Origin of the sequence: Flavobacterium sp. (assembly GCF_027531905.1) — a bacterium.
Lineage (GTDB): Bacteria > Bacteroidota > Bacteroidia > Flavobacteriales > Flavobacteriaceae > Flavobacterium.
The window spans coordinates 1-57,671 of the sequence record NZ_JAPZSU010000039.1; the positions used below are offsets into that span (position 1 = coordinate 1).

At 34.3% G+C, this 57,671-nt stretch carries 49 protein-coding genes; 29 read left to right on the forward strand and 20 right to left on the reverse strand.

The features are described 5' to 3' along the window. Nucleotides 1-362: 362 nt before the first annotated feature. The 6 genes from O9307_RS10315 (at nt 363) to O9307_RS10340 (ending at nt 7,360) form a co-directional block, all read left to right on the forward strand. Nucleotides 363-1,550 carry a cytochrome-c peroxidase gene (locus tag O9307_RS10315; protein WP_298298683.1) on the forward strand — a complete coding sequence of 396 codons (1,188 nt, stop codon included), beginning with the start codon at nt 363-365 and terminating at the stop codon, nt 1,548-1,550. A gap of 594 nt (nt 1,551-2,144) precedes the next feature. Further along, nucleotides 2,145-2,855 carry a DJ-1/PfpI family protein gene (locus tag O9307_RS10320; protein WP_298298687.1) on the forward strand — a complete coding sequence of 237 codons (711 nt, stop codon included), beginning with the start codon at nt 2,145-2,147 and terminating at the stop codon, nt 2,853-2,855. A 12-nt stretch (nt 2,856-2,867) separates the two neighbouring features. Beyond that, complete coding sequence (locus tag O9307_RS10325; RefSeq protein ID WP_298298690.1) at nt 2,868-3,260, forward strand: hypothetical protein; 393 nt, start codon at nt 2,868-2,870, stop codon at nt 3,258-3,260. A gap of 66 nt (nt 3,261-3,326) precedes the next feature. Then, nucleotides 3,327-3,824 (forward strand): hypothetical protein, encoded by a 498-nt coding sequence (locus O9307_RS10330; protein WP_298298693.1) that lies wholly within the window; start codon nt 3,327-3,329, stop codon nt 3,822-3,824. Nucleotides 3,825-3,835: 11 nt separating this feature from the next. Further along, nucleotides 3,836-5,488 (forward strand): tyrosinase family protein, encoded by a 1,653-nt coding sequence (locus O9307_RS10335; RefSeq protein ID WP_298298696.1) that lies wholly within the window; start codon nt 3,836-3,838, stop codon nt 5,486-5,488. Nucleotides 5,489-5,512: 24 nt separating this feature from the next. After that, nucleotides 5,513-7,360 (forward strand): hypothetical protein, encoded by a 1,848-nt coding sequence (locus O9307_RS10340; protein ID WP_298298699.1) that lies wholly within the window; start codon nt 5,513-5,515, stop codon nt 7,358-7,360. A 267-nt stretch (nt 7,361-7,627) separates the two neighbouring features. Here O9307_RS10340 and O9307_RS10345 read toward each other — a convergent pair whose 3' ends face one another. Next, nucleotides 7,628-9,673, reverse strand: a complete 2,046-nt coding sequence (locus O9307_RS10345) for a M48 family metallopeptidase (RefSeq protein WP_298298702.1) — start codon at nt 9,671-9,673, stop codon at nt 7,628-7,630. Between the two features lie 355 nt (nt 9,674-10,028). Here O9307_RS10345 and O9307_RS10350 point away from each other — a divergent pair, with 355 nt between their 5' ends. Next, nucleotides 10,029-10,493, forward strand: a complete 465-nt coding sequence (locus O9307_RS10350) for a hypothetical protein (protein ID WP_298298705.1) — start codon at nt 10,029-10,031, stop codon at nt 10,491-10,493. A gap of 32 nt (nt 10,494-10,525) precedes the next feature. Here the strand turns inward: O9307_RS10350 and O9307_RS10355 are convergent, their stop codons facing one another. Beyond that, on the reverse strand, nt 10,526-11,293 hold the full coding sequence (locus O9307_RS10355) for a TSUP family transporter (RefSeq protein WP_298298706.1): 768 nt from the start codon (nt 11,291-11,293) through the stop codon (nt 10,526-10,528). A gap of 562 nt (nt 11,294-11,855) precedes the next feature. On the opposite strand from O9307_RS10355, the gene O9307_RS10360 reads away from it, so the two are divergent. Then, nucleotides 11,856-12,377: a hypothetical protein gene (locus O9307_RS10360; protein ID WP_298298708.1), complete on the forward strand. Its 522-nt coding sequence runs from the start codon at nt 11,856-11,858 to the stop codon at nt 12,375-12,377. 70 nt (nt 12,378-12,447) lie between these two features. Here the strand turns inward: O9307_RS10360 and O9307_RS10365 are convergent, their stop codons facing one another. Next, nucleotides 12,448-14,514, reverse strand: a complete 2,067-nt coding sequence (locus O9307_RS10365; RefSeq protein ID WP_298298711.1) for a M1 family metallopeptidase — start codon at nt 14,512-14,514, stop codon at nt 12,448-12,450. 411 nt (nt 14,515-14,925) lie between these two features. On the opposite strand from O9307_RS10365, the gene O9307_RS10370 reads away from it, so the two are divergent. Then, complete coding sequence (locus tag O9307_RS10370) at nt 14,926-15,663, forward strand: diphthine--ammonia ligase (RefSeq protein ID WP_298298714.1); 738 nt, start codon at nt 14,926-14,928, stop codon at nt 15,661-15,663. 821 nt (nt 15,664-16,484) lie between these two features. Here the strand turns inward: O9307_RS10370 and O9307_RS10375 are convergent. The 3 genes from O9307_RS10375 to O9307_RS10385 all read right to left on the reverse strand — a co-directional run bounded on the left by O9307_RS10375 (nt 16,485) and on the right by O9307_RS10385 (nt 18,829). Then, nucleotides 16,485-17,045, reverse strand: a complete 561-nt coding sequence (locus O9307_RS10375; protein WP_298298717.1) for a DUF1697 domain-containing protein — start codon at nt 17,043-17,045, stop codon at nt 16,485-16,487. A gap of 13 nt (nt 17,046-17,058) precedes the next feature. After that, nucleotides 17,059-17,505: a YhcH/YjgK/YiaL family protein gene (locus O9307_RS10380; RefSeq protein ID WP_298298720.1), complete on the reverse strand. Its 447-nt coding sequence runs from the start codon at nt 17,503-17,505 to the stop codon at nt 17,059-17,061. 133 nt (nt 17,506-17,638) lie between these two features. Further along, nucleotides 17,639-18,829 carry a hypothetical protein gene (locus tag O9307_RS10385; RefSeq protein WP_298298723.1) on the reverse strand — a complete coding sequence of 397 codons (1,191 nt, stop codon included), beginning with the start codon at nt 18,827-18,829 and terminating at the stop codon, nt 17,639-17,641. A gap of 215 nt (nt 18,830-19,044) precedes the next feature. On the opposite strand from O9307_RS10385, the gene recG reads away from it, so the two are divergent. From recG to pheT, 6 genes are all read left to right on the forward strand, one after another. Continuing rightward, the gene (recG, locus tag O9307_RS10390) at nt 19,045-21,153 is read left to right on the forward strand and encodes an ATP-dependent DNA helicase RecG (RefSeq protein WP_298298726.1); all 2,109 of its coding nucleotides are present in this window, start codon (nt 19,045-19,047) and stop codon (nt 21,151-21,153) included. 512 nt (nt 21,154-21,665) lie between these two features. Beyond that, nucleotides 21,666-22,724, forward strand: a complete 1,059-nt coding sequence (locus O9307_RS10395; RefSeq protein WP_298298728.1) for an efflux RND transporter periplasmic adaptor subunit — start codon at nt 21,666-21,668, stop codon at nt 22,722-22,724. Between the two features lie 353 nt (nt 22,725-23,077). After that, nucleotides 23,078-26,173 carry an efflux RND transporter permease subunit gene (locus tag O9307_RS10400; RefSeq protein ID WP_298298731.1) on the forward strand — a complete coding sequence of 1,032 codons (3,096 nt, stop codon included), beginning with the start codon at nt 23,078-23,080 and terminating at the stop codon, nt 26,171-26,173. A gap of 214 nt (nt 26,174-26,387) precedes the next feature. Beyond that, on the forward strand, nt 26,388-27,689 hold the full coding sequence (locus tag O9307_RS10405) for a TolC family protein (protein WP_298298734.1): 1,302 nt from the start codon (nt 26,388-26,390) through the stop codon (nt 27,687-27,689). An 18-nt stretch (nt 27,690-27,707) separates the two neighbouring features. Beyond that, on the forward strand, nt 27,708-28,571 hold the full coding sequence (locus tag O9307_RS10410; RefSeq protein WP_298298737.1) for a bestrophin family ion channel: 864 nt from the start codon (nt 27,708-27,710) through the stop codon (nt 28,569-28,571). Nucleotides 28,572-28,690: 119 nt separating this feature from the next. Continuing rightward, nucleotides 28,691-31,111 (forward strand): phenylalanine--tRNA ligase subunit beta, encoded by a 2,421-nt coding sequence (gene pheT, locus O9307_RS10415; RefSeq protein WP_298298740.1) that lies wholly within the window; start codon nt 28,691-28,693, stop codon nt 31,109-31,111. Nucleotides 31,112-31,477: 366 nt separating this feature from the next. On the opposite strand, the gene rho is transcribed toward pheT, so the two are convergent. Continuing rightward, the gene (gene rho, locus O9307_RS10420; protein ID WP_298298742.1) at nt 31,478-33,298 is read right to left on the reverse strand and encodes a transcription termination factor Rho; all 1,821 of its coding nucleotides are present in this window, start codon (nt 33,296-33,298) and stop codon (nt 31,478-31,480) included. A 184-nt stretch (nt 33,299-33,482) separates the two neighbouring features. Between rho and O9307_RS10425 the strand changes: the two genes are divergently transcribed. Together O9307_RS10425 and O9307_RS10430 are read left to right on the forward strand one after the other, a co-directional pair. Further along, nucleotides 33,483-33,896, forward strand: coding sequence for a DUF4293 domain-containing protein (locus O9307_RS10425; RefSeq protein WP_298298745.1), 414 nt, complete (start codon nt 33,483-33,485; stop codon nt 33,894-33,896). 121 nt (nt 33,897-34,017) lie between these two features. Next, a complete protein-coding gene (locus tag O9307_RS10430) occupies nt 34,018-34,677 on the forward strand; it encodes a response regulator transcription factor (protein WP_298298748.1) in 660 nt (219 codons plus the stop codon). Between the two features lie 45 nt (nt 34,678-34,722). On the opposite strand, the gene O9307_RS10435 is transcribed toward O9307_RS10430, so the two are convergent. Next, entirely contained in the window at nt 34,723-34,923 is a 201-nt protein-coding gene (locus O9307_RS10435) for a hypothetical protein (RefSeq protein WP_298298751.1), read from the reverse strand. 66 nt (nt 34,924-34,989) lie between these two features. Between O9307_RS10435 and O9307_RS10440 the strand changes: the two genes are divergently transcribed. After that, the gene (locus O9307_RS10440; RefSeq protein WP_298298754.1) at nt 34,990-36,675 is read left to right on the forward strand and encodes an ATP-binding protein; all 1,686 of its coding nucleotides are present in this window, start codon (nt 34,990-34,992) and stop codon (nt 36,673-36,675) included. Here O9307_RS10440 and O9307_RS10445 read toward each other — a convergent pair whose 3' ends face one another. Next, complete coding sequence (locus tag O9307_RS10445; RefSeq protein WP_298298757.1) at nt 36,676-37,167, reverse strand: metallophosphoesterase family protein; 492 nt, start codon at nt 37,165-37,167, stop codon at nt 36,676-36,678. It lies immediately after the preceding gene. A gap of 364 nt (nt 37,168-37,531) precedes the next feature. Between O9307_RS10445 and truA the strand changes: the two genes are divergently transcribed. The 5 genes from truA to cysK all read left to right on the forward strand — a co-directional run bounded on the left by truA (nt 37,532) and on the right by cysK (nt 43,271). Next, the gene (gene truA, locus O9307_RS10450; protein ID WP_298298760.1) at nt 37,532-38,269 is read left to right on the forward strand and encodes a tRNA pseudouridine(38-40) synthase TruA; all 738 of its coding nucleotides are present in this window, start codon (nt 37,532-37,534) and stop codon (nt 38,267-38,269) included. Between the two features lie 84 nt (nt 38,270-38,353). Then, the gene (locus O9307_RS10455) at nt 38,354-40,108 is read left to right on the forward strand and encodes an ABC transporter ATP-binding protein (RefSeq protein ID WP_298298762.1); all 1,755 of its coding nucleotides are present in this window, start codon (nt 38,354-38,356) and stop codon (nt 40,106-40,108) included. A gap of 36 nt (nt 40,109-40,144) precedes the next feature. Continuing rightward, nucleotides 40,145-40,687, forward strand: a complete 543-nt coding sequence (locus O9307_RS10460; protein ID WP_298298765.1) for a hypothetical protein — start codon at nt 40,145-40,147, stop codon at nt 40,685-40,687. Nucleotides 40,688-40,792: 105 nt separating this feature from the next. Further along, nucleotides 40,793-42,181: a dihydrolipoyl dehydrogenase gene (lpdA, locus tag O9307_RS10465; protein WP_298298768.1), complete on the forward strand. Its 1,389-nt coding sequence runs from the start codon at nt 40,793-40,795 to the stop codon at nt 42,179-42,181. 175 nt (nt 42,182-42,356) lie between these two features. Beyond that, nucleotides 42,357-43,271, forward strand: a complete 915-nt coding sequence (gene cysK / locus O9307_RS10470; protein ID WP_298298771.1) for a cysteine synthase A — start codon at nt 42,357-42,359, stop codon at nt 43,269-43,271. Nucleotides 43,272-43,343: 72 nt separating this feature from the next. Here the strand turns inward: cysK and O9307_RS10475 are convergent, their stop codons facing one another. Continuing rightward, the gene (locus tag O9307_RS10475; protein ID WP_298298774.1) at nt 43,344-44,468 is read right to left on the reverse strand and encodes a cysteine desulfurase family protein; all 1,125 of its coding nucleotides are present in this window, start codon (nt 44,466-44,468) and stop codon (nt 43,344-43,346) included. A gap of 163 nt (nt 44,469-44,631) precedes the next feature. Further along, nucleotides 44,632-45,582 (reverse strand): EamA family transporter, encoded by a 951-nt coding sequence (locus tag O9307_RS10480; protein WP_298298777.1) that lies wholly within the window; start codon nt 45,580-45,582, stop codon nt 44,632-44,634. 112 nt (nt 45,583-45,694) lie between these two features. Here O9307_RS10480 and O9307_RS10485 point away from each other — a divergent pair, with 112 nt between their 5' ends. Next, nucleotides 45,695-46,642 (forward strand): hypothetical protein, encoded by a 948-nt coding sequence (locus O9307_RS10485; RefSeq protein WP_298298780.1) that lies wholly within the window; start codon nt 45,695-45,697, stop codon nt 46,640-46,642. A 66-nt stretch (nt 46,643-46,708) separates the two neighbouring features. Here O9307_RS10485 and O9307_RS10490 read toward each other — a convergent pair whose 3' ends face one another. Further along, nucleotides 46,709-47,260 carry a Smr/MutS family protein gene (locus O9307_RS10490; protein ID WP_298298782.1) on the reverse strand — a complete coding sequence of 184 codons (552 nt, stop codon included), beginning with the start codon at nt 47,258-47,260 and terminating at the stop codon, nt 46,709-46,711. After that, complete coding sequence (locus O9307_RS10495) at nt 47,250-47,435, reverse strand: hypothetical protein (protein WP_298298784.1); 186 nt, start codon at nt 47,433-47,435, stop codon at nt 47,250-47,252. Before O9307_RS10495 ends, O9307_RS10490 begins: the two co-directional genes overlap by 11 nt. A gap of 103 nt (nt 47,436-47,538) precedes the next feature. Here O9307_RS10495 and O9307_RS10500 point away from each other — a divergent pair, with 103 nt between their 5' ends. Further along, nucleotides 47,539-47,820, forward strand: a complete 282-nt coding sequence (locus O9307_RS10500; RefSeq protein WP_298298786.1) for a DUF2752 domain-containing protein — start codon at nt 47,539-47,541, stop codon at nt 47,818-47,820. Nucleotides 47,821-47,827: 7 nt separating this feature from the next. On the opposite strand, the gene O9307_RS10505 is transcribed toward O9307_RS10500, so the two are convergent. Further along, nucleotides 47,828-48,529 carry a DUF1003 domain-containing protein gene (locus O9307_RS10505; protein WP_298298788.1) on the reverse strand — a complete coding sequence of 234 codons (702 nt, stop codon included), beginning with the start codon at nt 48,527-48,529 and terminating at the stop codon, nt 47,828-47,830. Nucleotides 48,530-48,734: 205 nt separating this feature from the next. On the opposite strand from O9307_RS10505, the gene epsC reads away from it, so the two are divergent. From epsC to O9307_RS10520, 3 genes are all read left to right on the forward strand, one after another. After that, nucleotides 48,735-49,526 carry a serine O-acetyltransferase EpsC gene (gene epsC, locus O9307_RS10510; protein WP_298298791.1) on the forward strand — a complete coding sequence of 264 codons (792 nt, stop codon included), beginning with the start codon at nt 48,735-48,737 and terminating at the stop codon, nt 49,524-49,526. Further along, nucleotides 49,526-50,413 (forward strand): cysteine synthase CysM, encoded by an 888-nt coding sequence (cysM, locus tag O9307_RS10515; protein ID WP_298298794.1) that lies wholly within the window; start codon nt 49,526-49,528, stop codon nt 50,411-50,413. Before epsC ends, cysM begins: the two co-directional genes overlap by 1 nt. Before the next feature lie 103 nt (nt 50,414-50,516). Beyond that, on the forward strand, nt 50,517-51,767 hold the full coding sequence (locus O9307_RS10520; RefSeq protein WP_298298797.1) for an acyloxyacyl hydrolase: 1,251 nt from the start codon (nt 50,517-50,519) through the stop codon (nt 51,765-51,767). A 146-nt stretch (nt 51,768-51,913) separates the two neighbouring features. Here the strand turns inward: O9307_RS10520 and O9307_RS10525 are convergent, their stop codons facing one another. The 3 genes from O9307_RS10525 to O9307_RS10535 are packed head-to-tail and all read right to left on the reverse strand — an operon-like array spanning nt 51,914 to nt 53,451. After that, nucleotides 51,914-52,510, reverse strand: a complete 597-nt coding sequence (locus O9307_RS10525; protein ID WP_298298800.1) for a hypothetical protein — start codon at nt 52,508-52,510, stop codon at nt 51,914-51,916. 35 nt (nt 52,511-52,545) lie between these two features. Next, nucleotides 52,546-52,971, reverse strand: coding sequence for a VOC family protein (locus O9307_RS10530; protein WP_298298803.1), 426 nt, complete (start codon nt 52,969-52,971; stop codon nt 52,546-52,548). 30 nt (nt 52,972-53,001) lie between these two features. Further along, nucleotides 53,002-53,451, reverse strand: a complete 450-nt coding sequence (locus O9307_RS10535) for an SRPBCC family protein (protein WP_298298805.1) — start codon at nt 53,449-53,451, stop codon at nt 53,002-53,004. Nucleotides 53,452-53,456: 5 nt separating this feature from the next. On the opposite strand from O9307_RS10535, the gene O9307_RS10540 reads away from it, so the two are divergent. Beyond that, nucleotides 53,457-53,912, forward strand: coding sequence for a hypothetical protein (locus O9307_RS10540; RefSeq protein WP_298298808.1), 456 nt, complete (start codon nt 53,457-53,459; stop codon nt 53,910-53,912). Between the two features lie 136 nt (nt 53,913-54,048). Here the strand turns inward: O9307_RS10540 and O9307_RS10545 are convergent, their stop codons facing one another. From O9307_RS10545 to O9307_RS10555, 3 genes are read right to left on the reverse strand one after another with little or no spacing between them, the layout of a single operon-like run. Continuing rightward, a complete protein-coding gene (locus O9307_RS10545) occupies nt 54,049-54,939 on the reverse strand; it encodes a rod shape-determining protein (RefSeq protein ID WP_298298811.1) in 891 nt (296 codons plus the stop codon). Nucleotides 54,940-54,978: 39 nt separating this feature from the next. Beyond that, nucleotides 54,979-57,048, reverse strand: coding sequence for a polyphosphate kinase 1 (gene ppk1 / locus O9307_RS10550; RefSeq protein WP_298298826.1), 2,070 nt, complete (start codon nt 57,046-57,048; stop codon nt 54,979-54,981). Between the two features lie 9 nt (nt 57,049-57,057). Continuing rightward, entirely contained in the window at nt 57,058-57,543 is a 486-nt protein-coding gene (locus tag O9307_RS10555; protein ID WP_298298814.1) for a histidine phosphatase family protein, read from the reverse strand. Between the last annotated feature and the right edge of the window lie 128 nt (nt 57,544-57,671).

Consider the following 57,671-nt stretch of genomic DNA (forward strand, 5'->3'; position numbering starts at 1 on the left):
TTGAAATTCTATGGCGAAGAATAAAATATAAATGGTTAGATTTTGATGCTTATAAATCATTCGAAAACCTCAAAGAAAAATTAAATTTTGTCCTGACTAATTTTGGAACTAAATACGACATTAAATTTTAACCATTACTTATGTAGCAAAAAAAAAAGTTAAATACAAAAAAAAATAGTACAAAACTAAAATTTTTATTTATCATTTAGTCAACAAATAACAGAATAAAGCGTGTATTTTTTATTATTCATATCTAAATTTTAAAGAATCTATATTTTTTTATTAAAATTTTTATAAAATAAACAAACTACTTATTGAGAAATTAAAAAGTATTTAATTTTAAAAAATAAAAATAAAAATTTATGAAAAAAGCTAATTTGATACTCGTTATTGTACTTGTAATGATGATCAGCTCCTGTTCTAAAAATGATAGTGATACAGATTATACTCCAATTGACTACTATCCGAATGTTACCAAAACATTTTCAGGAAAAATTGATTTAACTAAATTACTTAATTATCAAAATCAAGCGGTTCCGTCTTACATTAACAAAGATAATACCAATGGTAACCCAATTACTGATAAAGGAGCAACTTTAGGAAGGGTACTTTTTTATGATAAAAACTTATCAGCCAACAATACCGTTTCTTGTTCGTCTTGTCATAAACAATCCGTTGCTTTTGGTGATGATGCCGTTGCAAGTAAAGGCATTAATGGAACAACCACAAGGCATTCGATGCGACTAATCAATTCGAGATTTTCAAATGAAAGTAAATTCTTTTGGGATGAAAGAGCTTCAACTTTAGAAAATCAAACATCAAGACCTATACAAGATCATATCGAAATGGGATTTAGTGGCACCAACGGAGATGGAAATTTCGCGAGCTTGATTACCAAATTACAGAACATTGGGTATTACAAAGAATTATTTCAATTTGTATATGGTTCTGAAGAAATTACTGAAACTAAAATTCAATTAGCTCTGGCGCAGTTTATTAGAAGCATTCAATCCTTCGATTCCAAATATGATGTTGGAAGAGCTACAGTAAATAATGAAAATCAAAACTTTAGCAACTTTACAGCTGAAGAAAATCAAGGTAAAAACTTATTTTTAACTCCTCCGGTTTTTGATGCTACAGGCAATAGAACAGCGGGAGGATTTGGTTGTGCTGGTTGCCATGCTGCTCCTGAATTTAGCATTGACCCTAACTCTAGAAACAATGGAATAATTGGTGTTTTGAACGGAACAGGTATTGATATCACCAATACAAAAGCTCCTTCATTGCGAGACTTACTAAATGCTAGAGGCGAGCCCAACGGCCCCATGATGCACACTGGTAGTTTGGCAACTTTACAAAATGCAATTGCACATTATGGAACAATAACTTTAGCTCCCGGTAATACCAATTTAGATCAGCGTTTACGTCCAAATGGTTTTGGTCAAAAATTGAACTTAACTACCACAGAAATAAGTGCTCTAACGGCTTTCATCAAAACCTTAACTGGAAATGCTGTGTACACTGATGCTAAATGGTCTTCTCCATTTTAATCAAGATTTGAGATTAGAAATTAACTTCAACTAATAAAAGTTGCTAATCCTATTTTTGATAGTTTAAATGTACATTTAAGTTCAATCAATAAAATACTGAGCTTGCGTCTATTTCAGATTTTAAATACATCAAGTAGTATAATTTCAAAATAGACGTAAGTTCTTTTTTTTAATATTCCAGTCTTTTCAATAAGCTAATGCGACATCTGGGCTCAATACAATGCTTAAAAAGCTTTTTTTACACTTAAAAATTTACTTCTAATAACCTGTTGGTCAAAATAATTATTTACCTCATAAATTTTATAGTTTTTTAAAAGAAATGGTTTCTACTAGTTAAATGAAAAACTTAAGCCAATAAAGGTTACTACTTTAAAACCAACCCATTATTTCAAAAAAATCAGTGAATCATTTTCAGAAATCATCCGAAATATGACAATTTTTTCACAATACAATATTCAATAAGTTTTTGTACTTAAAAACTTTACTCTTGTCACACTAATACTGCTTCTCATACCATTTTATTAAAACCCTCTGGCCAGTCGGTGTAATTTTAATACCGAAAACAAACTACTGTTTTTATTCCAATAAAAATATATGGCTACTCAAAATGACATTATAGTTGGATTTGCGCTATATCAAGGCTGTACCCTAGTTGATTTTGCTGGAGCGACTCAAGTTTTTAGTGCTTGTGATGGATTTAAACCCCTTTGGTTAGCCAATGAAGAAACCATTACAACAACCGAAGGAATTACGGTAGTTCCTAATTTCACTTTTTCTAACGCTCCAGAAGTAGCTATTCTTTTTATTCCTGGTGGTGGACAAGAGGGAGTAATTAGTACAATGCAAAATCAAATTTATTTGAATTTTATCAAAAAAATTGCAGAAACTACACTCTGGAATGATTCTGTTTGTACTGGCGCTTTCATTCTTGCTGCAGCAGGAATTTTAAAAAATTGTTTGGCCACCACATATTGGTCACAAATTCCAACCTTAGGATTATTATCCAACCACTTACAATTAAAAATTCCACCTAGCTATCCTCGGTTTTCAATAGATGTGGAGCGCAAAATATTTACTGGAGGCGGTATTTCTTCCTCATTAGATCTTGCGCTAGAAATGGTACTAATTCTCAAAGGCTTAGAAGCTGCTCAAACCGCACAATTATTCATTCAATACCAACCTAATCCTCCTGTTGATGCTGGTGATCCAGATCATGCACCGCAATACATCACAGACAAGTTGAGAAAAGAGGACCAAAGCTTTTCGGATGCTTTAGCGCTTCAAATAAAGAAAATCATTAACTAACCACTTCAAGATATGAGAAAAAAAATCACTCCAAAATTAGGTTCGGGAGTATGGACCTTCAGAAGTCTACTGAACAATCTTGATTTAACTGCTACTTTCAACACCCTTGAATTTGGAAGAGGCAATCTTCAAATAACAACAACAGAGGATGGAAGTTTAGTTTGTAAAATAATTGATAGTGGCTGGGAACTAAAGCTTAAAGAGTATTATCATTATGAAAATCCAGCTTGTCTATGGTTTCAAGGAACAGGAATGATTGGAGGATCAATATGGGTCTATGACTACTTCTGTTATGTCGTTCCTCAAACTCCAAACAATAAAAATAAAATTCAGCATTGGTCAGAAGCGTTACCCGAGCAATTACTCATCAAGATGGTCAATGAAACGCAGGTTGTACAGGTGTAGCTTTTTCTTTTACTGTTGTAGTGCAACCCGAAAACAAATAGTAAGTGTAACTAAAAAAAATGGATTATGAATGAAACTTTTTCTAAATCAAACACTTGTTGTTGTCACAATAAAAAAAAGGATGAAATTAAAAAAGAAATACTCAATCGAGACAAACCCAACTTTAGATTTAAATCTTTGTCTTCTGCCACTTTGAGTGTTCTTATTGCCTTCTTCCCAAAATGCCCAATTTGTTGGGCCTGTTATATGAGTTTATTTGGCTTTTTAGGCTTAACTCAATTGCCTTATATGCCTTGGTTACTTTCTATATTACTCTTGTTTTTGGGTATCTATCTAATAATTCTTTATAGAAAATCTCCAAAAAATGGTTACATCCCTTTTCATTTAAGTCTTGCTGGTGTAATTCTTCTCCTCATTGGAAAACTATTTTTTCCTCTCGAAGAATGGATTGCTCTACTGGGTATGATTTTTATTATCTCAAGTTCTTTATGGTTAAGCTTTGGTGTACAAATTATAAGATATTTTCTCGCTAAGCAAAACAAAAATCTCAAATCAATAAACTAATCTCAAATAAAATGACTACTACAAATCCAACAAGAGTGCGAAAATCAATTCTAGAAATCCAAAGAGATTACGAGAACGGTAATACAACAGAGTTAGAAAACCTAATGACGGCTTGGGCTGGGATCAAAGCCTTAGACCCAAGCGACCTTAACTCCTTCTTTGTAATTGGAGGCTACCATGGAGAGCCGTTTAGAGGAGCAGGTTATGGAAACAGTCAATGGTGGGGCGGATGGTGCAATCATGGTAATGTTTTGTTTCCAACTTGGCATAGAATGTACTTAGTGCGTTTGGAACAAGCCTTGCAAAGTATTCCAGGTTGCGAAAATGTAATGCTACCTTATTGGGATGAAACAGATGAGTATTCCTTAAAGTATGGAATTCCGAGTTGTTTGACTGATGATACCTTTACCTATACTGATGGTACAGTAATAAAAAACCCATTAGTATCCTTTACATTTCCTGTAACCATAACCGATAATGTTTCCTCAGATCAATCAAATGGGGGTGGTTTGTACACTAAAACAGTAGGCTATACTACTGTAAGATATCCTTATTCTGGTTTAGTTGGTAATCCTGAAGATCAGAAACAAACTGCCATTCATAACGCTCAATGGTCAACATCGGCAGAAGGAAATAAGGTATTGAATCAAAACATAGTGAATTGGCTCAATCTTTCTGTTGTTCCTATTGCACCAGACGGCGTAAACCATACCCACCCTACCATTTTTCCTGCGGGTATTTACCAAGCGTATAAAGATTGCTTAAACGCCCCCAACTACACTGTTTTCTCTAACACCACCTCAAGTCAAGCTTATAATGATTTGCTTCCTTCTGGAGCCGTTCCTGTTATGCCATTAGAACAACCGCACAATGATATTCACTTAGCTGTTGGAGGAGCAGATATCACAACTGTTCCTGGGCAAAATTTTGACGCTTCGCCAATTGTTGGAGCAAATGGAGATATGGGCGAAAATGATACAGCAGGACTAGATCCTATTTTCTTTTTCCATCATTGTAATGTAGACCGGATGTTTTGGGTTTGGCAGAAAAAAACCGGAAACCTTGACACTTTAGAGGTGATCCCGGAATATCCAGGAACCAATTCTGTGGATAGTCAGGGGCCAACGCCTGGTGTATCAGGAAACGTATGGCTTTCTATGGATTCTCCATTAATGCCCTTTACAGATATTTATGGTAATCCCTATAATTCTACCCATGTTGTGAATATAGAAAAACAACTCAACTACACCTACTCCATCGGTTCTTTGGATCAGCTGTTCTGGCCCGAAATTCCAACAAATGAAGTACAGCTCATGAAATCTTCTGATACAAATAGCACTAAAACATTAATAGTTTCAGGAGCCAATAAAGCGGCCATTAGTGGATCATTTATTATAGCTGCGCATGCAACTGTAAATGGTGAAAAACATTTGGTTGGCGTAAAATCAGTATTGAGTAGAAATGCTATTCAAGGTTGTGCCAATTGTCAGACTCATTTGGGAGTAAAAGCGCATTTTAGTCTCAACTATTTATCTCCAGAAATCGTCGCAAATGAAGCAGTAGAATTCACTGCCGAAGTTATTGGCCACAGACCTTCAAATGCCGGAAACACACTAAAAATGGATACTGTGCCAAATAAATCTTTAAAAACAAGCATTAGATAACTCATAAACTAAAAATTGCCACAAATGAAAAACTCACAAACAAAAATTGTCGTTGGATTTCTTCTAACCACAGGATTAATCCTTTTGGGATGTAAAAAAAATGCCGACATCGAAGCCAGTTACCTACCTTTAGATGTACAAAAAACATGTACTGTTTCTAAAGCTGATTTTGACACTTGGTTTGCCAATGGTAAAGCCACCGAAAACGGATTAGTTTCTCCCGCCAATAGCGTAACTTTTCCTCATCAAAACAATTGCGATTTTTACAAATGGTCTCACCAAATGTTTCTTTGGATTACCTCACCTGCATCAGGTAGTTATGGAAATAGCGGTACGATTATGGAATCTCCAGTTTTTTACAATGTTTCGCCTCCTTATGATGTAAGCAAACAAAACCCTCATGGTCTTCGAAGATTGGTGCCACACAAACCAGGAGAATTGCTGAGAGTAACTCCTCATATCAGCCAAAATGGTCCGAATAGACTTCCAGTAATTATGGATAAGCAAGGACGAATGTTTGAAGTGGAAACTAGTCAAGACAACGAAACTACTTTTCTAAAAAATGCCAAAAACGAATTAGTTGCCATCAAAAGTTTGGTCAGAAACGAAAAAAGAGGTATTGATTTTTTAGATGCTAAAGGAAAAGTCATTGAAGGCCCTAAAGCAGTAATCAAAAGCAAAATCAATCCTAATCGTATCGTTCATAGCTTCAAACTTGGAAAAACACAAATTTTCCTAGACGCTTCTGGAAATCAAATCGAAACAGAGCAAGGACAAGCTGGATCCAACGGCGTTTTGATGGCAGAGAACAAATCATTGGTGTACTACATTACTATGGTAAATGATGTGTATGCCTATTATCTAAGCGGTGTCAACGAGGGAAAACTGAATAATTCTCAATTTCCAACGACACAAAAAGAGCTTAATAGTATTTTAGCTTACGCGAAAGCAAAAGGATTACCCAATCCACCAGATGCCAATGCCTTAGCAATGGAATTAAAAACCTCTTGGGTTGAAACCACCAACCTGCCTAATGCCAAAAGTTATGTTACCATCAAGGCAATTATTCCAACCTACAACAAATCCAATCCAAATAAATGGGTAGTAAACGGGGAAAGAACCGCAACTTTGGCTTTGGTAGGAATGCACGTTGTAGGCAGTGTAGCTGGGCATCCAGAAATGATTTGGGCTACTTTTGAACATCAAAAAAACACACCAAACGAGGCTTATTCTTATAAAGATACCAAAGGACAAATCAAAGAAGTGCCAGCTGATAAAGGAACAGGATGGTTGTTTAATGCAAATGCTTCTGATCAAGGAGCTAAACAAAACCTTAAAAACATGAAGGTTAAAGGGGATACCATTTTAATCATTAATCCAGAAATCTATAGCCCAGGCGCCAGAAGAATAATGGCTTGGGGAAGCGCTTCCAACACCGTGCCTAATCCAGAAGACAAAACTCCTGCTGATGCTAATAGTCAGGTTATTTCTATCAACAACGACATTCGTAGTTTATTGGTAGGCAACGACATCCGTAAAAATTATCTTTTGATTGGTGCTACATGGACTTCAGGAGGCAATGCACCAAACGGCGCAAGTTATCCTTATGCGCCACAAGTAGATAACAAAACCCCGATCGACTCGATACCAACACCAACTCCACTTGGAGATGCCATTGGTACCGCACAATTGTCTAACAGTACAATGGAAACGTACGTGCAATCACCATCTTCTGCATCGACTTCGGCGAATTCTATTTCTTGTTTTTCGTGTCACAACAACAATAATGGCTTGGCTCCTGGTGACCTTAGTCACATTTTTGAAGAAACAAAAACCATTTTACCTATCATAAATACCAAAGGAAAAAAATAAACCAAAACCCAAACCCAAAAACGCGCTACACGACTCATACTGCTGAGTGTGTGGCGCGTTTTGTTATTGTTAGAGAATTTAAAAAGCAAGTTACTTTTCTACTTCTTTCTGAGCGTTAAGGCTATAATAACTTGTCAAGTTCAGCATAAAATTAAAACAAACCTCGCTTAAATATCCTTAAAACGAGGTTGTTTTTTTATGTGTATCATTAAATTTTACTTTTTTAAGAGAGTTGTGCAACAGCTACGTATGTTGTCCGATGTTTTTTTATTTAGATAAAAGTTCAGTTTGAAAATTTAGTAAATCTTTCTTAATTAAAAAATATCCTCTTGAAATTAGATAACTATAATCATTAATGGATTTAAAAAGAATTTGTAATTCATAATCGATATATTCATCGTTTGCAAAATACACCCAATTCTCTTTTAAATATTTATCAAAATTTTCTTTAATCAATTCCGTTAATTCTGATTTGTAAAGTTCATTTTCTAAAATAATTGAAATTTCTTTTTTTAGTTCCGTTTCCAATTTTTTAAGACTTTTGAAATTGGATTTTATTTGCTCAAATGGTGTTACATTACTAACAAATTCTGTTGCATTTAGCAAATTAATATATAGTTCAGATTTTTGGTCATGTTCTTTATCATTTTTAAAGAATGCAATGTATTTTGATTTTAGCTCTGTTTCTAATCCTTTTTCTTTCGCTAAATAATAAAAATGAGAATAAATACCGATATCATTATTAGTTATTTCAACTTTCAAATTTTCTATTTCTTTTTCGATTTTCGGAATTAATAAGCTAGTTTCATTTGCTTTAAATTTTTGGCCATCATAATCAAATGTTTTTATAGAAAAAACTTTTTTCTCAATATTTGACAAAGTATTTTTGTCATTTTCTAGCGCAATAAAATCATAAATCATATCTATCTTTTCTTTATTGAAAAACATTTCTACATTATGATTTGTATTTGAAGATTCTATATCTTTTATCTCGAAATAATTTGGGTTTTTATTGTCATAGTAACCATTATAAACTTTGTTAAAAGTATTTTTTTCATAGTTCTCAATATATTCAGTTTTGAAATCATCAATTTTTAAAGATAATAATTCATCTGGGTTTTCAACGAATGAAAACAATTTACTTGTCAAGTTTTGTTGAAGTGTTTCTATGGAAAGAAACAAAGAATTTGCAGATTCTTGATTTGAAATTTCTCTACTTATATTTAATCTTTCAAGATTTGAAATTCTCTCATCAGTACTTGGATGAGAAGCCCATTGATCTTTTATGATTAGTTTAGATTTATTAAATTTACTTAAATCCAAAGAAGAAACTAATGGTAAATCATTCTTAAATGCCAATTGACTTTCGTTTGCTAAAAAGGTCAAAACAAAATTTTGTTCTTTGTATATGTTTTCACTTTTTATGTTTTCCGATAATTTGTTTTCATAAAAGTTAATCACTGAATTATATGAGTGGTCTGCTAAATCCATTCTTAACAATGATTCTTTGAGAGGTAAAAAACCTGCAACATTTGCAGCAACTTCATCAGCGTGAAATTCCATTTCTCTTGAAAGTGCTAGATAGTTGATATTTATGTAATCATACATTTTTTTTAAAATCCATTGTATTGCTTCAATAATCCTAACTGCAATAACAACAAAAATTGAAAAATACCCACTTACATTTGCCCATTTTTGAATCATTTTATCAAAGGACTCATTATCAAAAAGCATATTAAAGATTACTTGATTTACATTATAAACATAACTTCCAACCTTCATACTTTTTTGTGAAAAATGACCAAATTCGTGAGCCATAATCGCTTTGAATTCTTGTTCAGTAACTGTGTTTACAAGCCCTAAACCAATTTGTAAGTTTTTCTTAATTGGAAAAAACATACTCCAAAAACTTGAATCATAAAATACACTTGCGTTGACATCCTTAGATAAATATATTTTTTTTGGAAAATCTGTTTCAACTTCCTTAACTATATCACTTATAAATCTAAATAACTTAGGTTCGGTTTGTTCTGTTATTTCCGTCAAATGACTTCTGTCAATTTTGTGCTTTTTGAAAATAAATTTGAATAGAAACGCAAGTATAAAAAAACCTAAACTTGCTAAACCAATACCTAAACCAAGAGTAATTGCCATTGGTTTTGCTGCAATAATATAAATTCCTCCTATAACGCTTACTATTGTTAAACCTATTGCTAAAAATAAAAGCAAAATATAAACAATTAAAAATAAAGCAATTGAAATAATTGCTTTCGTTGTCATTTTTTTAAAATTATTCGAAACTTCAATATTCATTTTTCTATTTTTTCTTTTTTTTGGTAAAATATAGCATAACTAATATAATCTACCTACAAATTTTCAAAATGCATCATCAAATTTGGTTAAATAATAAAAGTTTAGGAGTTTCTCAAATATAAACATTTTAGTAAAAAACATACAATTTTTCTGAATTTTAATTAAGAAATATATTCCAAATTCCAAAAAACATGCTACTCAACTAAAAATCCTGAGTTTGTAGCATTGTTCTCATTAAGAGTTTGTTTTAAGGGACAAATTGAATGGCAATTAAAATCACAAACTGAGTTGTGACAATAATTTGATAATATTACGTAAATTTAGAGCTAAATTAACATAACTAAAAATAGAAAACATGAAAAACAATTTTTGGATTTACATGATCATTTCGTGTTTGGGATTAACAAGTTGCAAAAAAGAAGGAGACAAGTCAAAAGCAATTGAAGAAAAACCTTTACAAGTAACCTGTTACCAAGCGGTGTATGAAAAGGACACAGTCACTTTAAAACTTAACACCTTAAAAGATGGAACTATCACCGGAAATATGGTGATGAAGGAATTAGATTCTCCCATTAAAGATGGAACCATCGAAGGGAAATTTAGCGGAGACACCTTGCTTGTTGATTACAGCTATGTGGTAGGTACAACTGACAAAACAATCTTTAAAAACCCACTGGCTTTACTCAAAAAGGAAAAAGAACTCATTCTCGGTAATGGCAAAATAGAAACGTATCTAGGAAAAACCTATTTTGTTAAAGGTCAACCTATCGATTATGAAAAGGTAAAATATAAATTCTCTGAAACGGGTTGTAAAGAATAATTAGCACAAAAAGGAGATACTTTCTCCTTTTTTTATTTATAAAAAACGTCGTAGGCAAATCGGACTAGCGTACCAATGACTACCACTAGAAAAAAGATGCGGATAAAACTATTGCCTTTATTGATAGCCAATTTGGCGCCCAACCATCCACCGAGCGCATTGCTAGCCGCCATAGGAATCGCAATGGCCCAAATGATTTTGCCTTTGAGCATAAACAAGCAAATCGAACCAAAATTGGTCGCAAGGTTGACCATTTTCGCATTCGCGGAAGCGTGCAAAAAGTCGAAACCCATAATGGCAATAAAAGCCACAACCAAGAAACTTCCCGTGCCAGGACCAATGAATCCGTCGTACAGACCCACTACAAAACTAATGGTAACAGCATTGATTACTTGGCGTTGAGGGGAAATATTCTTTTCTATTTGCTGTCCGAAATTCTTCTTGGCATAAGTGTAAACCACCAAAAACGAGAGCACGACCAACAAAAGCGGTTTCATAAAATCATTGCTCACATAGGTCAGCAAAGTCGACCCCAAAAACGCGGACGGAAATGCCAAAAGCATCATAATTCCGAGTAGTTTCCAGTTTAAATCCACTTTTTTCAAGTACTGAAACGCAGCGAAAGAGGTGCCGCTAAAGGCGGGTACTTTTAAGGTTCCAATTACGGTTGCGACAGGAAGACTGGGCAACAAAATGAGTCCGACAGGTGTTTGAATGAGTCCACCTCCTCCTACTATAGCATCTATAAATCCCGCGGCAAAAGCGGCTAAGCAAAGCAAAAGAATGATGGTACTATCCATTGTGCGGTGGTTGTTTATTGGTTGCGGCAAAAATAGGAGTATCAAATGATTTTGAGTATCAATTGAGGAAGATTTTTTTTTTAAACAAAAAGAATTAACTTAACCACAAAGGCCACTAAGATTTACACTAAGTCCACAATGGCAACTATATAGCTTTGTGTTACTTGGTGCCTTCTTTGTGTTCTTAGTGGTAAAAAAAATTAACCGCAAAGGGAGCAAAAAAAATAAAAACATATAAGTCATAACAGTTTTTTAAATTAACCATTTATTTTGAACCATAAAAGACAAATAAGGCCATAGAAGTAACTATCTTTGAAAATCTTTGGAATTTGCGTTTTCTATTTAACCACAAAGAGCACAAAGGTTTACGCAAGGGTCGCAAAGAAAGCGATATAACTTTGTGTTACTTCTTGGTACAACTTAACCACAAAGGACACTAAGATTTACACTAAGTCCACAATGACAATTATAAAACCCGATAGGTTAACAGATTAAACAGTTAAACGATTAAACAATTCTAATTCAAAAAAGTTTATTTTTGTGCCCCAAACCCAATTATACAATGGACGCAACAAGAATTATTGAACTAGCTAGTTACACTTTACCCTCACTAATTACTGGAGTGGTGGCCTATCAATTTTTTAATTTACATACCAAAGACGAGGCAGGACGTCGTCGTTTTTTATTGCATAGAGAAGCTCAAAAAACGGCTTTACCTTTACGTTTACAAGCGTATGAGCGTATGACTTTGTTCTTGGAACGCATCAGTTTGAATCAGTTATTAATTCGTATTGCTCCTATTTCGACCATAAAAACGGATTATGAACAATTGATTATTGCGCATATCGAACAAGAATTTGAGCATAATTTGACCCAACAAGTGTATATGTCGGATGAATGTTGGAGCATCATTTTAACCGCCAAAAACGCAACGATTCAAATGATCCGAATGGCTGCCAAAAAAGAAACCGTAGAAAACGCCAATCAAATGCGTGAGTTGATTTTGAATGATTTGTTAGAAAAACAATCACCTAGTAACGCGGCTTTATCGTTTATCAAACAAGAAGTAAGTGATTTATGGTAATTGCTTTCGGTTAACAATTGTGAGTAGTTGATTCTTGTACCATTCGATTACTCACAACTGTTAGCTACTACTATTTCTCCACTAATAATCGGTTAAGTTGGAATTTTTCGTTCTCATTTAACTCAGGTAAAAGTTCCTCAAAACCTACCCTATACTTGGGATCTTTTAGTAATTTACGAATACTGTCTCTTGCGAATTTAGAAAACTGCCATAAATGATGCGTGGTGGCATTGACTAAATTATGCAACACTTCGGGAGTTACAATCTGAAAGCCAATCAAACTTTCCAACGCATTCTGACGCGTACTTGCTTCAAAATCAAGAGAAGAATACTGAATCAATTCTTTTGCCAAAGCAGCAGTATCTGCGCTGTAATTGGGTGTATTCAAAGCCAAAGCTAGCCACGTAATTCTCAAATTATAGTCGTTAAAACCGATCCATTTTTTGGATTGATCCAAATAACGAATTCGGTCATTCTCGAAACTGTTCCATAATTGAAACAAAGCTATTTCTTGCGTTTGATAAGAAGCATCAGTTAGCAAGGTTTCATAATCGGCTTTAAACGCTTCTGGAACTTTAGGAAATAAATTCGCGATTTTCTGTCGGAGAGACCAATTTTTCGTTGCCATAGCCACAGCTAACAACTCTTTTATATCGCTGTACGACTCTTTTCGAAGCTGAAAAATAACACTTTCTTTGACCGTATAATAAACATCCGATTGTAAAATTTTCATCAAAAAATTTTTCTTTTCCGCCAATGGAGTGTTGCGATATTGGTCTAGTTCTAATTGCACTTTTATAACTGAATTTTTACAAAGTAAATCATTAGCTTCTAAGGTATTGAACTTAATATCTTCAAGCCATACTTTAGAAAATAATTTCGTGTCAAAAGCGGCAACTTTTTCAACTTCCACAAAAAAATCATTGGTATTTACCGATTGAAAAGCGTGTTTCTTGAAGTAGTTTTTTATGGCTTTTTTGAAAGCATTATCGCCAATTTTTTGATGCAACACAAATAAAGTCCAAGCCCCTTTTTCGTAGAAGGTTAAAGAACTCGCTTTTGCATTCAACACCGGAATGGTATCAGTACGAGAGGCAAATTTGAGCTGCTGCGCTTTTTCATATAAATAACTGTAAAAATAATCTTCTCCGTACAATTCCTTTTCAGCCAACAAAGCATAATACGTTGCAAAACCTTCTTGTAACCAATGGTGTTTTCCACTCTCGGCAGTTATCAAATCACCAAACCACTGATGTGCCAATTCGTGCGCATTGACATTCGTATATTTTCGGTCAGTAAACCCAACTGAATCCACCACATAACGACTCGAAAAAGTCGTAGACGAGGTATTCTCCATTCCTGCATACAAAAAATCTCTAACGGGCACCTGCTTGTAATTTTCCCAAGGGTATTTCACACCGATTTCTTTTTCCAAAAAATTAAAAATAGCCTCCGAATGGCGATAGGTTGATTCAAAAAACGCTGCATCTTTGGGTTCATAATACCATTCTAAAGGCACGCCAGAACTGGATTGTTGCGTTTTTTTATCAAATTTACCAATAGCCATCATCAACAAGTACGAACTCATAGGCTTTTGCATTCTGTAGCGCCAGTAAGTGTTATTGCCATTAGTTATTTTCTCTTTCAAGGTTCCATTGGCAATGACTTGATAGTTTTTATCAAAGACAATCTCCAAGTTAAAAACCACTTTTTCATTCACATCATCAAAACTCGGAAACCAATGGCTAGTATATTTCCCTTGACCCTGCGTCCAAATTTGCAAATTGGCATTCGCCTCAGAACCTATAAAGTATAAAGTTTGCTTGGGTTTGGCTTCATAAGAAAACTGCACCCATTTTTTGCCTTTTTTAAACGGATGAATCAATAAGAGTTGTTTTCCGTTGGTGGTAAAAGAAACTGGTTTGTCGTTCAATTTTACATTGGTAAACTGCATATTTTGCGCATCAATCTTAATCGTATCGATGGGTTGCAAGACATTAAAATGATAAGTAATAGTCCCCGCAATCGTTTTGTCTTTTGGATTAATAAACAATTGCCCATTCGCGGTTTTAAAGTCAACCGATTGCGTTTGTTGTGCAAAAATAAATGAGGTTAAAAAGAGAAAAATATATTTCATCTAAGCAGATTTTCGATAGGATTTGAATTTCAAAGTTACAACAGGGCGTCCGCTTTTAAAAATATCCGCCACGAATTCACTAATAAATCCTGAATTATTAATGTTAATGTTGATTGATTAAGTACAAATAAAAAAATAACCACATAGAATCATATGATTAAAGCAAATTAACATAGAGAAAAAAAGAAATAGCACTATTTCTCACAATAGATGAGCTATGTGAATAGTAAAACGTCTATTTGTTTCTTTTAATGAACTATAAATTCTATGATTCTATGTGGTAAAAAATATTTTCACCCAACGGGTTGTAATAGAATTCGAGTAATTTGATTTTAATCTTAAAAAATTAGTGGCTATTGGTGTAATTCGTGGCTACTTCCTTAATTTTACAACTTACAAAACAAACCCCAATTGAAAACAAAAGCTTTATTTAACTGGAGCAGCGGCAAAGACTCCGCGCTTGCTTTATACAAAACACTACAAAATCCAGAGTTCGAAATCGACTGTCTTTTGACGAGTGTCAACCAAAAATTCCAACGCGTTTCTATGCACGGTCTTCGTGTTGAATTGCTGCACTCACAAGCTGAAAGCATCGGCTTACCGCTCGAAATCGTCGAAATTCCAGAAATGCCCACGATGGAAGTTTACGAAAATGCCTTAGCCGCAACCTTAACACAACTCAAAACCAGAGGTATCACCCACTCGATTTTTGGCGATATTTTCCTCGAAGATTTACGCCAATACCGCGAGGACAAACTCGCCACGATGGACATGAAAGGCGTTTTTCCGTTGTGGAAAATCCCCACACGAGACCTGATTCAAGAATTTATCGCTTTAGGTTTCAAAACCATCGTCATTTGTGTCAACGAGCGCTATTTGGACCAAAGTTTTGTGGGACGCATCATTGACCAAGATTTTATCAATGATTTACCAGCAAACGTTGATGTTTGCGGCGAAAACGGCGAATTTCACACCTTTACTTTCGACGGCCCATTGTTCAAAAAGCCTATAGATTTTGAAATCGGCGAAATTGTCTACCGAAAATACGAAAAACCAGCCACCACCGATACTTCCGATACCGCCTGCGACACCAGCGCCTCAGATGCCTTCGATTACGGCTTTTGGTATTGCGATTTAATCCCTAAATAAGCATTGCATTAGGAGCAGGAAAAATGGGGCTTTTTAGCCATCAAAGGTCCCGTGATTCGCTATATCTTTGCTTTTCTAAAGAAAAAAAGCAAAGGATGCCGCTACTCCCCTACCGTCTGGACACATCTTTTGATAGACCACAGATGACACAGATTGAACGGATTTAAACCAATAAATTTGTTGTCTTTTAAAAAAATGTGTTGAAAAAACATTAAGTTTTATAAATAATATTATCAATATACAACCAAAAATCGGCGATAATCTGCGTGCCATTTTAACATAAAAATATTTGTGTCCAGACGGTAGGCTACTCCCGGGGCTAAAAGGCTACATCCGTACTTTTTGGACAAAAAACCGAAGTTCGATTCCTTCTTTCAAAAATTCAAAATCTATACTAGTTTCAGCAAAACAACTAAATCTTTGCAATTATAACCCAATGTGCTAAATACAAATAAAAAAATAACTAACCACATAGAATCATAGATTAAAGCAAATCAACATAGAAAAAATAGAAATAGCACTATTTCTCACATAGATGACTATGTGAATAGTAAAACGTCTATTTGCTTCTCTTAAAAGCTACAATTTCTATGCTTCTATGTGGTAAAACAATTGCACCCAACACGTTAATTTGGTAAAAAAAAGAGAACAATAAAGCAAAAGCCTTAAAGTTCTCTCGAATGCGTCATAATTGAAATTAACCAAAAAATCAAATTATAAACAATGTAAGCTGTAGCCCAAAGTAGTCATTGTTGTAACAATTGTATCCTACTACAAACTGCATCTTATTCATTAGACTACCCTAATCAAAAAAAGTTACATCAATTACTATATTTTTTTCGTTCCTCAAATAGTTGGAGCAACTGAGTCACTGTATTCCAGTTTCTTATGGTAGCAATGACGTTTAATTTTTTTTCAATATATTTTTGATCGAATCTCGTTTTTCCGGCGCCTACAGCGTATTTAATGTAAATTCTGTTAGTGTCAATTTGCGCTTCATCGGGTTTTACTTGACTCATTTTTAAATCATTGATACTATCACTTTTCAGCGCAATCGAAACAAAAGCCACATACAATTTTTTAAAATCCACTTCTTTTTCCTTCAAAAAAGAATTATTAGCAAAACAAGCTTCCAAATCACTTTGGGCAATCACCACCACGGGAACTTCGTGACCAAAAGCCTTGAATATTTCCTGCTTGATTTTAAAACCAACAGCAGCAGCATTTTCTTCTTCACTATCCACAAAAACATTTCCGGACTGAATATAGGTTTGTACATTCTTAAAACCAACAGATTCAAGAGTAATCTTCAAAACCTCCATTTTGATCATATTGTGCCCCGATACATTAATACCTCGGAGAAGCGCTAAGTGTGTTGTCATTATTTTTTTTGAATTAAATTTTAACCTTTACCACTACTTTTTTTACTTTCGAAACCACTCCAGCCTTTACACAAGGACGGTGCAAATCTTCAGGAAAAAACAAGGTAAACATCCCCTCTTCTACTCGCAATAACGAAGTGTCACCTTCATAAAAGGTATAATCCTTTTCTAGATCTTCTTCCACCATTTTCTGGTTAGTCAAAGGCGCAAAACCCATCAACTCCACCCCACTGATTACATACTGAATATCAATGTATTGATGATGACCTTCTAGCACACATTCGGATTCGTCTTTGGTATCATATTCTTGCACAATCGCAACTATTTTATCCGAATCAATTTCGTGCTTTCCAGATTCAATAGCCTTTAAATCGGTGGTGGTTATAAACTCAAATCCTTTGGATAATCGTTTGGTAAGCTGACTATATAGTCTGTAATTTTCAATTTTATCAATTACCATTTATTTTAATTTTAATGATTGTACCTTTTTCTGGTATTTTGCTAAATTAAGGTTTCTTTTTTTTTAAAGCATTCTTTTATAGTAACTCTTGATTAAAAACCTAGCCAATTTAAAGCAACTAATTAGTTTCCCGTTATTTGATTTTTATAGCATAATTTTGTATGGTTTTGTATGATCTGTTTTTCACAATTATTCGATAATTACCTTTTTCAAGTATTAAGTCGATATTTTGTTTTTTGTCTGTAATTTCTACTACATCTGCAGGAACACCGTTTTGGTCAAATTCATTATCATGATAAGCAAAAACCAAAACTGGAAATGTTGCAATAGCTTGAGTCGGAACTGTAAATGGTTTTCTCATTCCTTCTAGTTTTAGCCAATCGGGTCTTTCGTTTGTATAAGTACTTATGGGAAAAATAAGTGTGCAATCGGCTCTTTTAGTATTGATTTTTCCATTATAAATTTCACCTTTTGCATTTAGCATGACAGAAGGTTTCTTGATATTTGCCAATTGAATATAGGGCGAATTAAATTTTAAATCCCCTTTTTCAGAACCTGGAATTTGATCAATGGTAAACGGATTTACACCTGTTAAGTCATTAACCCTAGCAGCCATTGCTTTCTCCCATTGTTTTATCCCTGGAATCCCTTCATTTAGATGATCATAACCACAGTGAATTAAAAATTTTGCATTAGGATTTTGAATCATTATTCTAGCAATGTTTTCGGCTTGACCAATTTCCCTATCCTTCCCGGTTTTGTAATTTCCATTATCATATTCGAATAAAGTAAAGCCAATTTTTATGGCTTCTCTAATTAAGTTGGCACTCTGAGATTCATTGGTGTATGCTATTCCTGCTTCTTGAATCATAAATTTTCTTTCATTCAATAAGGAGTCTTGTATCATTTCCATACCCAAAAAACGATAACCATTTTTATACAAGCCTTTTAACAAAGAAGTAGTGAATACTCTATGTCTGGAATTATTGTGGGCTTCATTTAGTATGATTAATTTTTCATTCTTCGAGCGATTTAAAATATACTTTTTTGCATCTTGGGGCTTAAAACTTTTAAAATAAGCGCTATCTTGAGCTGTGATGGAAGGGATTTTAGACATTGTTTTATCCCATGTTTGCAGTGCCTTTTTATAATTTCCAGATATGGAATAATATGTTGCACCATATTGAAATCTCCATGACACAGTATCTTTTTCCATATACAACTCTATATCGTCCGAGAATTTATAATTTTCTTTAGTTATTTGAGCATTTATTTCACTATTGAACAAAAGCAGAACAAAGACAATGGTTGAGGCTAGTTTCATTTGGTTGTTTTTTTTAATTGGTAAAAATTATCACATTTTCAAATATAGTACTATTCACACACATATTCCAAGTAAACCCATTTCCAAATCTAGAAACAATCTAGTATCTTCGCTTTGCGAAAAATAATGTAGCACTTTAAAATTCATATCAACTCAAAACCGACAACTCAAAACTGATAACTCAAAACTGATAACTGATAACTGATAACTCAAAAATGACCAACAATCTCCTAGAAACTCCCATTGAATATTTGAAAGGCGTAGGCCCCACTCGCGGGACATTGCTTCGCAAAGAATTGGGTATTCACAAATATGGAGATTTAGTCAATTTTTATCCCAATCGTTACATTGATCGTACTCGATATTACAAAATCAATGAATTGCAAGGCACCACAGCCGAGGTTCAAATCGTTGGCAAAATGATCCACATCAAAACGGTGGAGTTTGGAAAAAATCAAAAACGTTTGGTCGCTACGTTCGTTGACGAGACGGGACAAATGGATTTGAATTGGTTCCAAGGTCACAAATGGATCAAAGAGAGTTTAAAACTCAACGAAATGTGTGTCGTTTTTGGAAAATGTACGCAATATGGCAGTCAGTTTAGCATCGCACATCCCGAAATAGAATTACTCGCTGAGCACCAACAAAGCTTGCGTTCGGCGATGCAACCTGTGTATCCTTCTACCGAAACTTTGGCCAACAGAGGCATCAGCAACAGAGTCATCAACAAAATGATGCAGCAATTGTTTTTGGAAACACAGGCCTTGTTTACCGAAACTTTACCGCATTATTTGCTCGAAGAATTGAAATTGATTCCAAAAAGTGCTGCGTTATTCAACATTCACTTTCCCAAGAGTAGCGAAGTATTAGCCAAAGCGCAATTTCGTCTGAAGTTTGAAGAATTATTCTACATTCAGTTGCAATTGATTACCAAAAATTTGATCCGCAAACACAAAATAAAAGGACATCCCTTTTCAAAAGTAGGCGAATTATTCAACGATTTTTATCAAAATCACCTGCCTTTTGATTTGACAAATGCACAAAAAAGAGTGATCAAAGAAATCCGAACCGATATGGGAAGCAATGCCCAAATGAATCGTCTTCTTCAAGGAGATGTAGGCTCGGGCAAAACGATTGTAGCTTTTATGAGTATGCTTTTGGCTTTAGACAATGGTTTTCAGGCTTGCTTGATGGCACCTACTGAGATTTTGGCTAATCAACATTTTATCGGCCTTTCAGAATTTGCCAACACCTTAAATATCAATATCAAAATTCTAACAGGTTCAACCAAAACTTCAACTCGAAAAATCATTCACGAAGAACTCGAAAATGGCAGTTTACAACTCTTAATTGGTACTCACGCGCTATTGGAAGACAAAGTGCAGTTTCAAAATTTAGGCTTAGCCGTAATCGATGAGCAACATCGTTTTGGCGTTGAACAAAGGTCAAAGTTGTGGAAAAAGAACACCATTCCTCCTCACGTTTTGGTGATGACGGCTACTCCTATTCCGAGAACTTTGGCGATGAGTTTGTATGGCGATTTGGATGTTTCGGTTATTGATGAATTACCTCCTGGCCGAAAACCGATCCAAACCGTGCATCGTTTTGACTCCAACCGTTTGAAAGTTTGGAAATTTATACGAGATGAAATCGCTTTGGGTCGACAGATTTATATTGTGTATCCATTAATTCAGGAATCCGAGAAAATGGATTTTAAAGATTTGATGGACGGTTACGAGAGTATTTCTAGGGATTTCCCTCTACCCGACTATTCCATTTCGATTTTGCACGGAAAAATGAAACCAGCAGAAAAAGATGCCGAAATGAAACGCTTCGCCGAAGGAAAAACAAATATTATGGTAGCCACTACTGTAATTGAAGTGGGTGTCAATGTGCCGAATGCCAGCGTAATGATTATTGAAAGTGCCGAACGCTTTGGACTATCTCAACTTCATCAATTGCGAGGACGTGTAGGTCGTGGTGCGGACCAAAGTTATTGCATCTTGATGACTTCTTACAAACTGAGTAGCGATAGCAAAATCAGAATGGAAACTATGGTTAACAGTAATGACGGATTTGAAATTGCCGAAGTAGATTTGAAATTACGCGGGCCAGGCGATCTTATGGGGACCCAGCAAAGTGGCGTTCTAAATCTTCAAATTGCAGATTTGGTCAAAGACAAAGACATTTTACTTTTGGCCAGAAATTACGCTTTCAAAGTGCTAAATGACGATCCTTCTATGCAAAAACCCGAAAACAATATCCTTAGAATGGTTTTTATCCAACTTACCAAGAAAAAAAATATTTGGAACTATATTAGTTAAATCTAACCCGTTGGGTGAAACTATTTTTTACCACATAGAATCATAGAATTTATAGTTTTTAAAAGAAACAAATAGACGTTTTACTATTCACATAGCTCATCTATTGTGAGAAATAGTGCTATTTCTATTTTTTCTATGTTGATTACTATTAATCTATGACTCTATGTGGTTAAGTTTTTATTTTATTTGAATTTCACCCAACGGGTTAAATCTATTATTAAATTCTCTTTGTTTTTAAGAATTTATGATTTAAAACGAAACGATTCCGAGTTGTTTTATTAATTTGTATGTACAAATGTTAAATTATTTTTTCTTGTTACCGCTTTCTTACAAATGCTTTACTTTTGTTTTTGAACTTTTTTTAAAAACCAATTAAACCATTGGTTATTTCTGATGTCTCATCAAATTAATTAATAAAAAAGTAAGTTTAAAATTCAATTTATCTTACTTTAGAAGGTTAAAAACAAACTGCTTTCCACACCCAAAGAATTACCAAAAAAAATAATAACCTTATGAAAATAAAAAACCTTGTTTACACGCTTTTAGTTCTTATCATTGGAGGTTTTATAGCCTACAGAGTAGTTTCGAATTCTAAAAAAGGAGGAGATTCAAAAGACAAAGGAGGAAAAGACAAACCGATGAACGTAAGTGGAATTGTAATCAAAACACAAGTTTTTGAGAACAACTTATCCCTATCAGGTTCAATAGAAGCTAATGAACAAGTTGAAATTCGAAGTGAAGTTTCTGGAATTGTAGAAGCCATTTCGTTTCAAGAAGGAAGTTTTGTGAATAAAGGCCAAATTTTATTTAAAGTAAATGATTTAGAATTAAAAGCGCAACTCATTCAAGCTACAACCAAAGAAGGTTTGGCAGCAGAAAATGCGAGAAGAGCTAAATTGCTTTTGCAAAAAGAAGCCATCAGCCAAGAAGAAAATGATGTAGCCCGAGCCGAGCACAAATCGACACAAGCTCAAGTACAATTGATTAAAGCCCAAATTGCAAAAACAGCTGTTAGAGCTCCATTTTCTGGTAAAATAGGATTGCGTTCCATCTCTCCCGGAACGTATATTACTCCTACTACTTTGGTAGCCAATTTGGTTAACATCGGGAAATTAAAAATCACCTTTTCGGTTCCAGAAAAATATGCTTCTCAAATCAAGTTAAATACCAACATTTCTTTTACTGTTTCTGGTTCTACTCAAAAACACCATGCTGTTGTTTACGCCATAGAACCCGAAATAGCCACTGCTACACGTACCTTACAAGTTAGAGCCATCACAGATAATAAAGAAGGAAAGATTTTTCCTGGTACTTTTGCCAATGTCGAATTACCTTTAGATGTTATTAATGATGCAATTATAGTCCCTACAGAAGCGATTGTTCCGATTCAAAATGGTAAAAAAGTATTCATTTCCGAAAAAGGAATGGCAAAAGAAGTTAAAGTAGAAGCTTCAACCAGAACGGATGCCTCCATCTTGATTCTTTCAGGATTAAAAGCTGGAGATACATTACTAACCACAGGCGTAATGGCTTTGAAAGATGAAACACCTGTAAAAGTTAAAATTAAGTAGTTTTTTTAGTCCTTAGTGATTAGTCCTTAGTCCTTAGTGATTAGATATTAGTGATGAGATATTTTGATGAGATATTAGTGATGAGTCCTTAGTGATGAGCTAAAGAAATTAGTATTTAGTACTTAGTGAATAGTCATAAACAAGTAAATTGTTAAAAATAAAAGATTATAGATTATAGATTGAAGATTACAGATTACAGATTACAGATTGAAGATTGAAGATTAGAGATTACAGATTAAAAAACCAAGAACCAAGAACCAAAAAAAACTAAGTACTAATCACTAAGAACTAAGAACTAAGGACTAAAGGACTAAGAACTAACAACTAAAAACTTAAATAGAAATACAAAATAAATGAGTTTATCCACCATAAGTATAAAAAGACCTGTGCTAACGATAGTTTTAAACCTAACTATCATTTTGTTTGGAGTGATTGGCTACAGTTTTTTGGGAGTACGAGAATTTCCATCTATAGATCCAGCTCAAGTATCGGTGAGAACGAATTATACTGGTGCCAATTCAGATATTATCGAATCTCAAATTACTGAACCTTTAGAAAAAGCCATAAACTCTATAGATGGGATTCGAAATGTTACTTCTTCAAGTATACAAGGAAGTAGTAACATTACTGTTGAATTTGATTTGAACAAAAATTTAGAGGAAGCCGCAAATGATGTTCGTGATAAGGTGTCTCAAGCCGTTCGTAGTTTACCTCAAGATATTGATGCTCCGCCAGTGGTTTCCAAAGCCGATGCTAATGGGGAATCCATTATTTCTATGACGGTACAAAGTGATTCTAGAAATGAATTAGAGTTAAGTGATTATGCAGAAAATGTAATTGCGCAACGTCTAGAAACTATTCCTGGCGTAAGTGGTGTGCAGATTTGGGGGCAAAAAAGATACGCCATGCGTCTGTGGATCGATCCTATAAAATTAGCGGCTTATGGTTGTACTGTGGCTGAGGTTCGTGCGGCACTTAACAAACAAAACGTAGAATTACCGTCAGGAAAATTGACAGGAAACAATACGGATTTGACCGTAAAAACAGTTGGAAACCTAACCAAACCTGAAGAATTCAACAACATCATCATTCGTAGTGAGGGCGATAGAATTGTCCGTTTTAGCGATATTGGCAATGCTGTTTTAGGGCCCGAAAATCTAGAAACTAGAATGAGTCAATCGGGACTTCCATTATTGGGTGTCGCCATCGTTCCGCTTCCTGGGGCCAATTATTTAGATATCTCCAAAGAGTTTTATAAAGTTTATAATTCCTTACAAAAAGATTTACCTAAGGATATCAAATTAAACATTGCGATTGACAGTACAATTTTTGTAAAAAAATCGGTGGTTGAGGTAGCCGAGACTCTTGGTATTTCAATCATTTTGGTAATTTTAATTATTTACTTGTTCTTTAGGGATTGGGCCATTGCCTTCCGTCCGTTGATTGATATTCCTGTTTCCTTGATTGCGACATTCTTTATTATGTGGCTTTTTGGATTTTCAATCAATGTATTGACTTTGTTGGCGATTGTTTTGGCCACAGGATTAGTAGTCGATGATGGAATTGTAGTCACTGAAAACATTTTTAAAAAGGTAGAAGAAGGAATGACACCTATCGAAGCTGCAATTAAAGGCTCTAATGAAATCTTTTTTGCCGTAATTTCGATTTCGATAACGTTAGCCGCAGTATTTCTTCCTGTAATATTTTTGGAAGGCTTTGTGGGGCGATTGTTTAGAGAATTTGGGGTAGTGATTGGTGCAGCAGTATTAATTTCAGCTTTTGTTTCTTTGACACTGACTCCTATGCTAAATGCTTATTTAATGAAAGGTGGCGTGCAAAAGAAATCCAAATTCTATTTGATGACCGAACCTTATTTTGAGAAATTGAATAGTAATTATGCTGATTCATTAAGACGTTTCATGAAAAAGAAATGGTTGAGTTTCCCAATTTTAATTGCTTGTTTCGGATTGATCTATTTATTTTTCTCACTATTAAAAAAAGAAACGGCTCCCTACGATGACCGAAGTTCAATTGTCATGTCTATGGCTACTCCAGAAGGCGCTTCTTATGAATATACGGATCGTTTTATGCAAGAAATCTCTAAAATTGTAGACGATTCCATTCCAGAGAAAAATGTTTCGCTTATCATAACATCTCCAGGTTTTGGAGCCTCTACGGTAAACAGTGGACGTGTGCGTATTGCATTGAACGCGCCCGAGGAAAGAAAGCGTTCACAAAAAGAAATTGCAGAACAATTAACCAAAATCACCAAACAATTTCCTGAAGCAAAAACTGCAGTGATTGAGCAACCTACAATTGCCGTAAATCGACGTGGAGGACTTCCCATTCAATACATTATTCAGGCACCAAATTTCAAAAAATTAGAAGAGAAAATTCCATTATTTATGGAAGAAGCCGCCAAAAATCCCACTTTTGCAATTACCGATGTGAATCTAAAATTCAACAAACCTGAGATTAATGTTACCATCGACAGAGAAAAAGCAGAAAGCTTAGGAATTTCGGTTTTGGATATTGCACAAACCTTGCAACTTTCGTTGAGCGGACAACGTTTTGGCTATTTTATGCAAAACGGAAAACAATACCAAGTCATTGGGCAATTCAACCAAGAAGACCGAACCAAACCGCTTGATATCACCTCTATGTTTGTCAAAAACAACAAAGGAGAATTAATTCAGATGGACAATGTGGTGACGATACAAGAACAAAGTAATCCACCGCAATTGTATCACAACAACCGTTATATGTCGGCCACTGTTTCGGCGGGATTAGCGCCAGGCAAAAGTTTAGGCGAAGGAATTGACGCTATGAACAGCATCAAAGCCAAAGTTTTGGACGATACTTTTACGACTGACTTAGGTGGAGAATCACGAGATTTTGTGGAAAGTAGTTCCAATACTACCTTTGCTTTTGGATTAGCTTTGATCTTGATCTTTTTGATTTTGGCAGCACAATTTGAAAGTTTTATCGATCCGTTTATAATCATTTTAACGGTTCCGATGGCGGTAGCTGGAGCGTTGTTTTCGTTGTGGTTATTCAATCAAACTTGGAATATTTTCAGTCAGATTGGCACCGTAATGTTAATTGGTTTGGTGACTAAAAATGGTATTTTAATCGTAGAATTTGCGAATCAATTACGAGAACAAGGCAAACCAAAATTAGAAGCGATTATGGAAGCTTCTGAAGCGCGTTTGCGTCCTATTTTGATGACAAGTATGGCGATTTCGTTAGGAGCTTTACCAATTGCTTTGTCACTTGGCGCAGCTTCTACGAGTAGAATTGGAATGGGAGTAGTGATTGTGGGCGGTACCATTTTTTCATTGGTGCTGACCTTGTTTATTATTCCAGCCTTGTATTTGATGTGGTCTAAAGCCAGAAAACATTATCCTGAATTTGATCATATTGAAGAATATGAAGCAGCATCGAAATAGTCTTTGATTCGTATTATGAAAAAGAGAAGTGTTATTTAGCACCGATTGCTTCGCCAGTTCGCTTGGCTCGTGTGCAGTGGCATCCTTTATTTATTTTTCTTTACAAAAAATAAAAAAAGTTATAGTGGATAACGGGAGGAATCGTGTTTTGAAAACAAATGTTGTGCTCCTCGAATTTGAAAATTAGAATTTAATTGGTAGTTGAAAATAAGAAATGAGAAAAAATATAATTGCGTTTTTGTTTTTGCTGGGTAGTGTTTTAGGAAATGCTCAAGAAGTTTTGACGATAAAAGATGCGGTGGCGATAGCTCTGGAAAACAACTTTGAGATTAAAATTGCGAACAATAACCTAAACATTGACAAGGTTAATTTGTCTGTGGGAAATGCAGGGATTTTGCCCAGAGTAACAGCATCGATAGTCGATAATAACCGAATTCAAAACAGTTCACAAACGCTACAATCTGGCCAAGTAAATTCGTTGAAAGACGCCAAAAATAACAGTTTGAATTATGGTGTGAGTTTGGATTGGACCATTTTTGATGGTTTACGAATGTTTGCGAGGTACGATCAATTGAAGGAATTGCAAAAATTAGGCGAGGCACGATTAAAGCAAACGATTTTGTTGAAAATTGCCGAAGTAAATGCAACATACTTTGATTTGGTGCAACAGCAACAACAATTAATTGCGATTGATAGCACCTTGATGATTTCATCGCAACGCCAACAATTGGCTGAAAACCGATTCAAAATTGGAAAAGCGTCAAAATTGGAAGTTTTGAATGCTCAAGTAGATTTGAATACCGATAAAGTGACGTTGTTACGACAAAAAGAATTGTACGCCAACACCAAGATTAAATTGAATCAAATTTTGGCAAGAGATGTTACAAAAGAGTTTACGGTTTTGAATGACATCAAAGTGGATAATTCTCTGGCATTACCAAAATTAATTGAACTTGCCAAACAACAAAATCCGCAATTGCAAACCCAAATTATTGCCAAAAATGTTTCGGAATTGCAACTCAAACAAGTCAAAGCGGCAAGATATCCGAGCGTAAGTTTGAATACCGGTTATAATTTTCAAGATACAGAATCGAGTTTAGGTTTTACCAGAAGTTCATCGGCTAGAGGATTAAATTACGGTTTTTCGGCAACTTTAAATGTTTTTGATGGTTTTGCCCAAAATAGAAATGAAAAAATAGCGAAACTCGAATTGGAGAATACAAAACTTGCTATTGAACAGCAATCGCAATTGTTGGAATCGCAACTGTCTACTTTTTATCAAACGTATTTGACCAATTTAGAATTGATTAATTTGGAGCAAAATAACGAAGCGATTGCCAAACAAAACCTTGCGATTACAATAGATAAGCTAAAAATAGGAACCATAACAACTATCGAATTCCGAGCCGCTCAATTGAATTATGTGAATGCAAGAGTTAGAAATAGCAATGCACAATACCAAGCGAAATTATCTGAAATTGCGCTAAAAGAATTGACGGGAAATATTGCGTATTAATTTTTCATTCTTAAAAAAATGACATCATACAACCCAAAAAATTGGATTCAATTTATATTTTTATTTAGTAAAGGAGATACCTTTAGAAAACTAGCGCCTATTATGTTTTTGATTGGTGCTTATTCGGCAGCAATAGGGTATTTAGAAATAGAATATTGGCATTTACCTGATGATAGCCATGTAAAAAACATTTCGATGATGCATAACTTGCTCGGTTTTGTCATTTCTTTACTTCTCGCCTACAGAACCAATACAGCCTATGATAGATGGTGGGAGGGACGAAAAATGTGGGGCGGTTTAGTAAATAGTAGTAGAAACCTAGCGATTAAATTGTCTGCTATTTTACAAGAAGATAAAGACAAAGTGTTTTTCAGAAAAATGATTCCTGGTTATGCTTCGGTTTTGCAAAAGCATCTCAATGACGAAGAAACAGCACTACAACTGTTTGATGATGTCGATTTAGAAATTGACCATCATAGGCACAGGCCCAATCAAATTGCTCAAATATTATTTCAAAAAATCAATGATTTATATCGAACAAACAAAATAACAGGAGAACAATTAATTATTCTGAATAATGAATTACAATCTTTTACTGATATTTGTGGCGCTTGCGAGCGAATAAAAAACACTCCTATTCCCTATTCTTACAGTGCTTTTATCAAAAAATTCATTTTTATTTATGTGCTTACTTTGCCTTTTGGTTACGTATTTAGCCTAGGGTACTATGTTGTTCCTGTAGTCGTTTTTATTTTTTATGTTTTGGCAAGTTTAGAATTAATTGCAGAAGAAATTGAAGATCCATTTGGTTCTGATGCGAATGATTTGCCAACAGCAAAAATTGCATCTAATATCAAAAAACACGTTGAAGAAATACTTTAATAGTAAGATGTTTACAGCATATTCTTTCTAAGTCCTAAAGAATCAAATCGTAAAAAAATAAAAAATGTTTCTCACTCCAAACAGCAATCCTTATATTTGCATCCTTATTAAAAAAACAAATGAAAATATCCTATAACTGGTTAAAACAATTCATTAAAATAGATTGGAATTCCGAAGAAACAGCAGCATTATTAACAGACTTAGGTCTTGAAGTAGAAACAGTTGACAAATACCAATCCGTTAAAGGCGGTTTAGAAGGTATCGTTGTGGGACATGTTTTGACTTGTGAACAGCATCCTGATGCCGATCGATTAAAAGTAACCACTGTAGATTTAGGCGATGGCGTTCCCGTTCAAATAGTTTGTGGCGCTAGTAATGTTGGTGCGGGTCAAAAAGTAGCTGTTGCCACTATCGGAACTGTATTATATGACAAAGAAGGGAATCCGTTTACCATAAAAAAAGGAAAAATACGCGGACAAGAAAGTCATGGTATGATTTGCGCTGAAGACGAATTAGGTCTAGGTGAAAGTCATGATGGAATTATGATTCTTGATGAAACTTTACTTCCTGGAACAAAGGCCGCCTCAGTTTTTAATATTGAAAATGACGAAGTGTTTGAAATTGGATTAACTCCAAATCGTGCAGACGCCATGAGCCATTTAGGAACCGCTCGTGACCTCAGGGCTGGTATGCTACAAAGTGGTGTTAATGTAGAATTAATCACACCATCGGTAACCAGTTTTAGAGTTGATAAAAGAACGTTAAAAATTGATGTTGATGTAAAAGAAAACAAATTAGCTCCTAGATATTGTGGCGTTACTATTTCAGGGATAACAGTAAAACCTTCCCCTGAATGGTTGCAAAATAGATTAAAAGCAATAGGAATAAATCCTAAAAACAATATTGTAGATGTCACAAATTATGTTTTACACGATTTAGGACAACCACTTCACGCATTTGACGCTAGCAAAATTAACGGAAAAATTCAGGTAAAAACTCTACCTACAGGAACCAAATTCACTACACTTGATGAAGTTGAAAGAACGTTACATGAAGAAGATGTAATGATCTGTGATGACAAAGGCCCAATGTGTATTGCTGGCGTATTTGGCGGCAAAAATTCTGGAGTTACTGAAAACACTACATCAATTTTTCTTGAAAGTGCCTACTTTAATCCTGTAAGCGTAAGAAAAACAGCCAAAAGACATCAATTAAACACCGATGCTTCTTTTCGTTTTGAAAGAGGTATCGATCCTACTATAACAGAATATGCCTTAAAAAGAGCCGCTTTGTTGATCCAAGAAGTAGGTGGTGGCGAAATTACTTCAGATATAGTTAATGTCTATCCAAAGAAAATAGAAGATTTCCCTGTCTTTTTAAATTTTAATAAAGTAGCCAAAATCATTGGACAGGAGCTACCAAAAGACACCATTAAACAAATTTTAGCATCGTTAGAAATCAAAGTTAATAGCGTTTCTGATGCAGGATTAGGCTTAACAATTCCTTCCTATCGAGTGGATGTCCAAAGAGAAATTGATGTAATCGAAGAAATCCTTCGTGTGTATGGTTACAACAACATTAGCTTTTCTAAAAAACTGAATGCGACTGTATTTAATGCTCCAAGAAACGAAGATTACAAAGTACAAAATACCGTTGCCTCGCAGTTAAACGCACAAGGTTTTCATGAAATGATGGCCAATTCTTTGACTACTGCTACTTATGCACAACTATCCGAAGTACTCAAAGAAGAACACAATGTTACCATGCTAAACCCTTTGAGTAGTGATTTAGCAACCATGCGTCAGTCACTATTGTTTTCTGGTTTAGAAGCTTTAGGCTACAATATCAACAGAAAAAATGCAGATCTAAAGTTATTTGAATTCGGAAAATCCTATCACAACTATCCTTCTGGATATGAAGAGAAAAAGCATTTGACTTTATTTCAGACTGGAAACAGCAATCAAGAAAGCTGGACACAAGCCTTACAACCTTCCAATTTCTTTTTATTTAAAGGATATGTTACGGCCATTTTAGACAAATTAGGTATTCAAAAAACGAACAGTTTTCCAGTACCTTCAGATGTGTTTTCAGAAGGCATAGCACTAGGTTTAGGTCAAGATACGCTAGTTGAATTTGGAGTAGTTAAAAAATCAATTCTAAAACACTTTGGAATTAAGCAAGAAGTATTTTATGCAGATTTTAATTGGGCACTAGTTTTAAAACTTGTTTCAAACAAAATTAAGTTTACCGATATTCCAAAATATCCTGAAGTACGAAGAGATTTGGCTTTATTACTAGATAATGAAGTTTCTTATGATGCAATATATAAAATTGCGCGTCAAACCGAGAAATCATTATTAAAAGAAGTTAATCTTTTTGATGTTTACCAAGGTACTAATTTACCCGAAGGCAAAAAATCATACGCCTTAAGCTTTACTATTCAAGACAACAATAAAACACTAGAAGATACACAAATAGACAAAATAATGTCTAAGCTCCAAAAGAATTTTGAAACAGAACTTGGAGCAGTTTTGAGATAAATTATTGAATTAATTACATACAAAATAAAATATTTTATATTTATTTTGTAGAAAGTAAGTCGGTAAAGATTAATTTCTTTACCGACTTTTTTATTGCATTGATTCAACCTTGAACCCGCATTATACCTTGTAATAAATCCGAATTATTCAATAAGGGCATGACTCTAGAACAATTTTTGAAAAAGAATCTTTCAAGAGAATCAATAGAGTATCGTCCTTTTTTAAAAAGATAACAATTAGCCTACTATTGGCCGACAATTGATAAAATAATTTTAAATTAACTTAACTGAAAAACCTCAAAACACTAGTAAATACATGCGCTTTGAGGTTTTATTTTTTTATTTAATTTAATGCTATTTAACTGATTTAGTCATTCATCGAAATCAAAAATTCTTCGTTGTTACGGGTTTTCTTAAATCGATCATTAATAAAATCCATCGCTTCAATAGGATTCATATCTGACAAGTATTTTCGCATAATCCACATTCTATGTAAGGTATTTTGATCTAGAAGTAAATCATCACGTCTTGTACTAGATGAAGTCAAATCAATTGCAGGAAAAATACGTTTGTTCGCAATTTTTCTATCCAATTGTAGTTCCATGTTACCTGTACCTTTGAATTCTTCAAAAATAACTTCATCCATTTTAGAACCAGTCTCGGTCAAAGCCGTAGCAATGATACTTAATGAACCACCATTTTCGACATTTCTAGCCGCTCCAAAAAAGCGTTTTGGTTTTTGTAAGGCATTCGCATCCACACCACCACTTAAGACTTTACCTGATGCAGGCTGAACAGTATTATAAGCTCTTGCTAAACGGGTAATTGAGTCTAACAACACTACTACATCATGACCACATTCTACTAATCGTTTAGCTTTTTCAAGAACAATATTAGCAATTTTCACGTGTTCTTGAGGCTCTCTATCAAAAGTAGAAGCAATCACCTCTCCTCTTACACTGCGTTGCATATCTGTAACCTCTTCAGGGCGTTCATCAATTAATAGAACTATCAAATACACTTCAGGATGGTTGGCAGCTATGGCATTAGCAATGTCCTTCAACAACATGGTTTTACCTGTTTTAGGCTGTGCAACGATCATTCCACGTTGTCCTTTCCCTATGGGTGAAAACAAATCGATAATTCGTGTAGAAATTGTACTTTGCTTTTCTGCCAATTTGAACTTTTCTGAAGGAAAAACTGGCGTTAGATGTTCAAAAGAAACTCTGTCGCGTACTACTTGTGGGTCATGTCCATTAATTTTTAAAACACGAACTAATGGAAAATATTTTTCGCCTTCTTTGGGTGGACGGACTACACCTTTTACAGTATCACCCGTTTTTAATCCAAACAAGCGAATTTGAGAAGTTGACAGATAAATATCATCTGGAGAAGCTAAATAATTATAATCTGAGGAGCGAAGAAAGCCATAACCATCAGGCATCATTTCTAATACGCCTTCGCTTTCAATAATGCCATCAAACTCAAAATCGGCATCTTTAAAATTATTTTTTTTGTTTTTAAAATTGGGGTTTGGATTGTTATTACCATTATTGCCATTCCCGTTGGGGTTAGGACTTTGATTAGGATTTCCGTTTTGTTTTTTAATCTGGTTAGGATTAATTTTTTTTACAGTTGCTGGATTCTCTAGTATTTGATTTGATTTATTTTCAACCGTTTCCTCATTTGCAATTGAAGGAATATTTAAAGGAATTTCAGCAGTTTCTTTAGCACTTTTACTTTCTTCTTTTTCCCTTTGTAGCGCCATTTTTTTCTCGTATGCCGCTTTATTAAACTTGACTACTTTATTTGTTTTTCTTTCTAAAACCGGTTCATCTTTTTGTTTTTCTTCAACAATTAAGTCTGAAGCATTTGGCGCTACCGTTTTGCTACTAGACGAAACAACTTGTGCTTCGGGCTCTTTTTGTTCAAATAACGTATTAGAATTATCTTCTGATTTTTTTGATTTTTTTACTGGTACAATTCGTGCTCGTTTGGTTTTTTCGCTTTCAATTGTCGCTTTGGAAGCACTGTTTTCAACCGTTTTGGAAGTTGCTTCTTGATGCTCTAAAATAAGGCCAATTAAAGTTTCTTTTTTTACACCATTAAACTTTATTGTTTTTGCTGTTTTAGCAATTTCTTGAAGCTCAGTAAGCTTCAATTCTTTTAATGCAGAAATATCAAACATGAATGTTCTATTAGATTATTTATTTTGGGAAACCGTGTGAAGAAATTGAATGGATTTTTTTTTCTTGAATCAACCGCAGGATGAAGTGCTTACGGATTTATATTGCAATAATACGAATAAAAATCAATCATACAATAGTATTTATAAAAAAGAAAATATATTTTTGCGTTAGAATATTAGTAACATGATACAGAGAATTCAGACTATCTATTTGTTTTTAGCCTTTTTGGTTACTTTGGTTGTACCCTTTGTTTTTCCATTATGGACAACAAATGACACAAAAGACTTTTATTTTATGCAAAACCCAATTTATGTAGCTCTTTTAGGATTAAACACTACGTTATCTTTGGTAAGCATTTTTTCATTTAAAAAGAGACAAAATCAATTTGTACTAGGCAGATTGAATATGATATTAAATTTAATTTTATTAGGATTGTTTGTATATCGTTCACTAAATTTATCTGGAGAAACCCCTTTGGTTTCTGAGAAAGGTATTGGGATGTTTGTGCCTGTCTTGGCTATCGTGTTATTAGTTTTAGCTAATAAAGCCATCAAGAAGGATGAAGATCTTGTAAAATCTGTGGACAGATTGAGATAAACCTATAAACTTAGTTTATTTGTGCGAAGGAAACCCGAATTTAAATTCGGGTTTTTTTATTGAAAAATACTGCTTGTTTTTAATTAAAAATAATACATTTGGAAACAGCAATACCTACTATATGCAAACAATTAATATTCATTTGGCTGACGACCATCAAATACTTATTGACGGAATTAAAACCCTTTTAAATACCGTTCCAGGATTTTCTATCGTTGGTACTTCATTAAACGGAACCTGTATTTACGAAGAAGTCATTGAAAACAATGCTGATGTATTAGTTTTAGACATTAGTATGCCTGAAAAAGATGGCATACAGGTATTAAAAGAATTTACTAAAAAAGGATTCCCTTGCAAAGTAATTATTTTATCAAGCTATGATGATTTAAAAATCGTAAAAGAGGTTATGAAACTTGGTGCTAGTGGTTATCTTACCAAGCAGTGTGCAAGCGAAAGTATCATAGAAGCTATTCAGGTAATTACTATGGGACAGGAATATTTCTGTAAAACTGTTCAGAATAAAATCTTTAATACGGCAACAAAAAACAATCCAAAACTAAAGGCGATACCAAAAGCAATTCCGGCAACATTGACTGAAAGAGAATTAGAAATCATTATATTAATTTCACTTGAGTATAGTGGAAAAGAAATCAGTGAACAATTATTCATCAGTACTAATACGGTTGAAACCCACCGTAAAAATATTATGAAAAAAATTAAAGCCAAAAACACCATAAGCATTGTGAAATATGCCTTAAAACACAAATTGATTAAGCCTTAAAAACAGAAAAAGGATTTAAAAATAAATCCTTTTTCAAATAAAAATTTAAAGAACAACAACTTGAGCTGCTACCTTACCCTTTCTTGCTTCTTCCTCACCCAAATCATCTGCATTAATTCCTTTTTGTATAGAATCTCCTTTAATTTTTGTCTGTTCTGCAGGCAATATATCTTCATCATTTGTACATGATGTTAAAACTGAAGCCATAGAAATAAAACAAATTGTAGTTAAAAAAAACTTTTTCATTATTTTTACTTTTTTAAATTAAACAGAACAATAGTACTAATTTTATATTAAAATTTAAAAAAAATCATGAAATATATTTTAATTTATTGGTTTATTATAATTCCGTTTATAGTGTTTTCACAAAATAATAAAAAAGTTGATAGCATAAATAGTAATAACACTAGCATATTACTCAACAAAGCGATTGAAAACTGGAAAAATGACCGTTATGAAACTTCTTTAAAGCAAGCTAATTTAGCACTTAAACAAGCTTTACTTTATAAAAACAATTACTTGATTGCCAAATCATACAATACTATTGGAGTTAATTTTGATGACCTTTTTATGCTTGACAAAGCTTTTTTTTATTACGAAAAGAGCTTAAAACATGCGAACAAAACAACTGACGACACTTTAAAAGGAAAAATTTACAACAATTTGGCCAACATTTATTTTTTTGAGAAAAAGGATTTCAAAAAAGGCATAGAGTATTATAAAAAATCATTAGTTCACACCAAAAAAATTGCTGATACAACTAAAATATTCTTAAGAAAACTAAATATCACTTGGGCTTATTTTCAAGAAAATCAATACAAAACTGCTAAGCCTTATCTTGATTATTTGAATAAACACAAAAGCAAATTTGCTGATGAATCCACTTTAATCATATTAAATATGCTAAATGGCTTGTATGCAGAATACAAGAATGATCCCATAAAAGCAGATGTTTTTTATAAAAAAGCAATTCAGTACGGTGAAAAAAGTAACGAAAAATTTGATTTATCCATAACTTACAACAAGTACTCCTTATTCTTAGCCAAAATCAAAAAATTTGAAGAAGCCTATAAGTATAGCAAAAAGTATGAGGATTTAAACAACCAAATTCAAAACGATAGTAAAATTAAAACCGCAAAAAACATAGGAATTAATTTAGAAGTTGAAGAAAACAAAAGAGAAATAAATAAAATATCCAACACCTACAAGTCAAAGGAAACTTATTGGATCGAGCAACAATCGCGTAACAAAAAAATTGTGATTTTGGTGCTTACGCTTTCGCTCTTAGTATTCGTAATTTTTTACGCTTTTTCCCAAAACGAAAAATTAAAACAATACAATAGATTAAAAGAAATCCAAAGCAAAGTACAACAAAACGTAATCAATGCCACTATAGATGGACAAGAGTCCGAACGCAAAAAAATTGCCGCTTTTCTGCATGATAACATCAGTGCCTTACTTTCATCTGCTGGAATGCATCTCAATGTATTTAGTGCAATGAATCAAAATCAATCTGACGAAATCATAAAAACAAAATACATTCTAGAAGAAGCTCATCATAAAGTAAGAGATTTGTCACATGAATTGATGCCTTCACTTTTAGTCCGATTTGGTCTATTATATGCCTTGGATGATTTGTGCGAAAAAAACTCTAACTCGAAAATTAAATTTGATTATCACAACACCATCGAGACACACACTCGATTTGAAGAAGCTTTCGAGATGAAACTATTTTTTATTGTTTCTGAGTTATTAAACAATATACTAAAACACAGTGGAGCCAATAGGGCAAAACTAGAAACAAGCCTTGAAAACAATCAACTATTCGTCAAAATAAAAGACAACGGAAAAGGATTTGACGACCTTCAACAAAACAGTACAGACGGCTACGGCATCAACAGAATCAAAGCACGAATTAACAACATGAAAGGAGAGTTCGTAATCAAGTCCAGAAAAAATCAAGGTACAACCATAAAACTTAATGTTCCTGTTGAATAATTATTTTTTCATTTCTACAATCTCCAAGTCTTTAATTTTATCACCCTCAATCACAAAGCGCAGCAGTGTACGCACCTGATGAAAACCACTTTTTCCGGCAGCGCCAGGATTCATGTGCAACAAATTATTTTTCTTATCAAACTGAACTTTCAAAATATGAGAGTGCCCACAAATAAATAATTTAGGCGGATTCGTCGCCATTTCATCTCTAACAGCAGGATTGTATTTCCCAGGATAACCGCCAATATGTGTAATCCAAACCGAAACTTGCTCACACACAAACCGATTGTGTAACGGAAATTCAACTCTAGCTTCATTCCCATCAATATTACCATACACTGCTCGCAAAGGCTTGTGTTTTTTTAGCGTATCGGTCACATTCAAATCTCCAATATCTCCTGCATGCCAAACTTCATCAGCCCAATCAACATGTTTCAAAATCGCCTCATCGATGTGGCTGTGCGTATCCGAAAGCAAAAGAATTCTGGTCATACTATGAAAAATTAAAATAAAAGACAGCAAAAATAAGCGCTTCTCTCCCATTCTAGCCAAAATTTGAAGTTCTTTTTTTTGGAGCCAAACAAAAGACAAAAAATAAACATGGGTTCCCGCTGTCCTTCCTATCTTTTTTTTATACCTGTCAGGTTTTAAAAACCTGACAGGTATAAAAAAAAGGATATTCCCTCCCATCAGGGCTAGCATCAAACATTCGGCATTTATTCAGGCAATTACAAAAATGATATAAAAACAAAAAAATCACTCTAAAGATTGTAAATTTGCAGCCAATAAAACAAGCAATCGTTACCATACCTTTGTAGCGAATTAAAACGATTACAACCCAAAATCACAAAACATCTTGAGGTACTTTATACAATTAGCCTATAACGGAACTGCTTATCACGGTTGGCAATACCAACCCAACGCCAGTTCTGTACAAGAAACGCTGAACAAAGCCCTTTCGGTGCTTTTGAATACTACAGTCAATATTATGGGTGCTGGTAGGACTGATACTGGCGTACATGCCAGCCAAATGTATGCTCATTTTGATAGTGAAAAAGAACTTGACACAGAAACCTTGGTACACAAACTCAATTCATATTTACCAAAAGATATCGCCATATTTGACATTATCCCCGTAAGCGATGAAGCGCATTCCCGATTTGATGCTACCAAACGCACTTACGAATACCATATCAATACTATAAAAAATCCTTTTCTAGAAGGATTGAGTTGGTATTACCACCAAGATTTGGATGTAGCCTTAATGAATGAAGCTGCTAAATTATTGTTAAATCATACCGACTTTCAGTGCTTTTCGAAAGTCAATACCGACGTAAATACATTTGATTGCACTATATTTGACGCAGTTTGGAGAAAGGAAAAAGATAGTTTGATTTTTACCATTTCGGCCAATCGTTTTTTGAGAAACATGGTGCGTTCTATTGTAGGAACATTAGTCAATGTGGGATTGCATAAAATCACTTTGGTTGATTTTGAAAACATCATAAAAAGCAAAAACAGAGAAAAAGCAGGTTTTTCGGTTCCAGCACATGGTTTGTACTTAACCGAAATTACTTATGAATACCTAAAATAGCCCCGATAGTAGTGGAAATCCTTTTTTGTTTTTCCTTTAAAAACAAAAAAGATTGCAGCGAATAGCGGGAAATAGCTCCTAAACATGAAAGCAAAAGCATTCGATACTCGATTATTCAAAAGAATTTTAAAATATACAAAACCCTATCAATTACGATTTAATGGGGTCATTGCCTTTGCCATTTCCTTATCGGTTTTTGCAGCTTTACGTCCGTATTTGTTAAAGCAAACAGTCGATGGATACATCAAAACCCATGACCAACAAGGTTTACTTTTGTATGTTTCTTTGATGGGAATTGTATTGCTTCTAGAAGTTTTCTCGCAATTCTATTTTGTGTTTTGGGCCAATTGGTTGGGACAAGATATTGTGAAAGACATCCGAATTAAATTGTTTGCACATTTGCTCAGTTTTAGGATGAAATACTTTGATTTGGTTCCTGTTGGACAAGTCGTAACCCGTTGTGTATCGGATATTGAAGCCATCGCACGTATTTTTAGTCAAGGACTTTTCATGATTATTAGTGATTTGATGAAAATGCTTGTGGTGCTTATTTTTATGTTCTATATGAACTGGAAACTCACTTGGATTGTCATTGTAGCCATGCCGGTTTTGGTCTTTTTCACGCGTATTTTTCAAAAGAAAATGCAAGTGGCTTTTGAGGAAGTACGAACCCAAATTGCGAATATGAATACTTTCGTTCAAGAACGCGTAACGGGAATGAAAATCGTTCAGTTGTTCAATCGTGAAGATATTGAGTTTGATAAATTCAAAAACATTAACGACAAACATAGAAAAGCTTGGATAAAAACAATTTTATACAACTCCATTTTCTTCCCTATTGCTGATATTATCTCGTCGTTGACTTTGGGATTTATCGTTTTGTATGGTGGAATCAAAATATTGAATGGTGACAACTTTACCACATTTGGAGATTTGTTTTCTTACACTATGTTTATCGGAATGCTATTCAATCCCTTGCGCCAAATCGCGGATAAATTCAACGAAATGCAATTGGGAATGATTGCAGCCAATCGTGTGTTTGATATTTTGGATACCGAAGACCAAATTCAGGATACTGGAACCGTAGAAGCTCCTATTTTTGAAGGAAACATCCTTTTCAAAGACGTTCGTTTTGGTTACATTCCGGATGAAGAAGTAATCAAAGGCATTGATTTAGAAGTTAGTGCAGGACAAACCATTGCCATTGTGGGGTCTACAGGCGCAGGAAAATCGACTATAATTAATTTATTGAATCGTTTTTATGAGATTAACAGCGGTTTCATTTACATAGACCATCACAATATTGAAAATTATACTTTAAGTTCACTGCGTAAACAAATAGCGGTAGTGCTTCAGGATGTGTTTTTGTTCGCCGATACTATTTACAACAACATTACCCTTAATAATCCAGAAATTACAAGAGAGGAAGTAATAGCTGCTGCCAAAAAAATTGGAGTACATGACTTTATAATGAGTTTGCCTGATGATTACGATTTTGATGTAAAAGAACGCGGGGTTATGCTTTCGTCTGGTCAGCGTCAATTGATTGCTTTTTTACGTGCTTTTGTGTCAAATCCAAGTATTTTGATTTTGGATGAAGCCACTTCTTCTATCGATACCTATTCTGAAGAATTAATTCAGCGCGCCACCGAAACCATTACACAAGGCAGAACTTCAATTGTGATTGCGCACCGTTTGGCTACGATTGTAAACGCTGACAAAATTGTGGTTATGGACAAAGGCTTAATTGTAGAACAAGGAACCCATCAGGAATTAATCAATCAGGAAAAAGGCTTTTATAAAAACCTATACGATTCGCAGTTTTCGATAGCGAATTAATTATTATATTCACATAATTAATTCTAATATAGTTAAATGAAAAAACTCGGACTTGGTTTCATGATGCTATTATTCTATTCCTGCATCCCAATGCGAACTGCCCCAAAAATTGAGGGTGATAAAATTGTACAAGCCAAAAAATTCAAAAAAGACCTTCCAAATTGCTACGGGTTTATTTTTGAAGACAAAAAAAAGGCTGATGAATTTTACAACTTTATCAATACCAAATACAATTTAAAGCACAGCAATGTAGATTCAAATGTTCCAATTGTCATTGACAACAAGACTTTTTATATGTCTTTTTTTGAAAGAGAAAGAGTCTCAAAAACGCTGAATTTAATTCCAATTGCCGTTGATGCCGGTTTACAAAGCAAAGGGAATAATCCCCTCTTTGAGGACAATTACACTTCTAGAAAAGGGTTTTGGTACATCGTTATTTCGGTTAGGGATAAAGAAATCAAGGACTGTCTCGACCCAAATTATCCCGAACAAGCAATTGTTACCAAACATTTAAAAAAACTTAGAGACGAGTATTTTTCGACCACAAATTATGTTGAAGCCTATTTAAAAATGAAATGATTGAGCTGGTGCAAACACCATTGCTAATAAACTTATAAAACGGTTAATTTTTTTTAAAATAAATCCTTAATTTTGCTGCAATAAATCAATTAAGAAAACAATACAATGAAATACGATATTATAGTTTTAGGAAGTGGTCCTGGAGGTTATGTTACAGCCATTAGAGCTTCACAATTAGGTTTTAAAGTTGCTGTTGTAGAAAAAGAAAACCTTGGTGGCGTTTGCTTGAACTGGGGATGTATCCCAACCAAAGCCTTACTAAAATCAGCACAAGTTTTTGATTATTTAAAACATGCTTCTGACTATGGATTAACTGTAAAAGAATTTGACAAAGATTTTGGTGCTGTAGTTAACCGTAGCCGTAGTGTAGCTGACGGAATGAGCAAAGGAGTTCAGTTCTTAATGAAAAAAAATAAAATTGACGTTATTGACGGATTTGGAAAGCTGAAAGCTGGAAAAAAACTTGATGTTACTGATAAAGATGGAAAAGTAACTGAATATAGCGCTGACCATATTATCATTGCTACAGGTGCTCGTTCTCGTGAATTACCTAACTTACCACAAGATGGTGTAAAAGTAATTGGTTACAGACAAGCGATGACTTTACCAACTCAGCCTAAATCTATGATTATTGTAGGTTCTGGAGCAATTGGAGTAGAGTTTGCACATTTCTACAACTCAATGGGAACAGAGGTTACTATTGTAGAATTTATGCCAAATATTGTTCCTGTAGAAGACGAAGACATTTCTAAACAAATGGAACGTTCTATGAAAAAAGCAGGAGTAAAAATCATGACTAACTCTTCTGTAGAGAGAATCGATACTGCTGGTGCTGGTGTAAAAGCCTATGTAAAAACGGCTAAAGGTGAAGAAGTTTTAGAAGCAGATATTTTATTATCAGCTGTTGGAATCAAAACCAACATCGAAAATATTGGATTGGAAGAAGTAGGTATTGCTACTGATAGAGATAAAATTTTAGTGAACGCTTACAATGCTACTAACATTCCTGGTTACTACGCTATTGGAGATGTAACTCCTGGCCAAGCTTTGGCACACGTTGCTTCTGCTGAAGGAATCAACTGTGTTGAAAAAATTGCAGGTCTTCACGTAGAACCAATCGATTACGGAAATGTACCAGGTTGTACTTATGCAACGCCTGAAATTGCTTCTGTTGGTTTGACAGAAAAACAAGCCAAAGAAAAAGGATATGAATTGAAAATTGGTAAATTCCCATTCTCTGCTTCTGGAAAAGCAAAAGCTTCTGGAGCTGCAGATGGTTTTGTGAAAGTAATTTTCGATGCTAAATACGGCGAATGGTTAGGATGCCATATGATTGGAGCTGGTGTTACGGATATGATTGCTGAAGCAGTTGTAGCTCGTAAACTAGAAACTACAGGACACGAAATCTTAAAAGCTATCCACCCTCACCCAACTATGAGTGAAGCAGTTATGGAAGCTGTTGCTGATGCTTATGGCGAAGTAATTCACTTGTAACATTTTGTTTTAAATCTTCTTAAGTAGATTAGAGATAAATATAGAATCCGTTTTGTATTGAACAAAACGGATTTTTTTATTTAATTTCATTTTATCATAGAATTAACGGTTAGCTATTTGTTAAATACAATTTATTCTATAAATTTACTAGGATTTAAAATTTAAAAATACAACTATGAATTATAACAACATACTCGAAACGATTGGCAACACGCCTCAAGTAAAAATCAACAAACTTTTTGGAGATAAAGCATCCGTTTGGATAAAATTAGAACGCGCCAATCCTGGGGCTAGTATCAAAGACCGTATTGCTTTAGCCATGATTGAAGATGCAGAAGCAAAAGGAATTTTACAAAAAGGCAGCACCATCATCGAGGCTACTTCTGGTAATACAGGAATTGGCTTGGCTATGGTTGCCGCAGTAAAAGGATACCGACTTATTTTGGTTATGCCAGAATCCATGTCCATAGAAAGACGTCGCTTAATGAGTATCTATGGTGCAGAATTTGTATTGACACCACGCGAAAAAGGAATGAAAGGCGCCATCGAAAAAGCGCAAGAACTAGTAAACGAAATCCCAAACTCTTGGTCACCACTACAATTTGAAAACCCAGCAAATATTGAGGTGCACAAGCAAAAAACAGCCCAAGAAATTATCAACGCCTTTCCAAACGGAATTGACTACCTCATCACTGGAGTGGGCACTGGTGGACATATTACAGGTTGTACAGAAATCCTAAAACAACACTTTCCTAACCTAAAAGTATTTGCGGTAGAACCAGAAGCTTCTCCTGTAATTAGTGGAGGTGCTCCAAGTCCACATCCAATTCAAGGGATTGGTGCTGGTTTTATACCCATCAATTTACAAACCGAATTACTTGACGGCACCATACAAGTTAGCAAAGATGAGGCATTTGCTTATGCACAAAGAGCCGCTAAAGAAGAAGGAATCCTTTTAGGTATTTCATCTGGTGCCTCTTTAGCCGCTGTAGCTAAAAAACTAAACGAAATCCCAAAAGGCGCAACCGTTCTCACTTTTTGCTATGATACTGGCGAACGTTATTTGAGCATCGAAGGCTTGTTCGAATAAGATAAAATTATATAAAACAAAAAACCTGACAACTTCACAATTGTCAGGTTTTGTATTTTAGAAGAGAGAACCTTAAACGCCTTTCAACGCCTCAATCAACAAATCTAAATCTTCTTGAGTGGATAAATGACTGAACGATATTCGCAAACTTGGTTTTTTCAAATCATCTTCAGAGAGCATTTCAGCCAATACATGCGACGGCTTCACACTTCCCGACTGGCAAGCACTTCCTCTTGAAACAAAAATCCCTTTCATATCCAAATAAAACAAAATCATGGCTGTTTTATCCGCTGAAAAAGGCAATTGTACATTCAAAATCGGATAAAAAGTAGCAACTCCATTTTCTTTAACTCCAGGAAAATGCAGCGCTAATTGTCCCAAACAATACTGTTTTAGAGCACTGATTTGCTGCTGTTCTGCTTCTAAATTAGTATAAGAAATTTCCAAAGCCTTTGCCATTCCAGCAATTTGATGAATTGCTTCCGTTCCAGAACGCAGTCCTTTTTCTTGTTCTCCACCAAAAAACAAAGGCTGCAAACCCGAATTTTTTCGAATAAAAGCAAAACCAACGCCTTTCGGTCCATGAAATTTATGGGCACTGCTCACTATAAAATCTACAGGCACTTTTTGCAAATCCAAAATCGCTTTTCCTACAGATTGCACCGTGTCCGAGTGAAACAACGCATTATGCTCTTGACAAATTTGTGACACGCGTTCCAAATCCAAAACCACACCCGTTTCGTTGTTCACATGCATCAAGCTCACGAGTGTTTTCTCCGTAGATTCAGAAAGTAAACTCACTAAATGCGTCAAATCAAGAACACCATCAGCCGAATTTTCTACATATTCCACTTGAAGACCAAACTCCTTTTGCAATTCCAAAATAGGATACAAAACCGCATGATGTTCCATTTTGCTCGAAATAAATCGCCTCACTTTCAAATCCTTCACTGCAGAACGCAAAATCCAATTATTGGCCTCTGTCCCACCCGATGTAAACAAAATCTCTTGCGCCGTAGCATTCAAAGCCTTGGCAATGCTCTTTCTAGACAGTTCCAAAATACTTTTGGCGTGACGCCCCAAACTATGCGTAGACGACGGATTTCCGTAATCTTGCGCCATATAATCCACCATCACCTGAATCACTTCGGGACGCATCGCAGTTGTAGAAGCATTGTCGAGATATACTTTTTTCATAATTAAATACTATTCATTTTTATTTGGGCGTGCCCCGCCAGATACTTCGACAAGCTCAGTAGTCGGGTCGGGCATCCGTTCCCGCTTTTTTTAGAGCCAAAAAAGTCTCTAAAAAAGAGCTCCACTTCTACCCTCACGTAAACCCTGCAAAACCAAACGTTCTTTAGGCAACCAATCGTTTTTCTTTCGATTTTTTCAATAGTTCCAAAATCACTTTCTTATTAAAAATCACAACAGAAATCAAAATCAGTACATACGAAAAGAGCTGAATTCCATTTATTTTCTCTTTGAAATACAACAAAGCAATTGCAAAATTAATCATTGGATTGATATACATCAAAATTCCAACTGTCGCAGAGGAAATTCCTTTTAATGCAAACAAATTTAAAAATAAAGGAATAATCGTAAAAAAGACCACAATACATAACAAACAACCATAAAACAAAGGTGTTGTAGGCAGTGGACCGCTATAAATTGGATAAAATGGCAGTATCAACAGCGCAATAAAAAGCAACTGCACATTGAGCGCCAATAGTTTATCCATTTGATTATTTTTTCGTTGACTTACCAAATAGAGCGCATAAGTTGCCGCAACCACTAGGCTATAAAAAATATCATGTAAATCATTCATTGACAACAACAAACAACTCACAACACTCAATGAAACAGCAAACCATTGCGTCTTTGAAAGTGTCTCCTTTAAAAGAAAAAAGGCAAAAACGGTCGTCAATATCGGGCAAATCAAGTAAGCCAAGGAACCTGCCTTCACACTAACGTGATTGACAACAAAAATAAAAATAAACCAATTCGAAGCCAATATCAAACTTCCTCCTAATGTCAACCACAAAATGGTTTTCTTAACTTTTGGCTCAAAATTTTGAAAAAGAGCCCAATTCTCTCGAATCACGCTTTTTCTAAAAACAACATTCAAAAGCGTCAAAAGTACAACACTCAAAAAAACACGGTAAAAAAGAATGTCCAAAGAAGGAAAATCGGCAATAGGTTTCAGTGCCAAGCTGAAAAATCCCCATATAAAAAAAGCAGAAAATGCAGCAAGATAAAATTTAGTTTGTTTCATTTGGTTTAAATAGGACCGCAAAGGTACTAATTTCATTTGGCTTGTTTTTCCATCAAAAACAAATTGGCTACATTAACAAGATTTTAAAATAGAGAATGAAACGGATACCAATTAAAAATTCTATTTTTGCTTAAAATAAAATAAAGAAATGAAACGATTTTTAGGAATACTATTTTTAATAGTAATGATTAGTAGTTGCGACGATGGCGATCTTTTTTTGGAAGATATTAATTTTGACAAAGCAACAGTAGCTAAATGTTCCAAAAATGATATTATATACAAACTAAATGAAAAGGAAGCTTTATTGTTAGAACTTCCAGGAGTTATTTTTCCTAGTGAAACCAAAACACAAGAAATTACTATTGGAGGAAGCATTAGAGTTGTCTATCGTTTTTTTAACGGAACCGTAAATACGGATAACATTTGTGAAACCATTCCGCCAGCCACACCAATTGTAGTTGACCAATGGACTGCGAATGCTGGTGGAAAAATTATAATTACTAGTACTCCAATAAAAAGTACAGATGCCACAACTAACAGTACTAAAATCACGGGTTACAACCATAATATTGTGCTTAAAAACATCACTTTTCAAAAAACAAATGGCACACAAGTATATGATGAGTTTCGTTTTGGTGATTATAAGACAACTGCAAATACAATTCCATTTGCATTTACCAAAACTTTAGGGCAGTGTGCTACGTCTAAACAAGTATATAATTTCATCAATAGTGAGGCGTTAACCTTAAACAACCTCGAAGCAGGATTGATTAAAAATGAAATAACACCACTAAATGCGCCAAGAACAGCCTTGATTGGTAGTACAACTAATTCACTTATTTATAGATCGTATACTGGTCTTTTGTCAGAAAATTATTTTTGTACTACCCCTACACCCGTAACACCAACACTTTTTCAAGAATGGAAAGCCGCTGCTGGTGTAGCTAATAGTGAAGGAATAATCGAAGTGACTACCACAACTTTTGGTACTGGATTCAAACATACCATTGTCCTTAAAAAAGCAAAAATGGTAAGAGGAAGTGATGATTTTTTATTGGGAGACAATTATATCTATGGAGAATTAATCACAAATTAATCCTTCATTTTTTCAAACACAAAAAAGGTCAATTCTAGTGGAATTGACCTTTTTTGTGTTTTTTAGTTATTTACTATTCTGTTTAAAATAAACTTCGGTAGCACCTAAACCATATTTTTGATAATTGGCATCTTGAAACGAGACATTATCATAACGTCCTAATAGAAAATCCAACTCGGCTTTGAGGACTCCTTCTCCAACACCGTGAATGAAAACGATTTTTGGGATTCTATTTCTAATAGCAAATTCGATATGGCGCTTGGCTGTATCTGCTTGCAAAGTCAGAATGTCATAATTAGACATGCCGCGTTTGTTAGGGACTAATTTTTCAATATGTAAATCAAATTCAGGGACGCCAACTTCCTTTTTTTCTTTGCGTTCTTTTACAAAACTTCTAGGAGCTGGAATCGTTTTTTCTTTGATAATTTCATCTACATTGATTCTTCTAATAGCATCCATTAAGTTGCTGGTTTCATTAATTTTAAGCAATTCATTTGCTCCAAAATTCATTACAAAACCATCTTCGGTTTCAATTGTGATTTGGGTACCATTTACTGCTACAACAACACCATTAATATCATCGTCTAAAACAGACACTTTATCTCCTTTATTCCACATCCTTTTCTTCTTTATCTTGATTTTTACTTGGCGTTTTGGCACTTAATCGCATCATGCCGTACATGAAAACAATCAAAGCCATAACCATCAAATACACATTTTTCTCTGGTTTACTTTGTTCATATAAGGCTATTCCAATGGCTATTGCCATAATCAAAATCATCAATTGCTTCATTTCAAAAAATTTCAAGTTCCAAAAATAAGAAATAAAAAACGGGTGGACCGATTATTAAAAAAGGAATCAGCTTTTTTTGTAAAATTGTATCAAATTAAAAGCAATGCATCTAGAAAAATATATGATTCCTTGTTTGAGTAAAACACTTTTTGGTGTAGAATGTTTGGGCTGTGGGTTTCAACGCGCTTTACTTTTACTACTAAAAGGAGAATGGAGTGCTGCTTTTGTAATGTACCCTGCGGTATACTCTATGCTTGTAATGTTTTTTGGTATTCTTTTATTTTACACCACAAAAAAAACAGTAACAACCAAAAATATATTGACAATTCTAATCACCATTAATCTTGTTTTTGTGATTGGCGGCTATATCTATAAGCATTTTTAATACCGAATTACATCTTTATTCGGCTCAAAATATCATTCATCATTTCGATTTGCACTTTTTGAATTTCGATTAACTCATGTTGTTGATGCTGGATTAGATGGTCTAATTTATCATGTAGCATTCTGACTTCTAATTCAGATTTTAGATTGATCATGTAGTCTTTTTTGGCACGCTCTCGATCTTTTTCTTCTTGACGATTCTGACTCATCATAATCACAGGAGCTTGCAAAGCAGCCAAACAAGACAAGATTAAATTCAATAAAATAAACGGATAAGGATCAAACCCTTTATTAAGGTAAATAAATGTATTAAGACAAATCCAAAGCAAAATAAAAATTCCAAAACAGATAATAAAAGTCCAACTTCCTCCAAAAGTAGCCACTTTATCTGCTACAATCTGACCAAAAGTTCTCGTTTCAATCTCGTCTTCCACTTCAGACACCAAAGAAGTATCTTCCTTGAGAGAACCAATAACATGTTGCTCCAAATGATTCAATTCTCCAATTTCAGCCAAAAGATAATTTGAAATGTATTTTTCTCTATAAAAATTTAATTCAGAAATTGCGATATATTGTTCACTTGAAAAATCCGGATGATCCGCTTTTATAAGACCTAAAATGGGATTTTGTATAGCATGACCTGAAATGCGTTCGTTGAGAGAAAACTCAATATTGGAGAGATCGCTTTTGAAAGTAGGATGATTTTTCATGATTCTGATTGATTGTAACTCGTTTTGTTCAAAGCAAATTTACAAGATTAGTTGAAGTAACTTCTTTAAAAACAAAAAAACAACTTCCCTATACAATCTATCAAAAAAATAGACTAAAGTTACATTTATTGTTTTCAAAAATAAGGCTATCTCTAAAAAACACCTTACTTTTACGGCTTCGAATTCATTTTATAATTTTAGTATTGTGTCCAAAAATCAAATCATTCAAAATATACGTTCACACAAGAGTCATTTGACCATCAATTATAGCATAAAAACAAAAACGGAGGCTTTTACTGAAAAGCTTTTTTACACCCTTTTTGATTCGAATGCCCCTTTAGACCAAAGCATTGATGAATTAGAACTTCAATTCAAAGAAATTGCTAAAATTGCCTGCAAGAAAACAGAAGATCTATGTGAATGTGCTTGGGATAATTTTCTTGAAAAATTACCTTTGGTACTAGAACAGCTCATTCAAGATGCAGCCTATATCCTTAAAAATGATCCTGCTTCGAACAGTATTGAAGAAGTATATTTAGCTTACCCTGGCTTCTATGCCATTGCCATTTATCGATTAAGTCACGAATTATATTTACTGGATTTATTGCTTTTTTCAAGATTAATGAGTGAATATGCGCATCGAATCACGGGTACAGACATTCATGCTGGCGCAACGATAGCTTCACCTTTTTTTATTGATCACGCCACCGGAATTGTAATTGGTGAAACCACAGTTATCGAAGAAAATGTCAAAATATACCAAGGAGTTACTTTGGGGGCACTAAGTGTGAGTAAGGAAATGAAAAATGCCAAACGCCATCCAACGGTTGAAAAAAACGTCTGCATTTATGCTAATGCCACTATTCTTGGAGGCGAAACGATTATTGGAGAAAATAGCATAGTCGGAGGAAATTCATGGGTTACCAAATCCATTCCTGCCGATTCTACTGTATTAAACACAACAACAACTGAGGTTAAGATAAAAGAAAAACGATAATGAAACCACAAAAGTTAGTCGATCTTATTGGAAACACTCCATTAGTAATCAGTCAACATCTAGTTCAAAATCCTAATGTAAAATTGCTGCTAAAACTCGAAGGAAACAATCCTGGAGGAAGTGTAAAAGACCGTGCAGCCTATAATATGATTAAATCGGCAATTGAACGAGGCGATATCAAAAAAGGCGATAAATTAATCGAAGCTACTAGTGGAAACACAGGCATTGCATTGGCGATGATTGCACAATTATTCAACATCGAAATAGAATTGGTTTTACCTGAAGATTCTACCATAGAACGCACACAAACCATGAGAGCTTATGGAGCCACTGTAATTTTGACTCCTGCAAGTACTGGCATCATTGGTTCAAGAGATTATGCCGACAAAAAAGTAGCCGAAGGCGGTTATATCATGCTTAACCAATTCGCCAATGACGACAACTGGAAAGCCCATTACAAAACCACAGGGCCAGAAATCTGGGAAGATACAGAAGGATCCGTAACTCATTTTGTATCTGCAATGGGGACAACGGGAACTATTATTGGTACTTCGACCTATTTGAAAGAAAAAAATCCTTCGATTCAAATTGTTGGTGCACAACCTAGTGATGGCTCTCAAATTCCAGGTATTCGCAAATGGCCACAAGAATATTTGCCTAAAATTTTTGATGCTTCAAAAGTCGATACCGTTATAGAAGTAACAGAAAAAGAAGCTAGAGCTATGACTCAACGTTTAGCCAAAGAAGAAGGCATTTTTGCTGGAATGAGCAGCGGTGGTTCAGTAGCTGCTGCTGTAAAAATTGCTGAGACATTGGATTCTGGGGTTATCGTGGCGATTATCTGTGATCGTGGCGATCGTTATTTGTCGTCAGATTTGTTTGAATAATTTTTTAAATCGACTCTAGTTCTTATTTTTGTGGGACACAATTCATCAGCAACACTTACATCAAATTTGATTGGTCACTGAATCAAATTATAGATTCCATAGCATGATCTTAAAAAAAACAACGGCACTTCTAATCATATTAGTTAGTTCAATAACAGTAGCCCAAGAAAATATTTCAACCACTAAAAACAACTATAACTTTATTGGCGTGGGTTATACCATTGGTCAAACTATGCGTCCACTAAGTATTTATCCAGAAACAAAAAATCAACAAGGTATAGACATAACATTGGGCACGACAACCTTTGAAAAAGACAGTTGGGCCAAACTACTGAACTATCCAAAAACGGGTATTTTGCTTTCCTATGCAGATTTTGGAAATCAAGAAAAAGTTGGTTATGGCATTACGCTAATGCCTTTCTTCGATTTTGGCATTCTGAATAAAGTCACTAATAGAATCCGCTTTCAAGTAGGTTTGGGCGGTTCCTACAATAATCTCATCTATGATAAAGTGAACAATCCTGGCAACCATGCCATCTCTACGCACTTTACTTGGGCTTTTCGCTCCTTTTTATACTATGATTTGGTACATCGCAAAGACTTCAATCTTAAAATTGGTACTGGACTTACCCACTTTTCTAATGGTCACACCCGCTGGCCTAATCTGGGCTTAAATTCCTATTTAGCTACTATCAAAACCGAATTTAATTTTACCAAAAATACTTTGCCCTTACCAGAAGAAACTACTGAAATTGGTTCGTCTGAGACACAAACCTACTATACTACTCGATTTGGTTTTGGACAAAAAACATTATATAGAAATTACAATTCCCTTAAAAATGTGTATACCGCTTCTTTTGGAATAGGTCGCATAAAGAACAGAACGTTCAAATATGGGCTAAGCTTTTATTATAGATTTTATGAAGATTACTATGACTACATCAAAGAAAAAGATAGCATAATAACGACTCATTTCCCAAAATTGGCAAACCATCCTTATCAAAACGCAACTGCTTTTGGAATATTTAGCAATTGTGAAATTTTAATAAATCATTTCAGTGTTGAAGCAGCATTAGGAATCAATCTTTACAAACCAGCTTACAAATTAGATTGGTATGTAAACAACGGAAGTTTTACCGAATCAGGCTACATTGCTGAAGAGTTTGGCACCCAAGCAAAAATAAAAAAATACATTTCTTCACGTTTAGGCTTACGCTATTATGCTATTACTGCCAAAAAAGCACCTCAACACAATGTATTTATTGCCGCCAACATCAATGCAAACTTAGGACAAGCTGATTTTTCTGAACTGAGTTTTGGATATGTATATAGTCCCAAATCGAAAAATAAATAATTTTCTCAGGACATTTATGAGAATTATAGTAGTGATTCAACACGCGATTAGGAACTTAATTATGGTTCATCAAATTCAACAAAAAGCAGCCCAATTTTCACTTTAAGCAATCGCAACCATCTGTTGCAGTACAACTGTTAGTATTTTTATTCTACAATTGCACAGGTAATTTCATAGGGCTCTTCTGGGAAACCATATAAAATCATCTTTTGTTTGTCTACATATTTTATGGGAACTAGTTTGTCAAGATAACTGTCTGTATAAAGTGAAACAAATAGCGTTTCATTTAGTTTTTCAAGTACAATTTTACTTCCTTCTTTATTCAAACGTTTATTTAATTCTTGTATAGATGGTGAATCCAAAACCTCATTGAACTTAAGATTCATTTTTTCTCCATTCCAATTAAACTCAAACTTTAAATTCTGAATTTCAGTTTCTGATAATTCAGTTTCTGTTGCTATAAGTTTTTCGTAATCATTTTCGAAGATACAATCTTCAGTTGTAGACTTTTCGTCGCTAAAAAAATTGTGAATTTTTCCAATTCTAAATATTCTAATCCGATTTTGATTTATAAATTCATATTTTATTTCACTCAGCTTTTCATTTCTGTATACGCTTTTAACTAGACAGATTTTATCCATTTTTTCAACAAAAAAATGATCAATGACATCTTCATCAATCTGAATAATTTCCGATTTCCCGTAATCATCTGGAGTTTTAATATAAAGCCAATTTTCGTTCATCTGTTCTTCTGTAAAAAAGTTGGTAACTCTAATCTTTATTTAGGATTAAAATCTATCATCCATTCAATTCCGAATTGGCCACGAAACATACCGAAAAGTATTCCCCATGGACTTTCATCCATTGGCACTTCAACCTTTCCTCCTGCTGAAAGTCCGTTGAAAATATGATATGCTTCTTCTTTACTAGCGGCACTAATCATAATTTTACTTCGATTTTCGTTTTCATTTACTTGTCCCAAAACCTCTGGAACATCACTTCCCATGAGCAAATTCGAGTCACCAATTGGTAATGCGATATGCATAATTTTATGCGCTTCATAATCTGCTATGGGATTTTCTTCAGAAGCAATGTCTTTGAAACGCGTTAAATTGGTAAATGCACCACCAAAAATCGATTGATAAAACAAAAAAGCGGCTTCGGCATTGCCGTTAAAATGAATATAAGGATTTATTTTTGCCATGTTTACAGGTTTAAAAAGTGAGTATTTGAATTAAGCATCGGGAATATTAGGTTTTACCAACCGTTTTAGTTTCTCTAGCGATTCTTGCCAACCTAAATAACACATTTCTGTCGGAATGGCCTCAGGAATCCCTTCTTGCGTAATCCAAAGTTGTGTACCGCATAAAACCGTTTCAAACTGAATTGTAGTAATTATTTGTCCTGGTAAATTGGGATCATCAAAGACATCGGTATATTTCAATCGTTCATTAGGTAATATTTCTAGGTATTCTCCTCCAAACGAATGACTACTGCCTGTCGTAAAATTGGTAAACGACATTCGATAAGTTCCTCCAACTTTGGCTTCCAAATGATTGACTTTGCAGACAAAACCATAAGGAGGTAACCAAGAAGCCATTGCATCTGCCTCGACAAATGCTCGAAATACTTTTGCTACTGGGGCCGCAAAAACACGATGTAGCTGAACAGTGTTTGTTGTCATCTTTTTTGTTTTTATACTCAAATGTAAGCAATAAAAATCTATTTTTTTTTAAGACAAAAAAATCAAACCTGAAAAATTCCATTTATACTTTAGCCATAGCAATCTGCTTATCAGGAATTCTTTTCACTGCATGCAAATCGAATACAGAAAAAGAGGCAGATGCAACCGAAAAAGTAATTGATGCTAATGAAAACTTAGATGCTGTTAACGAAGACATCAATGATGACGAAGCAAAAAAAGCCAACGATATGGAGTGGCAAACGTACAAAGAAGAAGTAAATACTAGCGTTGCTGCCAACGAAGTTCGCATTGCTGAATTGAAAGCCGCTTTGAAAAAACCAGGCAAAACTTTTGATGCCAACTATTCTAAAAGCATTCAATCTTTAGAAGATAGAAATACTTCTTTGAAAATGAAAATCAAAAATTACGAAAACAATCAAACGGATTGGGATTCTTTTTAACGAGAAGTAGATTCGGATATGACTGAATTAGGAAATGCATTCAAAGACTTAACGGTCAAAAACAAAAAGTAAATGTCTAGAAAATAGAAGTTATTAAAATGAAAAAAGCAAAGGGTACATTCTTTGCTTTTTTTATTTAGATTTTACCGTAATACATGGCTTTAACAATACCATCTGAAAGTCCAATTTTTGGCACATAAATTTGTCTTGCCCCACTCCATTTCATGGCATTCAAATAAATACGTGTTGCAGGTACAATTACGTCGGCGCGGTCTGGATTCAAACCCAATTGGGAAATACGTTGTTCGTAAGTTAAAGCACTCAAATAGGCATATTGAGAGTTAATATAGATATAAGACAACGGTTTATCTTGTTGTTTACCAGACATTTTGAACAACTTATTGATGTTTCCGCCAGAACCAATCAAAGTAACTTCATCATAATCAGCCGTGTTGACTTTAATCCATTTCTCAATTTCTTCCCAAACTACATCATGAACCATTTCATTGAGTAAACGAACTGTCCCTGCTTTGAATGAACGCGAATTGACCATTTTTCCATTAGAAAATAAAGTAAATTCGGTACTTCCACCGCCAACATCTACAAAAAGATAGGTTTCTTCGGTTTTTAATAAATGATGTAAATCTGTTGAAGCAATAATAGCGGCTTCTTTTTTGCCATCAATGATTTCTATTTTAATATCGGATTTTTTCTTGATCAATGCCACTACTTCTTTGGCGTTATAGGCCTCACGCATGGCCGAAGTAGCAAAAGCTTTATAACATTCTACTTTGTGCACCTTCATTAAAAGATTAAATGCCTTCATAGCATCGCACATACGCTCTATATTCTCGGGAGAAATTTCCCCAACAGTAAAAGCGTCTTGCCCTAAACGAATAGGAACACGAACCAAGGAACTCTTACTGAATTGTGTTTCTTTTCCTTCTTGCTCAACAATATTAGCAATCAATAAACGCATCGCATTCGATCCGATATCAATAGCTGCATATTTTTTTATTTTAATCATATCTTCCTTCATTCATTTGTACCAACACAATTCAAAAAATTATGCTTCTTCAGTAATTACTTCAAGTTTGTTTTGATAATATTTATAGGTTTCTATTTGAGCTCTAAATTGAGGCGCTCCATTTGGTTTTCGGTATTGATTGTCCAATTCTTGCGAATGAAAACGCGCTTTAACATTTCCTTTCCATCCCAAATCAAAATGATCCATTAATTCATTTTTAATATCTTGATCATAAATAGGACACGTTACTTCTACCCTTGCATCGAGATTTCGAGTCATAAAATCAGCCGAAGAAATATAAACTTCTGGAATTCCTGCGTTACCAAAAATATAGACTCTAGAATGTTCCAAATAATTATCTACAATACTTATTGCTTCAATATTTTCACTCAGTCCGGGAATTCCCGGAATTAAAGAACAAATACCTCTTACTTCTAATTGAATTTTGACACCGGCTTTGCTGGCTTGATAGAGTTTATCAATCATTTCAAAGTCAGATAAACTATTCATTTTTAATTTAATATAAGTCTTTCTTCCAGCTAAAGCATGTGTGATTTCGCGATCAATTAATTTGACAAATCGACTTCTAGTGTAGTGAGGCGAAACAATCAAGTGCTTGTAACGATGAACCCTGTAATTCACATCAAAGAAATCAAAAATTTTATTGATGTCTTTTAGAATTTGTTGATGACTGGTAAAAAGTGTAACATCTGTGTACACTTTGGCTGTCGATTCATTAAAGTTTCCTGTTGAAACAAAACCATATCTTTTTACCTTATCTTTTTCTTGTCTTTCTATCACACAAATTTTGCTATGCACTTTTAAACCTTTGATACCAAATATTAATTCTATGCCTTCTGTTTTCATTTGCTCGGCATACGAGATATTAGAAGCCTCATCAAATCTAGCTTGCAACTCGATTTGAACGGTAACTTTTTTTCCATTTTTAGCTGCATTTATCAAAGAGCTAATGATTTGAGAATTCTTTGCTAAGCGATATAAAGTGATCTTGATGGAAAGCACTTTTGGGTCCAATGCTGCTTCTCTTAAAAACTTTGTCAAATAAGAAAACGATTGATAGGGCGCGTTCAACAAATAATCTTTTTCACTTATTTTTTCAAGCATGCTTCCTTCGAGGCTCAATCCTGGAATAGGCAACGGAACGTTAGATTGATACAATAAATCAAATCGCCCTAAATTTGGAAAATCCATATAGTCTCTTCTATTATGATAGCGTCCTCCAGGAATAATACTATCTGTAGAAACAATATGCATTTTATCTAAAAAGAAAGTAAGTGTGTCCTCTTCGATTTCTTGGTCGTAAATAAAACGAACGGGTTCACCAATTCGTCTGTCTTTTACACTCAAAGCAATTTTCTCGATCATACTTTTACTCAAATCGCTATCTATATCTAAAGATGCGTCTCTAGTAATTTTGATCATGTGCGCCGAAATGCTTTGATAATCGAAAATATTAAAAATGCTACTTAAATTTTGACGAATGACATCATCTAAGAGAATAACATATTTTTTTTCGATATTTGACGGCAATACTACAAATCGGTTGATTGTTTTTGGAATTTCGATGACGGCATAACGTACTTCATTTTCTTTTTTCATGACTAATTTTACCGCCAAATAACCATAAGTATCTTTTAACAAAGGGAATTCGGCTAGGTCATTCAAAATAATGGTCACTAATTCAGGACTTACTCTTTGAATGAAAAAATCTTTCAAGTAGTTTTCCTGATCCTTATCTAAATCATTCTCGTTGATAATATAGATGTTCTCTTTTTGTAATTGATTTTCAATATCATTCAAAATATTCAAACTTTCTGATTGATGTTCAATTACAATTTCGGTAATTTCTTTGACTAATTGTTGTGCCGAAACACCGCCCAAATATTTCTCGCCAGAAATACCAGAAAGGCTTAATCTACGAATGGCTGCAAAGCGTACTCTAAAAAATTCATCTAAATTATTCGAAAAAATACCTAAAAAACGAAGTCTATCTAATAAAGGAACCGAATCATCGGCTGCTTCTTGCAATACTCGGGCATTAAAGGCTAGCCAACTTTTTTCTCTATCAATATATCTTTGTATCAAAATTTTATTTATTTATTTTAAATCTTTAGGGACTATAATTTTTAATGTTTTACCTTTTTGTATTGCCCCCCAATCCTCTACGTCAAATTGCAAAGAAACAAATCCAGATGTAGGGACATTTTCAATAAAAACATCCCCAAATTTATTAACAAAATTTGTAATTGCACCATTATGTCCAAAAAGAATTACATTATCAAAATCATTTTTACATGATTTGATAACTTTAGCCAATTGGTTTTCATCGAAAGTATACAAATCTTCTTTGTAAATAATACTTTCAATAGGATACGATAAATTTTGAGCAAAAATCAACGCTGTTTGTGAAGCACGTTCAGCCACACTACTCCAAAATAAATATGTTTTAGGCAAATATTTTGAAACATAACTAGACACTAAATGTGCCGCTTGCAGACCGTTTTTAGACAAAGGTCTATCTCTATCATTCAATGGAGCTTCCCAACTTGATTTTGCATGACGAACTAAGATTAAATTTTTCATGGTATTTAGGTTTATTTAGTTCTACTTCTCTTTCGTTTGAGGTTTTTTTAATATTAATAACCATCAAAGAACATTTTAGAGCATTAATTTACGACTATTTTCTTTTAGTCCTCAATGATTCAAATATA

Excerpts from the sequence above, each read along its gene's own strand:
- O9307_RS10315 (WP_298298683.1), top strand. The coding sequence starts at position 363 with ATGAAAAAAGCTAATTTGATACTCGTTATTGTACTTGTAATGATGATC.
- O9307_RS10320 (WP_298298687.1), top strand. The coding sequence starts at position 2,145 with ATGGCTACTCAAAATGACATTATAGTTGGATTTGCGCTATATCAAGGC.
- O9307_RS10325 (WP_298298690.1), top strand. The coding sequence starts at position 2,868 with ATGAGAAAAAAAATCACTCCAAAATTAGGTTCGGGAGTATGGACCTTC.
- O9307_RS10330 (WP_298298693.1), top strand. The coding sequence starts at position 3,327 with ATGAATGAAACTTTTTCTAAATCAAACACTTGTTGTTGTCACAATAAA.
- O9307_RS10335 (WP_298298696.1), top strand. The coding sequence starts at position 3,836 with ATGACTACTACAAATCCAACAAGAGTGCGAAAATCAATTCTAGAAATC.
- O9307_RS10340 (WP_298298699.1), top strand. The coding sequence starts at position 5,513 with ATGAAAAACTCACAAACAAAAATTGTCGTTGGATTTCTTCTAACCACA.
- O9307_RS10345 (WP_298298702.1), bottom strand. The coding sequence starts at position 9,673 with ATGAATATTGAAGTTTCGAATAATTTTAAAAAAATGACAACGAAAGCA.
- O9307_RS10350 (WP_298298705.1), top strand. The coding sequence starts at position 10,029 with ATGAAAAACAATTTTTGGATTTACATGATCATTTCGTGTTTGGGATTA.
- O9307_RS10355 (WP_298298706.1), bottom strand. The coding sequence starts at position 11,293 with ATGGATAGTACCATCATTCTTTTGCTTTGCTTAGCCGCTTTTGCCGCG.
- O9307_RS10360 (WP_298298708.1), top strand. The coding sequence starts at position 11,856 with ATGGACGCAACAAGAATTATTGAACTAGCTAGTTACACTTTACCCTCA.
- O9307_RS10365 (WP_298298711.1), bottom strand. The coding sequence starts at position 14,514 with ATGAAATATATTTTTCTCTTTTTAACCTCATTTATTTTTGCACAACAA.
- O9307_RS10375 (WP_298298717.1), bottom strand. The coding sequence starts at position 17,045 with ATGACAACACACTTAGCGCTTCTCCGAGGTATTAATGTATCGGGGCAC.
- O9307_RS10380 (WP_298298720.1), bottom strand. The coding sequence starts at position 17,505 with ATGGTAATTGATAAAATTGAAAATTACAGACTATATAGTCAGCTTACC.
- O9307_RS10385 (WP_298298723.1), bottom strand. The coding sequence starts at position 18,829 with ATGAAACTAGCCTCAACCATTGTCTTTGTTCTGCTTTTGTTCAATAGT.
- recG (WP_298298726.1), top strand. The coding sequence starts at position 19,045 with ATGACCAACAATCTCCTAGAAACTCCCATTGAATATTTGAAAGGCGTA.
- O9307_RS10395 (WP_298298728.1), top strand. The coding sequence starts at position 21,666 with ATGAAAATAAAAAACCTTGTTTACACGCTTTTAGTTCTTATCATTGGA.
- O9307_RS10400 (WP_298298731.1), top strand. The coding sequence starts at position 23,078 with ATGAGTTTATCCACCATAAGTATAAAAAGACCTGTGCTAACGATAGTT.
- O9307_RS10405 (WP_298298734.1), top strand. The coding sequence starts at position 26,388 with ATGAGAAAAAATATAATTGCGTTTTTGTTTTTGCTGGGTAGTGTTTTA.
- O9307_RS10410 (WP_298298737.1), top strand. The coding sequence starts at position 27,708 with ATGACATCATACAACCCAAAAAATTGGATTCAATTTATATTTTTATTT.
- pheT (WP_298298740.1), top strand. The coding sequence starts at position 28,691 with ATGAAAATATCCTATAACTGGTTAAAACAATTCATTAAAATAGATTGG.
- rho (WP_298298742.1), bottom strand. The coding sequence starts at position 33,298 with ATGTTTGATATTTCTGCATTAAAAGAATTGAAGCTTACTGAGCTTCAA.
- O9307_RS10425 (WP_298298745.1), top strand. The coding sequence starts at position 33,483 with ATGATACAGAGAATTCAGACTATCTATTTGTTTTTAGCCTTTTTGGTT.
- O9307_RS10430 (WP_298298748.1), top strand. The coding sequence starts at position 34,018 with ATGCAAACAATTAATATTCATTTGGCTGACGACCATCAAATACTTATT.
- O9307_RS10435 (WP_298298751.1), bottom strand. The coding sequence starts at position 34,923 with ATGAAAAAGTTTTTTTTAACTACAATTTGTTTTATTTCTATGGCTTCA.
- O9307_RS10440 (WP_298298754.1), top strand. The coding sequence starts at position 34,990 with ATGAAATATATTTTAATTTATTGGTTTATTATAATTCCGTTTATAGTG.
- O9307_RS10445 (WP_298298757.1), bottom strand. The coding sequence starts at position 37,167 with ATGACCAGAATTCTTTTGCTTTCGGATACGCACAGCCACATCGATGAG.
- O9307_RS10455 (WP_298298762.1), top strand. The coding sequence starts at position 38,354 with ATGAAAGCAAAAGCATTCGATACTCGATTATTCAAAAGAATTTTAAAA.
- O9307_RS10460 (WP_298298765.1), top strand. The coding sequence starts at position 40,145 with ATGAAAAAACTCGGACTTGGTTTCATGATGCTATTATTCTATTCCTGC.
- lpdA (WP_298298768.1), top strand. The coding sequence starts at position 40,793 with ATGAAATACGATATTATAGTTTTAGGAAGTGGTCCTGGAGGTTATGTT.
- cysK (WP_298298771.1), top strand. The coding sequence starts at position 42,357 with ATGAATTATAACAACATACTCGAAACGATTGGCAACACGCCTCAAGTA.
- O9307_RS10475 (WP_298298774.1), bottom strand. The coding sequence starts at position 44,468 with ATGAAAAAAGTATATCTCGACAATGCTTCTACAACTGCGATGCGTCCC.
- O9307_RS10480 (WP_298298777.1), bottom strand. The coding sequence starts at position 45,582 with ATGAAATTAGTACCTTTGCGGTCCTATTTAAACCAAATGAAACAAACT.
- O9307_RS10485 (WP_298298780.1), top strand. The coding sequence starts at position 45,695 with ATGAAACGATTTTTAGGAATACTATTTTTAATAGTAATGATTAGTAGT.
- O9307_RS10490 (WP_298298782.1), bottom strand. The coding sequence starts at position 47,260 with ATGTGGAATAAAGGAGATAAAGTGTCTGTTTTAGACGATGATATTAAT.
- O9307_RS10495 (WP_298298784.1), bottom strand. The coding sequence starts at position 47,435 with ATGAAGCAATTGATGATTTTGATTATGGCAATAGCCATTGGAATAGCC.
- O9307_RS10500 (WP_298298786.1), top strand. The coding sequence starts at position 47,539 with ATGCATCTAGAAAAATATATGATTCCTTGTTTGAGTAAAACACTTTTT.
- O9307_RS10505 (WP_298298788.1), bottom strand. The coding sequence starts at position 48,529 with ATGAAAAATCATCCTACTTTCAAAAGCGATCTCTCCAATATTGAGTTT.
- cysM (WP_298298794.1), top strand. The coding sequence starts at position 49,526 with ATGAAACCACAAAAGTTAGTCGATCTTATTGGAAACACTCCATTAGTA.
- O9307_RS10520 (WP_298298797.1), top strand. The coding sequence starts at position 50,517 with ATGATCTTAAAAAAAACAACGGCACTTCTAATCATATTAGTTAGTTCA.
- O9307_RS10525 (WP_298298800.1), bottom strand. The coding sequence starts at position 52,510 with ATGAACGAAAATTGGCTTTATATTAAAACTCCAGATGATTACGGGAAA.
- O9307_RS10530 (WP_298298803.1), bottom strand. The coding sequence starts at position 52,971 with ATGGCAAAAATAAATCCTTATATTCATTTTAACGGCAATGCCGAAGCC.
- O9307_RS10535 (WP_298298805.1), bottom strand. The coding sequence starts at position 53,451 with ATGACAACAAACACTGTTCAGCTACATCGTGTTTTTGCGGCCCCAGTA.
- O9307_RS10545 (WP_298298811.1), bottom strand. The coding sequence starts at position 54,939 with ATGATTAAAATAAAAAAATATGCAGCTATTGATATCGGATCGAATGCG.
- O9307_RS10555 (WP_298298814.1), bottom strand. The coding sequence starts at position 57,543 with ATGAAAAATTTAATCTTAGTTCGTCATGCAAAATCAAGTTGGGAAGCT.